This is a genomic window from Faecalibacillus sp. H12 (genome assembly GCF_013361255.1).
In the GTDB taxonomy this organism is placed as follows: domain Bacteria; phylum Bacillota_I; class Bacilli_A; order Erysipelotrichales; family Coprobacillaceae; genus Faecalibacillus; species Faecalibacillus intestinalis.
Genome location: NZ_JABWDK010000007.1, coordinates 1 through 57,671, shown reverse-complemented (window position 1 = coordinate 57,671; position 57,671 = coordinate 1). Strand labels below are relative to the sequence as shown.

The window sequence follows — 57,671 nt, the reverse complement described above, 5'->3', positions numbered from 1 at the left end:
ATAATCCTTATCCAGGATATTCTATTATTACCAGAGGATATGCTTATATTTCAAGAATAGTATCAGAGCAATGGGGAAGCGAATATGATGATAAACTATGATGGGATGAAAAAGGTCTATTCATTATGAATCATGCCAAAGGCACCAAAAAGAAAAGATGGGCATATGAATGTCTATGAAACAAATGAAAGGATTATTTGTGGAACGACAGTAGAAGAAAAAGAAATTTATGACAAGGGAGTAATTCTTGCGATATACTTAAACAAAGAACATGGCTTAAATAAAAAGTATGAAGAACATGATGAATTATTGACACCATTGATGGTCCTTCTAAATAATGTATTAGATTATAAGGGAAAGCAAAGAATTATAGAAGAATATGGATTGAATACAAAGAAAATAGAAAGTGAGGTTAAAGATATGTGTGATTTAGGTGAAAGCATTGTCTTAGAAGCAAGAAATGAAGGCAAACAAATAGAACGTAAAGAAAAGAATATAGCGCATGTAAAAAAACTAATGATAGGATTACAAATGTCATTTAAAGAAGCGATTAACTTATTAGAAATACCTGAAAAGGAAGTAAAAGAAATAGAAAAGTATTTTCAATCATAGAAAGAGAGTAAAATCTCTTTTTTCTTATACTAAAAAAATGTTAATAAAATAAAATTACATAATAATAAAAAATTATAAATTGGTGTTGAAAAATGTTGTCAAATCTACTATACTATTCAAGAACAAAAGGAGATGAGGGCTATGTTACAACAAAGTGTCAAATATGATTGCTTACAATTGAATACGAGTACCTCATTTTTATATTCTCATTGTTTCTAACATATCATTTTTAATTGATATGTTTTTTTATAACAAAAAAAGGAGGAAAATATATGAAAGCCTATTTAATCTTAGAAGATGGAAACGTATTTGAAGGTGAAAGCGTAGGAGCTGACAAAGAAGTTGTCAGTGAATTTGTATTTAATACTTCTATGACAGGATATGTAGAAGTACTGACAGATCCTTCCTATGCAGGACAATCAGTTGTTATGACATATCCATTGATTGGAAACTATGGAGTATGTTTAGAAGATCAAGAATCTACAAAACCTTATGTTGAAGGATTTGTTGTAAATGAACTTGCAAGACTTGGAAGTAACTTTAGAAAAAATGTTGATTTAAAAGATTATTTAATTGAACATGATATTCCTTGTATTCAAGGAATTGATACAAGACATTTAACTAAAATTATTAGAAATAAAGGTTGTATGAATGGAATGATTACAACAACAAAATATGATGATTTAAGTGAAGTGATGGAAAAAATACATAACTTTAAAGTAACTGGTGTCGTTGAAAGAACAACATGTGACAAACCTTATACAGTAGGTAGTGGAGATCGAAAAGTTGCTTTATTAGATTTTGGTGCTAAGAAGAATATTGCTAAATCACTTGCAAAGAGAAATATAGAAGTCACAGTTTATCCAGCATCTACTCCTGCAAGTACAATCATTGAAGGGAACTATGATGGAGTGATGTTATCAAATGGTCCTGGAGATCCAAGCGAAAATGTTGAAATCATTAAAGAAGTTAAAAAACTATCTGAAAGTGGTTTACCAATCTTTGCAATCTGTTTAGGACATCAATTGATGGCTTTAGCTCATGGTTTTAAAACAGAAAAATTAAAATATGGACACCATGGTGCAAATCATCCTGTTAAAGATTTAAATACAGGTCGTGTTTATATTTCTACACAAAATCATAACTATGTAATTTGTGATGATTCTATTGATCGAAATATCGCAAAACCTTGGTTTATTAATGTAAATGACCAAACAATCGAAGGTGTTGAATATATTGGTAAAAATATTAAAACAGTACAATTTCATCCAGAAGCATGTGCTGGTCCATTAGATACAGATGCTTTATTTGATGAATTTGAAAAAATGATGGAGGGTAAATAAGATGGCAAGAGATTTAAGTATAAAAAAAGTATTAGTTATCGGTTCAGGACCTATCATCATTGGTCAAGCAGCAGAATTCGATTATGCTGGAACACAAGCATGTCGTGCTTTAAGAGAAGAAGGGGTAGAAGTTGTTTTAATTAACTCAAACCCAGCAACTATCATGACAGATGCTGATATCGCAGATAAAGTTTATATCGAACCATTAACTGTACCTGTTGTTAAAAAATTAATCATGGAAGAAAAACCAGATAGCATTTTACCAACATTAGGTGGACAAAATGCATTAAACATCGCTATGGCTTTAGCGGATGAAGGATTCTTAGAAGAACACAATGTTCGTACAATTGGGACAAATACAGATACCATCAAACTTGCAGAAGATCGTTTAGAATTTAAAAACTTAATGGAAAGAATTAACGAACCATGTGCTGCATCCATCGTTGTTAACCATGTTAATGACGCTTTAGAATTTGCAGAAAAAATTGGTTATCCAGTTGTTGTAAGACCTGCTTATACTTTAGGTGGTACTGGTGGAGGTATTGCAAATAATGAAAAAGAACTTCATGATATTTGTTCAAATGGTTTACGTCTATCAAGAGTAAGTCAATGTTTAATTGAAAGATGTATTGCTGGATGGAAAGAAATCGAGTATGAAGTAATGAGAGATAGTGCAGGAAACTGCATTACTGTATGTAACATGGAAAACTTAGATCCTGTTGGTGTTCATACAGGAGATAGTATTGTTGTGGCACCAAGCCAAACTTTATCAGATAAAGAATATCAAATGTTACGTTCATCAGCTTTAAATATCATTACAGCATTAAATATTGAAGGTGGATGTAACGTTCAATATGCATTAAATCCAAATAGCTTTGAATATTGTGTTATCGAAGTAAACCCACGTGTTTCTCGTTCATCAGCTTTAGCTTCTAAAGCAACAGGTTATCCAATTGCTAAATTAGCGGCTAAAATTGCTTTAGGATATACCTTAGATGAAATCAAAAATGCCGTTACAGGTAAAACATACGCTTCTTATGAACCAACATTAGACTATGTTGTATGTAAAATTCCTAAATGGCCATTTGATAAATTCGTTGATGCTTCAAGAAAATTAGGAACACAAATGAAAGCAACTGGAGAAGTTATGTCAATCTGTAATAACTTTGAAGGAGCTTTAATGAAAGCTTTACGTTCTCTTGAACAAAATGTTTTCTACTTACATTTAGATGCCTTTACAAAATTAACACATGATGAATTAAAACAAAAATTAAAAGATGTTGATGATCAACGTATCTTTGCAGTAGCTGAATCCTTAAGAAAAGGAATTACTGAACAAGAAATCCATGAAATTACTAAAATTGATGTTTGGTTCATTGATAAAATCAAACATTTAGTAGAAATGGAAGAAAGAATTAAAACAGAAGAATTAACAGTTGATTTATTAAAACAAGCAAAAAGATTACAATTCCCAGATAGAGTCATTGCTGAATTAACTGGAAAAACAGAACAAGAAATTCATCAAATGCGTAAAGAAAATAATATTGTTTCAGCTTATAAAGTTGTTGATACATGTGCGGCAGAATTTGATGCACAAACACCTTATTACTATTCAATTCAAGGTGGAGTGAACGAAGTAGAACCTCAAAGAGAAAAGAAAAAAATCATGGTTTTAGGATCAGGACCAATTCGTATAGGACAAGGTATCGAATTCGATTACTGTTCGGTACATTGTGTATGGGCCTTAAAAGCAGCAGGATACGATACAATTATTGTTAATAACAACCCTGAAACAGTATCAACTGACTTTGATATTGCAGATCGTTTATATTTTGAACCATTAACTGCTGAAGATGTAGAAAGCATTGTTGATATTGAAAAACCAGATGGAGCCATCGTGCAATTTGGGGGACAAACAGCCATTAAACTTACAAAAGCTTTAACAGATATGGGTGTTAAAATCTTAGGAACAGATGCTGATGATGTAGATGCAGCTGAAGATAGAGAAAGATTTGATGAAATTCTTGAAAAATGTCATATTGACCGTCCAAGAGGTTCAACAGTCTTTACAACAGAAGAAGCCATTGAAGTTGCTAATAAATTAGGATATCCAGTTTTAGTAAGACCATCTTATGTATTAGGTGGTGCTGGTATGGAAATTGCCTTAAATGATGGTGATATTAAAAAGTTCATGAAAATCATTAATAGACAATACCAAGAACATCCAATCTTAATTGATAAATACTTATCTGGTAAAGAAGTTGAAGTTGATGCAGTTTGTGATGGACATGGTATCTTAATTCCAGGTATTATGGAACACGTTGAACGTGCGGGAGTTCACTCTGGAGATAGTATTTCTGTTTACCCACCACAAAAAATCAAACAAGAAATCAAAGATGTTATCGTTGATTATACAAAACGTCTTGCTAAAGCATTACATGTTGTGGGATTAATCAATATTCAATTCATTGTTTATGAAGATCAAGTTTATGTTATTGAAGTTAACCCAAGATCTTCAAGAACAATTCCTTATATTTCAAAAGTTACAGATATCCCAATTGTTGCCATTGCTACAAAAGCAATTATGGGACATACAATTGAAGAACAAGGATATTCTTATGGAATTGTTCCGGAAAAAGAAACAATTGCAGTTAAAATGCCAGTGTTCTCATTTGAAAAAATCAAAGGTGCAGAAATTTCTTTAGGACCTGAAATGAAATCAACAGGTGAAGTTTTAGGTATTTCTAAAAACTTAGATGAAGCTATTTATAAAGCATTCATGGGAACAGGTATTCAATTACCTAAGAGAAAGAATATCATTTGTACAATTAAAGATTCTTCTAAAGAAGAATTCTTACCAATCGCTAAACAATATTATATGTTTGGTTATGATTTATATGCAACAGAAGGAACATATAAATTCTTAAAAGAACATGATGTACCTGTACATTTTGTCAATCGTATCTGTGAAAAAACAAATACAATCTTTGACTTAATGTTTACGGATACAGTTGATTTAGTAATCGATATTCCAACAAGAAATGATAACTTAAAAGATGGCTTCTTAATTAGACGTTTTGCCGTAGAAGCAGGTATTCCAATTTATACGTCACTTGATACAGCAAAAGCACTTATTGATTCACTTGAAAAACGTAAACAAGGTGTACCATCATTAATTGATATTACAAAATTAAGATAAAACTAAAAAGAACAATGTAGTAATACTAAAGCATTGTTCTTTTTTATATGAAAAATTAGGTTATATCTTATTGGATATAACCTAATTCTTTACATGCGTAATAAATGCCATCTTCATCAATAGAAGTTGTCACAAAATCACTTAATCTCTTTAAATCACTATTTCCTTGTCCCATACAAATAGAAAACGATGCATGCTTAAACATTTCAACATCATTTAAAGAATCACCAAAAGCGACATAATTATCTATATTCCATAACTTCATAAAATAAGCAATACCTGTTGCTTTAGAAATGCCTTTGATTGTAATATCTGCATAACTACTTTCACCAACCATTACATCTAATTCATCAATAGCTTTAAATTCTTGATAATCATATCCTAAAGGACCATAGGCAATCATGGCACCTACTTCTTGATTTGTATATGTACCTACAGTTGGAATAGGGTTATTGAAATAATTACATGAGCGAATGACATCTTCATTTGGTTCCATATTAATAATTCTTGGTGTACATTTAAGTGCTAAAGGAATGTTATGTTTTTTAGAAGCTTCTAGAGCTTTTAAAACCACTTCTCGAGAAAGATTTTCTTTGTGAATTAAATTTAAATCTTTATCTAATAAAGCTTGTCCACTATTACATACATAGCCATCAAAAGAAAAAGTATCATAAATATGTGTATTTTTTAAAGAATCCACACTTCTTCCTGTTGAAACTAGTAAAAGATGTCCTTTTTCTCTTAATAAGTTTAAAGCTTTGACAGTGCTTTCTGGTACTTGATGATCTGTGGTTGTTCTTAAAGTACCATCAATATCAAAACAAAACAATTTCTTCATTATTTACCTTGAGGGAAAAATCTTGCAAGTGAATTTGCGACTGCTGAAATAGGCATTGTTTGAACCACAATTTTACCAGGGCCAGTAACCACTGTATTAAATAATCCCTCTCCTCCTAAAAATTTATTTTTTAAACCAGGAACTGATTGGATATCCATTTTACAAGTAGCATCCATCATTGCAAGATAACCGGTATCAATAACCATTTGTTGACCTGGTAGTAAATTATATTCTACGGTACTTCCATCAATTTCAATAAAACATGTTCCGTGTCCTGAAATCTTTGTTAAAATAAAACCTTCACCACCAAATATACCAGAAGAAAATTTCTTATTAAAGAAAACCGATGTTTCTACATTTTCTTCACTAGCTAGAAAAGCAGATTTTTGAATGATGACTTCTTTTCCAGGCTCTACATCAATAGCGACAATTTTTCCAGGGAAACTTGAGGCAAAGGCAATCAAACCATCTTTGTTTGCCGTATAACTATTTCTAAATAAAGTTTCACCAGAAAACATTCTACCGATGATTTTACCAGCACCACCACCATTTGTTTCCATTTTCATACATGGATCCATCCAAGCCATAGCACCACTATCACTAATCATTTTTTCACCTTTATTTAAATGACAAATAACAACAGGGAGAGTATCTCCAACAATTTCGTATTCCATAATCTTTCTCCTTTTATAAAGCCACACAAACAGGTTGAATAATATCTAAGGTATTTCCTGTAGGCTTAATTTCTTCTTTTTCTTCATCAAATGTGTAAAGCTCCAAACGATCATCTTCTTGACTAGCAACAACAATATAACGATCATCAATAATATTAAAATCACGAGGTCCTTTTCCAGTATGCACCATATAAAGTAAAGTGATTTTTCCAGTTTCTTGATTCACACGATAAAGGACAATACTATCATGACCTCTATTAGAAACAATAATATGTTTACCACTTGATGTCATATGAATAGCAGCAGCACTTGAAAAGCCATGGAAATGACGAGGTACACAATGAATAACTTGAATCAAAGTAAAGTGTCCATCTTCATATTGATAAACCATAATACTATTTGCAATTTCGTTAACAAGATAACAATATTTACCATCATGAGAAAAAATCATATGACGAGGCCCACTACCAGGAATCACAGATTGACTTAATGATGTTTCTTGTAATTTTTCATTAATAAATTCATACATAATAATTTTATCAGCACCTAGGTCAACACTGTAAAGATATTTATGATCAGGAGTAATTCCTACATAATGAGCATGAGGACTTGTTTGTCTTTTAAGTAAATCAATTCCTGAACCATGATGGTGAACAACTGAAAGTTTATCTCCAATTTTATGATCCTTTAAAGGGAAAGCAGCTGTTGCTCCAACGTGATAATTGGCTGTAAATAAATATTTTTGATCAGGACTTAAACATAAATGAGTATAAGAACGACCATGGGAATTATAAAAAGAAAGTTGTTTTAAATCATCTTCTTCAATATGATAACTTGCGACACCTCCTCCTTCACCAACACGTGCATCTTTTAAAGATACATAAAGAAAATCATCTTTTTTAATAACATAAGAAGGAAAATCTTCGGTAGGAATATGTTTATTTAAATGAAGTTCATTTTTAGTTTCATCTAGAGTACATACATAAAGACCTTTTTCTTTTCCTTTAGCGTAACTTGATACGTAAAAACGATACACAAAATCGCCTCCTTTTGAAATAATTGTACCATAAAATAACTATAAAAAGCTTTCTATATAAGAAAAAAAGAGATGCATGAAGCATCTCAAAACATTATTTTTGCCCAATGCCTTTACAATAAGTTTGAACAACTTCATAATCTCTATCTAAAACAACTAAGTCAGCATCATAACCAACGCCAATTGTTCCTTTACGATCATCAACATGTAAACATCTTGCTGGGTTTGATGTACATGCATTGATCGCGTAATTAACAGGAACTAAAGCATCTTCAATTAAGATTTTTAATCCTTTGTTCACATTTAAAGTAGAACCAGCTAAGTTACCTGCTTCTACTAAATGAGCACTTCCATCTGGATAAATAACAACTTCTTGCCCACCAAAATCAAATTTAGTACCAACAGGGAATCCTTTACACATTAATGAATCAGTAATCATAATACTATAATCAGGTCCTTTAGAAGTAAAGAAATTATTTAAAGCTGCAAGAGTTGAGTGATTTCCATCACAAATAATTTCTCCATACATATTTCTAATACGTAAAGCACCACCAACAAGACCATTTGCACGATGCGTAAATGGTGTCATTGCATTATAAACATGAGTCATACTTCTTGCTCCATGAGCGTATGCTTGAACAGCTTGTTCATAAGTTGCATTTGAATGTCCAATACTTACGACCACATTATTTTGACTACAATATTTTGTAAGAGCGTAATCTTCATCATTTTCAACAGCCATAGTAATATATTTAATTAAACCATGAGCAGCTTTTTGATATCTTTTAAATTGTTCAATATTAGGTTTTACACAATATTCTTCAGGTTGAGCTCCTTTATGTGCTTTATTTAAATAAGGACCTTCAAAATGAATACCTAAGATTTCTGCACCTTCATAACCTTCTTCTACGACTTTTGCGACATTACTTACCGCATTTGTAAGAACTTCTTCACTTTGAGTAAGAGTTGTCGCAAGGAAAGAAGTAACTCCTTCATCAACGATTCCTTTTGCCCATTTTCTTAATCCTTCAGGATTAGCATCATTTGTATCAAAACCATAAGCTCCATGGCAATGAATATCAATAAAGCCAGGAAGAATTCTTAAATCTCCATAATCTTTCGTAACTTCTTTTTCATTGTAAGGATATATTTCTTTAATAATTCCATCTTCTAATTCTAATTGTGCTGGCGTGAATTGATCCGCAATCCAGACTTTTTTACTTTGTATAATCATAATTTCACCTCATATTTATTATAGAACACTTTACTTATCTAGACAAGAAACAACTCCTCTTATTTCTAATAAAAATTCAATTTACCTTACCTCTAAATTAGTATATAATTAGAGTCATAATAAGGAGGAAGAGGATATGGATGAAAATTTACTTTTATCATTAATTGAAAACAACGCGAAAATGGAAGTCGTTGATCTTGCGGCCGCCTTAAACGAAACAGAAGAAAATGTTGATAAGACAATTAAAGATTTAGAAAAAAATAAAACAATCTATGGTTATCATACTTTGATCAATTGGGATAAAACAAATCACGATGTGTGTACAGCAGTAATTCAAGTAAATGCGAAACCTGAAAGAGATTATGGATATGATCGTATTGCAAAAAAAATCTATAATTTTCCAGAAGTAGATACAATGTATTTATTAGCGGGAAATTATGAGTTTTTATTAATTGTTAAAGGAAAAACAATGGTGGAAGTTGCTAAATTCGTTAATAGTCGTTTAGCGGTTATTGAAGGTATTGAAAGAACAGCCACAATGTATGTTTTGAAACAATATAAAAACATGGGTAAACTTGTTGAGGATGATAATAAAGATGCAGCAGAAAGATTATTGGTAACTCCATAATGGATTTTGAAAAAATTGTAAATCCTATTGTAAAGGATATTCCACCAAGTGGAATTCGTAAATTTTTTGATTTAGCTAATCAAATGGAAGGTGTTATTTCTTTAGGGGTAGGTGAACCTGATTTTGCAACCCCTTGGACAATTAGAGAAGCTGCAATCTATTCAATTGAAAAAGGAAAAACATTCTATACTGCTAATCAAGGGTTATTAGAATTAAGAAAAGAAATTTGTAAATATCAAAAAAGAAGATTTAATTTAGATTATAAACCAGAACAATGTATTGTCACTGTTGGGGGATCTGAAGGAATCGATTTAGCCTTTAGAACAATTATTAATCCAGGTGATGAAGTCATTTTATTACAACCAAGTTATGTTGCTTATACACCAGGTGTTGCACTTGCTGGTGGAGTAGTAAGAAACATTATTTTAACTGAAGAAAATGAATTTAAATTAACACCTGAACTTTTAAAAGAAGCTATCAATGAAAAAACAAAGGCCATTCTTTTAAACTATCCAAGTAATCCAACAGGTGGATTTATGACAAAAGAAGACTATGAAAAATTGGTGCCTATCTTTAAAGAATCAGGAATTATGATCATAACTGATGAAATCTATGCAGAACTTTCTTATGAACATAAATTCTGTTCAATTGCATCTTTTGATGAAATCAAAGATCAAGTTATTTTAGTGAGTGGTTTTTCAAAAGCTTATGCGATGACAGGATGGCGATTAGGTTATGTTCTTGCTAATGAATATCTTATTAAAATGATGAAAAAGATTCATCAATATGTCATTATGTCAGCACCAACATGTGCTCAATATGGTGCCATTGAAGCAATGAGACATTGTGACGAAGAAATTGAAAAAATGCGACAAGCTTATCTTGCAAGAAGAAATTTCTTAGTCAAAACATTTAATGAAATGGGACTTAAAACATTTACCCCACAAGGGGCTTTCTATGTTTTCCCATGCATCAAATCAACAGGTTTAACATCAGAACAATTCTGTGAAGAATTATTAAATGATCAGTTAGTAGCCTGCGTGCCAGGAAGTGCTTTTGGTGAAGCTGGAGAAGGTTATATTCGTGTTTCTTATGCCTATAGTTTAGAAGAACTTAAAGCGGCAACAAAGAAAATTAGAAAATTCTTAAAAAACAAGGGAGTTATTTAACTCCTTTTTTTTGGTTTTAAAACAGATACAAATTAATCATAAAAATCATCATTTTCCTATAATATAGATAAAGAAAAGGGGATGATTTTAATGGTAGTTAAAAGTTATGAACAAATGACAGATGTATCAATTATGGAAGTAAAAACGTATTTATTAATTCATAGTGATGGAATTTATCAACAAGATATTTATGATTTAATGAATACGTGTATTGATGTTTTTCAATTAAAAAGAAAATTAAATAAAAGAAAAAATATTCAATTATGGCTTTTTTCAAATATTAAAAGATATATTGATTGTAGTTTATCTTATAATGAAATGGAATATCATTTAGTCATGATGAATTTATTAATCAATCAACATTTTAAACCATTAGTCGAATATAAATATAATTTATTTTATTATATTTTAGATCATAGTGATTTTAATATAGAAATTTATTGTCTAGTAAGGCATTTGCTTACATTTAAAATGAATCAACTCAATCAAGTCATTTTAGGTATGACACATTATAAAATGATGAGTGATGAACAAACACATTATCAAGCAAGTCTTATTCTTTTATTAGAAAAACAATATAAACAAGCTTATTTTCATTTACCATTTGTTACAATAGATGAATCATTTAAACGCTTTGAAAAATCTCTTTATAATTATTCACCATCCCGTTATGAAATGTTGTATCATAAAGATAAGACATATTCCACATTGTATGCTAGATAGGAGATCATTATGGATAGACTTTATTACACATATTTAATTATTAAAGAATCTTTAGATTATATACCTGCTGTTGAAATAAAAAAACTACTTGAAGAAAACTATCAAATTAAAGTAGATATTAAAACAATTTATCAAGCAATTAGAAATATTAATGAATTATCTAAATATATTTATCAAAAAGAAATCATTAAAACTAAACATCGAAAAGGCTATAGTATTGATGAAGAATTTTTTAATGATGGACAATTTCAATATCTATGGGATAGTGTGCTTTTCAATAATGATTTAAATGAAGATGAAGTAAATGCTTTACTCACAAAATTACAAACTTTAAGTTCAAGTAAACAACTTTCACGTATTCAAAATCAACCAAGAAAAAATCAACCAAGAAATTATAATCTGCTTTTAAATATGACAACCGTCATTAAAGCAATTCATGAAAAGAAAAATATTTATTTTAAATATGTAAGTTATGAAATCAAAAGAAATAAGTTTGTAGAAATTGCGCATAATCATGGAAATCATAAAGAAAATAATGAATTCTATATTATTTCTCCTTATAAACTAATTCAAAGAGATTCTAAATACTATGTATTAGGTTATTTTAACCAACGACCTGATAAACTCTCTATTTATCGTCTTGATCGTATGCGTCTTGTAAGAAATCATAAAAGCCCTTTTGAAGAAGGGGAACAATTTGATTTAGAACAAGAAGTTGATCATATAAATATGTATGTTTCAGGACAAAAGGATACACTTGAAATTAGTTTTGATGAAGTGGTTTTAAGAGAAGTCATTGATCAATTTGGACAAGATCATCCTGTTAAAAAAGACTTTGAAAATCGCTATCATCTTACTATAGAAGATGTTCTTATTTCTGATGGATTGATAGGATGGCTCATGATGTTACAAGATCATGTAAAAGTTATTAAACCTTATTCTTTACAAGAGAAAATGAAAAAAAGAATTGAAAAAATGTTTATACAATATAAGTAGAGCTATCATTTCGATAGCTCTTTTGTCTTTTTCCAATCAATATCTTTGATTTGTTTAATGATAGATTTAAATAAATTTCTTTTGTCTTTTGGATAAATCGCATAATAACTGACATGTGCTTCATTATCGGTAATTGGAATTAAAATACGATTATCTTCTGCTTCTTCTATTTGAATTGTAATATCACTTCTAAAATTAGGTAAAGCGGACATCTTGGTAAGTTCATTAAAAACAGAAGGATCGTCTTGAAATAAAAGATGTGATTCAGGAATCATTCGTTGACAAACTTCATTCCAAAAACCAATGCGTGAAAGAAGTAAAACACTTTGACCGTTTAAATCAGAAAAAGATATTTCTTTAAAAGGTGCTAAAGGATGTGCCGGAGGCACAGATAAATAAAGAGATTCATTTAAAAATTCTTGTGAAATATATTTTTTATCTTGTAAAGGATGATGTAAAACGATTAAAGAATAATCTCCTTTTTCTAGTCCTTCAATCAATATATTTTCATCTTGAACTAGAGTACTTTCAATTTGGGCTTCTATGTTATTTGATAAAGCATATTCAACACCCCATAAAGGAGCTGGTGCACAAGAACCAAAAGAAATATGATTTTGACTTAGTTTTGTAAGTTCTTTAATCATTTCTTCTCGTTTAGCAAGCAACTTTTGCGCAAATTCTACCGCAAGTTTTCCGTTTTCATTAAGTTCAATTTTATTTTTCTTACGATCAAATAAAGAAAGTCCTAAATCATCTTCTAATCTTTGCATGGATCTTGTAAGTCCAGGTTGAGAAATCAACAATTCCTCAGCGGCTTTTGAAATGGTTTTATTTTTCGCAATGGCAACAAGATGTTCAAGTTGGTTAAATTCAATCATAGTTTCACTTCCTTTTTCGTTATTATAACACACTATGACTTTGAGTCATAGTAAGATAATTGAATGATAATGTACATTTTGTAAGCGGTATATTAAAATAAGAATAGGAAAAAGGAGAAGTGATAAAATGAAAGTATTAATAATTAATGGAAGTCCTCGTCCAAGAGGAAATACAAAGATTGCTCTTGATGAAATGGTTAAAATCTTTGATCAAGAAGGTATTGAAAGTGAAATTGTACATATTGGAAATAAAGATATTCGAGGATGTATTGCCTGTATGTCATGTAAAACAAAATTGGGTCATTGTGTTTTTGATGATTGTGTCAATGAAATTGCTCAAAAGTTTGAAGAAGCAGATGGACTTGTGGTTGGAACGCCGGTTTATTATGGCTCTGCCAATGCAACCTTAATTGCTTTTCTAACAAGACTGTTCTATAGTACACCGTTTGATAAAACCATGAAGGTTGGAGCAAGTGCTGTTGTCGCAAGACGTGGAGGGATTTCTTCAACTTATGATGAAATCAATAAATTTTTTGCTATTTCAGGAATGCCAATTGCTTCTTCACAATATTGGAATTCTATTCATGGAAGAGAAATGGGAGAAGCAAGTCAAGATGAAGAAGGATTACAAACAATGCGTGTTCTTGCTAGAAACATATCATTTTTAATGAAATGTATTCATGATGGTAAAGAAAAATATGGTTTACCAGAAAAAGAAGAATTCCATCGTACAAATTTTATTAGATAATAAATGAAAGGTGTGAGGATAAAATGGATGAAAAATATATGTCGAGTGTATTTAAAGAATGGATAAAAAATCATGAAACAAAGGATTATCAAATCATTGAAAATAATCAAGATTGTATTGAGTTAAATACGGATTATGGTAAGGCGGAAATTCATTTTACTGATGTGACAGAAGGAACAATTGTTGAATTTAATATTGTTTCTTATAAAGATCAAGAAGTTAAATTTTATCTTCATTTTGAATTGAATGATGAAGATCATGCCCATCAACTTTATGATGAAATGGTTGAAACATTGATTGAATTAAAAAATAAAAAAACATTGAAAGTATTGCTTTCATGTTCATCAGGATTGACAACATCAATGTTTGCTTCTAATTTGAATTCAGTTGTGGAAATGTTAGGAGAAGATTATCATTTTGAAGCTGTTGCTTATACAAATATTTATGAAGAAGTAGAAAACTATGATGTAATCTTGATTGCTCCACAAATTGGCTATCTATTAAAACGTTTAAAAGAAAGCTTACCAGATAAACTTGTTTTACAAATACCTACGGCTATTTTTGCTGGTTATGATGCCATAGGTGCCATTAAATTTATTCAAAATGAAATTGATCAATTTCAAAAAGAGAAAAAAGAAAAACAAGAAATAAAATGTCATTGTTGTAAACATTATAATAGACGTATTTTATCAATTGTTTTATCTGCCAATAGAGCACAAACACGTATTTATTATCGTATTTACGATAATAATGATATTATGGACCAACAAATAATTATAAAACCTACATTAAATACGAATGATCTTTATGATGTGATTGATACTGTTTTATTGAAGGTTAAACATCTTGATGCGATTGCTATTGCGATACCGGGAATTATTAAAGAAAATGTTCATTTGCGTTCTTCTATTGATGGAAAAGATATTGATTTTAAAAATGAATTAGAAAAGAAGTATCATATTGATGTTGTCATTTCTAATAATGCCAATGCGGCGGTTGTAGGTTTTTCACTAGAACATAGTGAATACAAAAATATTATTTTCCATTCACAACCATTTGGCTTTGGTGTTGGTGGACAAGGTATTTTAGTCAATGGTCAAGTTGTTTTAGGTAAAGAAGGAATTGCAGGAGAAATACGTTTCTTTTTAAGAAGAATGCAGTTATCTGATGATTGTGAAAAACTTGCTTGGCACCAAACGGGTGTAAAAGAACTTGTCATAAAATCACTTTTACCAGTTATTTCTATCATAGGTCCTGAAGCTATTGCACTTTTTTCACCCATGACACCAGATAAAGAAGAAATAAAAGAAGGTTTATTATCATTTATTCCTCAAGAATTTCTCCCAGAAATTTATATCATAAAAGAATCTTGGTATTATATGCTTGATGGAATTACAAAGTTATGTTTAGATGATTTAAATGAAAACGAACAAGTTTAATCTTGTTCGTTTTGTTTATCTAAATTAATTAAATTACTTACATAAGGTTTTTTACCACTTAAAACATCATCATAAAAGTTTTGTTTCCAATCAATATAATCAATACTTTCCTCAAGTTGTTGAATCGTATCTTCAAGACTTTTTCTTTTTTTAGAAAGCATTTTTTTGCGTATTTCAATTGTAGAAGGTCCTTGTAAACAAAGTTCTAAGTATTCTTTCATTTCTTGAATACTAAAATCACATTTCTTTAAACAAGAAAGATCTTTGATCCAATTTACATCATGTTCATCAAAAATACGACGATTATTTTTATTTCTTTTTACGTTGGGAACAAGTCCTTCATTACAATAATACTTTAAAGTTTGATAAGTCATATCGAGTTTACGACAAACTTGCATCATTGTGTACATAAGAATCACCTCAAAAAAAATTATATTCTTCTTGACCGATAGTTACAACCGTAAATTATAATCACATTGTAATAGATAAGAGATAAAGGGGGCTTATAAAATGAAAACATTTAATTATTCTTATCCAGTAAATGTTTATTTTGGAGAAGGAAGTGCAAAAACTGCTTTTTCAAATGAATTAAAGAAATATGGAAGTAAAGTTTTATTAGCTTATGGTGGAGGTTCTATTAAGAAAAATGGAATCTATGATGAAATTGTTTCTTTATTAAAAGAAGAAAACAAAGAAGTAATTGAATTTAATGGGATTATGTCCAATCCAACATATAAAAAAGTGCAAGAAGGAGTCGAACTTGTAAAAAAAGAAAAAATTGATTTTATTTTAGCTGTTGGTGGAGGAAGTGTTATTGATTGTTGTAAAGTCATTTCTAGTCAAGCAGTTATTGATGAAGATATTTGGAATTTGGAATATGTTCATGGTAAATTTCCAACAGAAGGGATTCCAATGGGTGCTATCGTGACAGCTTCAGGAACAGGTGCTGAAATGAATGGTGGGGCTGTTATTACTCATGAAGAAAAGAATTGGAAAGGTGGTATCTTTGCTTCAACTGCTGATTTTGCAGTTCTTGATCCAGCTTATACATTGACGGTTCCATCAATGCAAGTATTATCAGGTGCCTTTGATACATTAAGTCATGCTTTAGAAACTTATTTAGGAAATTCAGATCAAGACAATGTATCAGATGATGTGGCCTTAGCCATTATGAAAAATACCGTTGTGAATATGAGACGTTTATTAAAAGATATCAATGATGAGCAAGCAAGAAGTAATTTAATGTGGGATTCAGCCATGGCTGAAAATGGTATTTTAAAATGTGGTCGTCAAACAGACTTCCAAGTGCATCAAATTGAACATCAATTAGGAGCTTTTACGGATTGTAATCATGGACAAGGTTTAGCCGTTATTCAACCTGTTTATTGTTATCATATTTTAAATGATGCCAGAGAAAAATTAACACGTTTTGCCCAAGTTGTGTTTGATCAAAAAACAGCTGAAGAAGGTTTAGAAGCACTTCAAAACTTTATTAAAGAATGTCATTTACCAACAACTTTACCTGAATTAAAATCTAAAGTTGAAATCACAAATGATTTATTAAAGAAAGTGGCAGATACAACAAACCTTATCAAAACAAATCCTCGTACTCTTACTAAAGAAGAAGTCTATGATATCTTATTAGAATGTATGTAAAAAGTTATCTTCGGATAGCTTTTTTTGTATAACTGATAGTTATAGTGATATGATTTATTGATATTGTACTTTTGTTTCTTTGAAATCTACAATAAAGATGTAAGGAGGAACAAGATATGGAATATATAACTTTGGCTAATGGTTATCAACTACCGATGTTAGGATACGGTACTTTACATATACCTCCTAAACAAACAAAAGAGTGTGTTTTAAAAGCCTTTGAAGCTGGTTATCGTTTGATTGATACGGCCGCTTCTTATCAAAATGAAAAAGAAATAGGGGAAGCCATTAAAGAATCAAAACTTAAAAGAGAAGAAATCTATTTGACAACAAAGGTATGGGTTCAAGATGCCGGTTATGAAAATACGTTACAGGCATTTCATCAATCATTAGAAAACTTAGGAGTTGATTATTTAGATCTTTATTTAATTCATCAACCCTATGGTGATTATTATGGCTCATGGAAAGCTATGGAAGAACTTTATCAACAAGGCAAAATCAAAGCAATTGGTGTTTGTAACTTTTCACCAGAAAGATTCATGGATCTTTATATGAATAGTTTGATACACCCTATGATCAATCAACTTGAGTTTCATCCCTTCTATCAACAAAAAAATCAAAAATGTGTTTTAAAACAATGTGATTGTCTGTTAGAAGCATGGGGTCCTTTAAATGAAGGACAACGTGATATCTTTCATCATCCAATGTTATTAGATATTGCGAAAAAACATCAAAAATCAGTTTCACAAATTATTCTAAGATGGCATCTAGAAAATCACATTATTGCCATTCCTAAAACCACACATTTAAAGCGTATGAAAGAAAATATAGATATTTTTGATTTTCAGTTAGATAAAGAAGATAAAAAACAAATAGAACAACTTGATTTGGGTTATAGTGAAATTATTGATCATCAAAATTATATGACCGCAAAATGGCTTAATAAATATAAAATACATGATTAAAAGGAGAAAGGAATATGTTATTTTACTTTACAGGTACAGGGAATAGTTTGTATGTGGCGAGACAAATTGAAGAAAAGCCCATCAGTATCCCTCAAATCTTACATCAAGAAAACTTAAATTTTAAAGATGAAAAAATAGGAATTGTTTATCCTGTTTATGCAGGAGAAGCACCCAAAATTGTTTTAGAGTTTTTAGAAAAGGCAACATTTGAAACAGATTATTTCTATTTGATTTTAACTTATGGAAAAGATGTCACAGATGCTCCTGAATGTATCGCACGCTTATTAGAAGAAAAAGGAAGACATGTAAATTATATTCATTCTATTTTAATGGTAGATAACTACTTACCATCTTTTGATATGAATGAACAAAGAGCAATGAATAAAAATGTTGAACAACAAATCCAACAAGCACTTCAAGATATCCAAAATAAAAAAGAAGAAATTCCTGAAGCAACACAGGCAGGAAGAGATTTCCATGCTTCTGCCAAAGAAATCTTTGCGAAAAATCCAGAACTCATTAATGGTGAACAAATTACGGTAACTGATAAATGTGTTGGCTGTGGTATTTGTACAAAGGTTTGTCCAAGAGGTCTTTTCTATATTGAAGATAAAAAGGCTAAAAGAAAACAAAATACCTGTGAATTTTGCTTAGCATGTGCACAAAACTGTCCATCAAAGGCTATCATCACAAAATTGAAAGACGCCAATCCTAATGCACGTTATAGACATGAAAAAGTAAGTCTAAAAGATATTATTGAAGCAAACCAACAAGTATAACTTCCAGTTATACTAACATGCACTATTTATATTGTACATTTATAGAATTTAAAACTAAAATAAAGATAGATATTGGAGGAGATAATAATGAAAACATTTGAATTAAATAATAAACAAACAATCCCAGCAGTAGGATTTGGAGTCTTCATGATTCCTAATGATGGACCTACTTATGATGCAACTTTAGCTGCTTTAAAAGCAGGATATCGTCATATTGATACAGCTGCTGGTTACTGCAACGAAAGTGATGTAGGAAAAGCAATTAAAGATAGTGGTATTGATCGTTCAGAAATCTTTATTACTTCTAAATTATGGTTACAAGATTATGGTTATGAAAATGCGAAAAAAGGTATTGAAACTTCTATGAAATTATTAGGAGTAGATTATATTGATCTTTATTTATTACATCAACCTTATGGTGATTATTTAGGAGCTTGGAAAGCTTTAGAAGAAGCGTATCAAGCAGGTAAAATCAAATCTATTGGCATTTCTAATATTACTGTGAACTTATGGAATAAATTTAAAGACGCTATGACTGTAATGCCAGCAGTTAACCAAGTAGAATTTAACCCATTTGTTCAACAAAAAGAATTAAGAAAAGTAATGGCTGAAAACAATATTCGTTTAGAAGCATGGTATCCATTAGGACATGGAAATAAAGATTTATTAGAAAATGAAACAATTGTTTCATTAGCTAAAAAATATCATAAAAATGCTGGTCAAATTATCTTAAGATGGATTTATCAAGAAGGAGTTATTTCTTTACCTAAATCTACAAATGAAGAAAGAATGAAAGGAAACATTGATATCTTTGATTTTGAATTAACAGATGAAGAAATGAAAGCAATGCAAGCCTTAGATACAAACAAACCATCTCATAATCCTGAAGATCCTGCCAACGAAACACGTTTAATGGGGTTAAAAATTCATGACTAATTTTATTACTTTAAACAATGGGTACCAAATCCCTCAACTTGGATTTGGTACCATTCAACAATTTGGTAAACAAATTGAAGACAATGTAGCTTTTGCCTTAAACCATGGCTATCAACTCATTGATACAGCCAACCGTTATGGAAATGAAGTTGAAGTAGGAAAAGGTTTAAAACAATCAGGATTAAAAAGAGAAGATTATTATTTAGAAACAAAATTAGGACCTACACTTTATGAAAATGATCACGCTATTGATGATACTTTAAAAAGATTAGGCGTAGACTATATTGATGTTATGATTTTACATCATCCCGTTAATAATTATATCTATGCTTATAAGATGCTAGAAAAAGCCTATAAAGAAGGAAAAATCAAAGCGATTGGACTTTCTAATTTCCAAGTTTCACAAATTCAAGAAATCATGGATCAATGTGAAATACCACCAATGATTATGCAAGTAGAATGTCATCCTTATTATCCAGCAGAACATGTATATGATTTTTGTAAGAAAAATCATATACAGCTTCAATCATGGTATCCTTTAGGTCACGGAAATAGTGAAATGTTAAAAGAGGCAATCTTTGTAGAACTTGCAAAGAAATATCATAAATCAACGGTACAAATTATTTTAAGATGGCATCTTCAAATGGGATTTGGTCTTGTTCCGGGAAGTAAATCATTAGATCATATTGAAGCGAACGCACAAATCTTTGATTTTGAACTAACAGATGAAGAAATGAAAGAAATTGAAAAAGTGAATAAACATACACAATTTTATAAAGTGACTAAAGAATCTTTACAAAGACTTGCCACAACAAAATGTAATTTTGAAGAAGGAGAATAATTATGGAATACAAAACATTAAATAATGGAGTGAAAATGCCAGTTGTTGGTTTTGGTGTTTTCCAAGTTAAAGATGAAGAAGAATGTAAAAGAGTTGTTTTAGATGCAATCGATGCAGGATATCGTTTAATTGATACTGCACAATCTTATGGAAATGAAGAAGCTGTTGGTAAAGCAATTCAAGAAACAAGTGTACCAAGAGAAGAATTATTTATTACTACTAAAGTATGGATTTCTAATTATGGTTATGAAAAGGCAAAAGCTTCTGTAGAAGAATCATTAAAGAAAATGCAATTAGATTATTTTGATTTAGTTTTATTACATCAACCATTTAAAGATTATCATGGAGCTTATCGTGCTTTAATTGATTTATATAAAGAAGGAAAAATTAAAGCTATTGGTGTATCTAACTTCTATCCAGATCGTTTAGTGGATTTAGCTTTAGATACAGAAGTTGTACCAGCTGTTAACCAAGTAGAAGTGAATCCTTTCCATCAACAAGATACAGCTTTAATTTACAATACAAAATACGGTGTACAATTAGAAGCATGGGCACCATTTGCGGAAGGTAAAAATGGTATCTTCACAAATGAAACACTTGTAGAAATTGGAAACAAATACAATAAATCAGTTGGACAAGTTATTTTAAGATGGCTTGTACAAAGAGGAATTGTTCCTTTAGCTAAAACAGTCAGAAAAGAAAGAATGCAAGAAAACTTAAATATCTTTGATTTTGAATTAAGTGAAGAAGATATGCAAACAATTACTTCACTTAATAAAGACACAAGTTCATTCTTCTCTCACTATGATCCAGCAACTGTAGAAATGATTTGTGGTTTAAAACGTTAAAAAAGAAAAACATATGCATTATAGTGTGCCTGATAATTTTAAGTAGCTATCTCTATATAAATAAAAATTCAGACATTCAATCTCAAAAAAACTCTAAAATTCAAATAACTACAGGTACTAAATATTATAAGAATTTTTCGTTGGATAACGTATTCCAAGACGATCAATATGGAGATATACACTATAATGCTTATATTCCTAAAGCGTATGATAAAAGGCAATCATATGCTTTATATATAACCTTACCAGGTTATCAAGGTTTATATTTTCAAGGTGTTGGAAAAAATTTAGAGACAGAAGAATTTGGCTTTGTAAGTCAAAACTATAACGCTCAAATGATTGTTTTAGCACCACAATTAGAAGATTGGGATGAATTATCAGCCAATCAAACGATTGCTTTGACAAAATATTTTTTAAAACATTATAACATTGACAAAAATAAAGTTTATATTAGTGGTTATTCTGGTGGTGGCGAAACGCTTTCTTGGATTTTAACGAATGAGCCTGAACTCTATAGAGCTGCTTTAATGTGTTCTTCAAAATGGGATGGGAATTTTAATAAAGTTGTCAAAAATAAAACACCAATTTATTTTGTGATTGGTGAAGAAGATGAATACTATGGTTCAACTCCTTTTAAAGAAGCTTACCAACAAATTGTAAGTTTATATAAAAAAGAAGGATTAAATCAAGAAGAAATAGATCAGCTTGTTATTTTAGATGTGAAAAATAAAGAATATTTTACAAGTCAAGGCATAACAAATGAACATGGATATGGCGGTCATTTATTTGCGAATGATGAACATATCATGGGATGGCTATTCAATAGATAAAAAAGATTGTAACCGTTTTAATTTTGTGATATCATGTTCGAGTAGTTTATAGGATAGTGATTGTTTAAGTACAAGCTAAACCTATTTATTGCCACCCTTTTTAAGTGCGCAATAAATAGGTTTTTATTTTGGAGGGGTGATTATGGAAATAAGCAAAGTTTTAAACAACAATGTAGCTGTCGTTATTGAAAATAACGAAGAAAAGATTGTGATGGGTCGAGGAATCTGTTTTAAAAAGAAAACAGGGGATACGATAGAACCAAAGATAATTGATAAAGTTTTTTATCTACAAAACCAAGAAGTTTTAAGTCGATTTAAAGAACTTGTTGTGGATATTCCTTTAGAATATTTAGAAATTGGTGAAGAAATCATGGATGAAGCAAGATTGAGTTTAGGAAAAGCTTTAAATGATAATATTTATATTTCTATGGTTGATCACATTTATACAGCTGTTGTTAGAGCAAAAGACAATATTTTAGTGAAGAATGCTTTATTATGGGATATTCAAAGATTTTATAAAGAAGAATATCAAATAGGGAAAAAGGCTCTTGAAATTATTGAAAAGAAAACAGGTGTGCTTTTACCAAATGATGAAGCAGGATTTATTGCTTTACATATTGTCAATGGACAATTAGATGAAGATGTTCATGACATGTATGAAATTACGAAGATCATGCAAGAAATCGAAAATATTGTACGTTATCACTTCAAGATAGAATTTAATGAAGAAAGTGCTTATTACTATCGTTTTATTACCCATTTGAAATTTTTTGCACAACGTTTAGTTGAACACAAAAAACAAAACAAACAAGAAGATGATTTGTTGGAAGTGGTTCAAGTAAAATATGTCAATGCCTATCAATGTGTCGAAAAAATTGCGATGTACATAAAAAATCAATATAACTATGAACTTTATGACGAAGAAAAACTTTATTTAACGATCCATATACATCGTGTAGTTTATCTTGGAAATAGTCATTAATTGGATGGTGACATTAAGTTGGCCAAACCTTCAAATTTCAATACTTAGAAAGATGGAGGAAAATTATGAGTAAGTATGAAAATTTAGCCAAAGAGATTTTGGAAAATGTTGGTGGAAAGGAAAACATCAACAGCTTAACACATTGTGTTACAAGATTACGTTTTCGTTTAAAAGACGAATCAAAAGCCAATGATGAAGCATTAAAAAATAACCCAGGTGTTGTCACTGTGATGAAATCAGCAGGGCAATATCAAGTTGTTATTGGAAATCATGTACCTTTAGTATATGCAGACGTATGTGAACTTGCAGGTATTAGTAATGGGACTCAACAAGTAGAAGAAGAAGCACCACAAGGACTTTTCAATAAGTTAATTGATATTATTTCAGGATGTTTCCAACCTATCTTAGGGCCATTATGTGCAGCAGGGATCATTAAAGGTTTAAATGCTTTATTAGTATTTATTTTAGGATCAAGTTTCAATAATAGTGGAACTTATATGATTTTAAATGCAATTGGTGATTCTATTTTTAACTTTTTACCAATTATTTTAGGATATACAGCAGCTAAAAAATTCAATGTCAATATTATTGTCGGAATGATTATTGGAGCAACACTTTGTTATCCAACAATTCAAACAGATACATTATCAGCTGCAGGAAAAGCAATTGGAACATTACCATTCATTGGATCTTACTATACAAAATTTATAGGTATTCCATTTGTTTCAGGTAACTATACAAGTACTGTTGTACCAGTTATCTGTATTGTTGCTTTAGCAGCTCAAATTCAAAAGATTGCGAAGAAATTCGTACCTGAAATGTTACAAAACTTCTTTGTTCCATTCTTTGTTTTAATTATTTCACTTCCAATTGGTTTATTAGTTATTGGGCCAGTTGTAAGTTTATTAACAACAGTTTTATCAAATATGTTTGCTGGACTTTATGCTTTTTCACCAATCGTAACTGCTTTTGTCATTGGTGCATTATGGCAATGTTTAGTTATCTTTGGTTTACATTGGGCACTTGTACCAATGGCGATGGTTAATATTGGAAATTTAGGATATGATACAATTTTACCAGGTATGTTAGGAACAACATTTGCGGCAACAGGTGTTCTTGCAGCGATGTATTTAAAATTAAAAGATGAAAATAAAAAAGCACTTGCAATTCCAGGTGTGATTTCAGCATTTTGTGGGGTAACAGAACCAGCTATTTATGGTTTCTTATTACCTGAAAAAACACCATTTGTCTTCTCTTGTATTGGTGGAGCTGTTGGTGGTGCTATCATGGGAACAGTTGCAGTAAAACAATATGTTATTGGTGGTCTTGGAATCTTTAGTGTTGTAAACTTCATTTCACCAAAAGGAAATGCGACAGGAATGATTGTTTCATTAATTGCGGGAGCTGTTTCATTAGTTGTTGGTTTTGTTTTAACAATGATTTTCTATAAAACAAACGATCAACAAGTTGAAAATAAAGAAGTGACAAAATTAGAAGAAGAAACAATTTTAGCTCCAATTAAAGGAGAAGTAAAACCAATCGAAGAATCAAGCGATGCTGCTTTTGCCTCAGGTGCCTTAGGAAAAGGTGTTGTGATCTTACCAGAAGAAGGAAAAGTTTATGCTCCTGTAACGGGTACAGTGACTGTTTTATTCCCAAGTTTACATGCAATTGGTATTACAAGTGATGCAGGCGTTGAATTACTTATTCACATTGGTATTAATACCGTGCAACTTAATGGTGAAGGATTTACTGCCCATATTAAACAAGGGGATCAAATTAAACAAGGTCAATTACTTGTTGAATTTGATATGAATAAAATTAAAGAAGCTGGTTATACTTTAGAAACTCCTGTTTTAGTCACAAATTATGCAGATTTAAAAGAAGTTAAAAATACAAATGCTTCATCTGTACAATTACAAGAAACTTTAATGGAAGTTAAATACTAAAAATAAAGGTATTGGAGGGATCATATGAATAGACCATATGTCATATGCCATATGTTACAATCAATAGATGGAAAAATTGCCGGTGGTTTCTTTAGAGAAAAACAAACATTAGAACTTGCAAAGATTTATAGCGATATTTCTAAAGATTATAATGGGGATGCGATTATTTATGGAACAACAACTGCTAAAGAAATGTTTTCAAAACAAAAATTAACTCAAACCTCAATAAATACTCAATTACCAAAAACAGATTATGTATATCAAGATGATAAACATCAGTGGATTGTTGTCATTGATCCTCAAGGAGAAATCATTTGGGATGAAACTGTTTATCAAAATACAAGACTTAAAGATAAAAATTTAATTGTGATTCTTACAGAAAATGTTTCCAACCAATACCTTAATACTTTAAGAACATTAAATATTTCTTATTTATTTGTAGGTAAAGAGGAAATAGATTTAAGACTTGCATTAGAAAAACTTTATAATTTATTCTCTATTAAAAAGCTTTTATTACAAGGCGGAGGAATTACTAATACCTACTTTATTAAAGATGATTTAATAGATGAATTAAGTCTTGTTGTTTCTCCTGTTTTATCAGGAGAAGAAAAACAACCTAATATTTTTGAAGATTGTCATGAATACATAGGTCAAACATTTGATTTAAAACAAAGTGATCTTTTAATGAAATCAGGTTTATATTTAAAATATGTAAGAAAATAGTGGGACTCAGGTCTCACTTTTTTGTATAACTTATAGTTATAGTGGTATGAGATATCGATAATGTACTTTTTTGATATTTCTCGTTAAAATAAAAATAAGTATAAAAAGAACAATTCTGTTCTTTTGGAGAGAAAATATGTATATTATTGATAAATTAGAACTAATTCAACAAACGCATAATAACCAAACAATTGAATATATTTTATCTAAATATCTACTATCCAATTTATCCACGATAGAAAAAAAGAATTTAAAAGAAATAAGTATAGAGACAAAAATATCTCAAGCATCGATTATTCGCTTTTGTCAAAAAATAGGCTATAAAGGAGTTACACAATTTATAAATGATCTTTATTTAGAAGCAAGTGAAGTTAAAAGTAAAATGCAATTCTTTGAAAATCATGATTTACAAATTTTAGATACAATGATATTAGATTTTTTAAAAGAATGTGAACAAGCAGTATCATTGCAAATTGATCGAATTTGTGAAAAAATAAAAAGTAGTCAAAGAATTATGTTTTATGGACAAAAAGATTTTATAAACTGTTTTCAATATTTTGTTTCTTATTGTCATTTTAATCAAAAAGAAGTTATTACAAGTATGTCGTTATCTAAAGAAAATCAAAAAGAATTATTTGATTCTTTAGATGAAAATGATTTGATTATTATTATTGATCCTTATGTTAGCTGGAATACTTTTAAGGAGCTTGTATTTATTCAAAATGATGCTATTAATAGTATTAATAAAACTCCTGCACAAATTATATATATAGGACAAAATAGTCAAAGTGAAACAGATATTTGTTTATCTTTACCTTATACATATTATGATTATTTCTATAAAATATTTTTTAATAAACTTGATATGATATTAACTTTAAAATTAAAGGGGTGATAAAGTGAATACGATTATATCTGTCATGTTGTTATATGTTTTTAATTCATTTCATCAAGATGCTTATTCTTTTATAGCACAGTATATATTAGAACATATTAATGAAATTGAAAAAATTTCAATAGATAAATTAGCTTATGAATGTGGAACAAGTACAACAACAATTAATAAGTTTTGTAAACAACTAGGGTTAGATAATTATAAACATTTAAAAGGGATGTTGATTAATACGAAAGAGGGTAGAATAGAACAAATTAAAAAAAGATATCGACAATTTAATAGCGAACAGTTTTATTCAAGAATAGGATTGAAAGACAATATTGATGATTTTAATGGTTGTATAGAGCGTGTTGTGAATTTGATTTATAACGCGCGTAAGATTCATATGATAGGTGCTGTTTATCCTTTATTGTTAACACTTAATTTTGTGGAAGATATGATTTTGTTTGGAAAAGATTTTTGTTTTGAACAAATTGGATTTAAAGAAACGAAAGCACATTATCAAAAAGATGATTTGATTTTTTTAATTACGATTACAGGTAGAATCGTTACTTTAAATAAACCTTATTTTTTAAAGCTTAATAATACCAAAGTAAAAAAAGTGGCTATTTCACAAAATATGATGTTTGATAATATTTTTAACTTTGATGAGTTTATTCAACTCATTAATACACATCATAATGAAATAGAAAATTCAATTGTAATAGAAATATTGAATTATATTAAGTTTGTGTATTTTAATAAATACACAAATTATTCACTCTAACATTTAGAAAAATCATATATTTTTATCATTTTATAAAATAACTTGTTATAAAAATAATAATTTTACTTATGGGATTTATTGCACTTTTCTCTCATTGAAAGCGCTTTATAAAAAACGCTATCATGTTTATGGGAGGAAGAAATAGAATGAAAGACATCAAGATGAAAAGATTTGCGACAATGTCGCTAAGTGCAATGATGGTATTTTCAACAGCTGTTGGAACAGTAAGTGCATTAGAAGGAGATAACACAACTGATGCAAGTGTTGTAACTGAAGTTGAAGGTGCAGATAATGGAGTTGCACTACAAGAAGCAACAACTTATAAGGAAGGAGTAACTGTCGTAGCTGACGAAAATTCTAAATCAGGATATACAGCTCACTTTGTTTATAACCTAAAAGCTGATTTAGCTAATAAAGATGGAAGTCCAAGAAGCCAATTATTAGAACCAATTCCTGAAGATGCAGAAATCGTAGGAGTTAACTTAGTAGGATCATTTAGATTACACAGTAGCTATGAAGTAGGTGAAGATAGAGGTCATAGTTTATTAGATTATCAACCTGGAGACTTTGCTGCAAACGTACATCCTACTACATGGAGTGGGGAATGGACATTTGAAAACCTAGAACAAGATGCAAGTGGAAACTATACTATTAGTGTTCCTATGATTAGTGGAGCTCATTACTATTATTATCAAATTAATTATAAATTACCTGGTGAAGATCAAGTAAGAACTGTTAGTGTAGATGATCCAAAGAATGTATCACCTTGCCGTGCAAACGAAGCAAACAGTGATTCAGAAACTGGAGATATCACACATAGTATTGTTTATGGTAAATATAGCGAAAAACAAGGAAGCACTCCTAACTTAGATTATATGACACCTTATGAAGGTTCTAATAAAGGAACTGTTCAATATGTAGAATATAAAGGAACTAGAAGTGAACATCAAGATTTAGAAGTATACTTACCAGCTGGATATGATGCTAATAGAGAAACACCATATAGAGTTATTTACTTAAGCCATGGTGATGGTGGTAATGAAACTTATTGGATGAATCAACCACAAGGTGAAAACGTTATGGATCATATGATTGCTGAAAATCCAGATCAAGAAGCAATTGTTGTATCTATGGATAATACTTTATATAGTTGGGATTATTACCAAATTGGTGAAAACGTTACTAAATACATTATCCCATACATGGAAGCAAATTATAATGTTTCAAAAGAAGCTAAGGATAGAGCTTTCGCAGGATTCTCTATGGGATCTATGACAACAACATATATGGCATTCCATCATGCAGATAAATTTGGATATTTTGGTATTTTCTCTGGATGTAATATTGGAAATGCAACATTCAAAGAAGGATTCCAATATGATGCTAGTAAATTAAGAGGAGAAAATGGAGAAGCTTACTTACAAGAAGTTTATGAAAATATTGAACCTTCTCAAGATTTATTAAATTCAGTAATCTATACTCAAGCAGGTAACTACGATACTGCAGTTCACGCTAATGGATTTGGTTTATATGGAGCTTATGAAACAATCCGTGATTGGGGAGCAAAATATATGCCAAGTGAAAACTTCATTGATGGTGGATTTGTATATGGTTCACATGATATCTATACTTGGGCACAATGTTTATATAACTTTGCTAAAGATGTTGTTTGGTCAAAAGAAGACACTCCAGACACTCCTGATCAACCAACAACACCAGATCAACCAGAAAATCCAAGTGATACAGAAAAACCATCAACACCAGCAAATGGAGGACAAACAACAACTGATAAACCAACAGTAAAACCAACAACAGATACAACAACAAAAGTAAATAAACCAACATCATCAAAAGTAAAAACAGGAGATGATACAGAATTATTAGGATTAGTATCAATGATGGTATTAGCAGGTGGAACAGTTTGCTTAGTTAAAAGAAAAAAAGAAGTTGAATAATTAATATCCCTTGGGAGGATAAATAATATGAAAAATAAAAAAGTAAAAAAAGTAGCAGCTTTATCATTAAGTGTAATGACTTTATTTTCAATGATGGCTTTACCTGTTAATGCTACTGAAATGGTAGAAGCTACAGGAACTCAAAAAGCCTATATTGTTCCAGAAGATTGGGGGCCAGCTGTAACTAAAACAGTTATTCATTTAGATAAAGAAATTACACCAGATTCAATCGGTGATGAAGAGGACGAATTTACTGTTGAAGAAACAAAGAATATTTTATTACCTACATGGGAAGTAGGAATGTCTAATGCAGATCGACATGTTTTAAAAGCGTATACTTCAGATGAAAATGGAAATAAGGTATCAAAAGATTCTCATTATATTGCTCTTGAAATGTATGTTAGTCCGACAATGACAGGAGAAGGTGCAGCCTTTGTTTATAATGGATATAATGAATGGTGTAATCCTTATGAATTATCAATTACGCTTAATGGTGAATTAAAAACAACAGATCATCAAGTTGTAACATCTTTAAATGTTGCAGAAAAAATTGATTTAGAAGGAGATGGAAAAATTTGTTCAGAAATCAATCAATTTACAAGTGATACATTTAAGGCAACTAATGGAGATGTTTTACCATATGCATCTTTTACTCCAGAAAAAGATGATAAAAAGAATGCCCTTGTTGTTTGGTTACATGGTGCAGGAGAAGGAGGAACAAATCCTGAAATTGCTTATTTAGGTAATAAGGTTACATCTTTGATTAGCGATGAATTCCAAAGTAATTTCCAAGGAGCTTATGTTCTTGTTCCACAATGTCCTGAAGGATATGGTTGGCCAGTAGATAAAGATGGTAATTATACAAGTGGAGCAACACCTTCTAAATGGAGAGAAAGTTTATTTGAATTAATTGATAATTATGTAACATCACATCCTGATATTGATGCTAATAGAATTATTATTGGTGGATGTTCTAATGGTGGAAATATGGTTTATGATATGGTTTTAAGTCATATGGGATATTTTGCAGCAGCATTCCCAATGTGTCATGAATTTGATATTAATACTGTTACAGATGAACAATTGAATTATTTAAAAACATTCCCAGTTTGGTCTACTTATACTTTAGGAGATAGTTCAAGTTATAAAGGATCAATTCCTATTGTAGAAAAAATGAAAGAAATTGGTGCAACAAATTTCCATTATTCACAATTTGATAATGCAAGTGACGTTACTGGTCGTTTCTTTGGTGATCCATCAGATCCTACAATTTTAGATACAACAGGAACAAGTAAAATTCCATTACAATATGATGGACATTGGGCATGGACTTTATTCTTTGAAAATCAATGTAAAGATGGAGATTTAACAGCTTGGAAATGGTTATCAATGCAAACAAAAGAAGTAAAACAATCAGCAACACCAGAAAATCCAAGTGATACAGAAAAACCATCAACACCAGCAAATGGAGGACAAACAACAACTGATAAACCAACAGTAAAACCAACAACAGATACAACAACAAAAGTAAATAAACCAACATCATCAAAAGTAAAAACAGGAGATGATACAGAATTATTAGGATTAGTATCAATGATGGTATTAGCAGGTGGAACAGTTTGCTTAGTTAAAAGAAAAAAAGAAAATGATTAACATTCTTATATAATGATACTTGAGGACAATCAAAAAGATTGTTCTCTTTTTTATTGACATGGGCGTTACTCACGGGAGTATTCTAATTATTAGAAAGGAACTATAGCCTATGAAAAAAATAAAAAGTATAATCTTAGTAGGAATGTTATTAATGATGGTTGTAGGGTGTGCACATTCTAATACTAATAGTGAAGGAAGATATCATATGAATACTTTTACAAAAAATACAAAAGTTTATGATGTAATAAATAATACATCATTTAAAGGATATGGAAAATTAATATTTCCTGTTGATAGGAAAATAGATAAAGATATGACATTGGATGAATCAAAAAGTTTGTATATTTGGTATAACTATATTAATTCTAATAAAACAGTAGAAATTGTTAATTATATGAAACAACAAGCAGATTCTAAGAAGCAAATATTTTATAATATTTATACAGAAGAAGAAATGAGGGCTGATCCCGAAAAGCGTAATACAGGTTTGTTTTATTTTCGTGGAAAAGAAAATACTAAGTTTGCAATCCTAAATGCAGGTGGGGGATTTATGTATGTTGGCGCCATGCAAGATAGTTTTCCACATGCTTTGGAACTTTCAAAAAAAGGTTATAATGCTTTTGCTTTGATTTATAGACCGGATGCTAATAAAGCGATGGAAGATTTAGCAAGAGCTGTAGCTTTTATTCATGAAAACAAAAATCAATTAAAAATTGATGTGACATCTTATTCAGTGTGGGGAGGATCTGCAGGTGGAAGAATGGCAGCTTGGTTAGGAGATTATGGAACAGAGTCTTTTGGAGAAAAAGCTTATCCTAGACCAAGTACAGTTATTATGCAATATACGGGTTTATCTGAAGTAACAGGAAATGAACCGCCAACTTATGCCTGTGTAGGAACAGCAGATTATATTGCAGATGATCAAGTGATGGAAAATAGAATTAATAAAATAAAGTCAAATGGGACAGATGCACAAATTGAAAAATTTAAAGGACTTCCACATGGCTTTGGACTAGGCGAAGGAACAAAAGCAGAAGGTTGGATCAATCATGCTATTCAATTTTGGGAAAAACATATGAATTAAAGGAGCTAAGTAATGAAAAAAACATGGTTAATTACAGGATGTTCTTCAGGCCTTGGAAGAAGCCTTGCAAAAGAAACTTTAAAACAAGGTTATAATGTTGTTGTAACAGCAAGAAATACAGACACAATTCAAGAAATTGTTGATCAATATCCACAAAGTGCTTTAGGAATAGCTTTAGATGTAACAAATCAAGAAAGTATTAGAAATGCAGTAAAGCAAGCTATTGATTATTTTGGCTCTATTGATATTTTAGTTAATAATGCGGGATATGGTTATCGTTCTGCCATAGAAGAAGGAACAAGACAAGATATAAGTAAGCTTTTTAAGACGAATGTATGGGGACCTGTTGCTTTAATTAAACAAGTGTTACCCTTTATGAGGGCAAAACACCAAGGAGCGATTATTAATGTTGGCTATTCATGCTTCTATGGGTTCAGGTTACTATGCAGCTTCTAAAAGTGCGCTAGAGTCAATATCAGAATCTTTAAAGAAAGAAGTGGAACCTTTAGGAATTAAAGTTATGATTGTTGAGCCAGGTGCTTTCAGAACAAACTTTACAGGAAGCTCCTTAACACAATCGCCAAAAGCAATAGAAGATTATGCCTTAACAGCTGGTACAAGACGTATTGAAAAGAAAAGAATCATGGAAAGCAACCTGGTAATCCTGATCAAGCGGCACCTTTAATTATACAAGCTATTGAAAGTGAAAAGACACCTTTAAGATTATTGCTTGGAAGTGATGCCGTTAACTACGCTCATGATATGCTTGCAGAACATCAAAAAGACTATGATAAGTGGTGTGAATTAAGCAAAAAAACAGATTATAAAAAAGATGATGATTTATTTTGATAAGTCATCATCTTTTTGTATAAGATTACTAAAATATTTTACTTTACCATTTAAAACATCTTCATAGAAATTTTGTTTCCAATGAATAAAATCAATACTTTCATTTATTTTTTGAACTTTATGTTCTAATTTTTTTAATTTCTTTTCTAATATTCTTTGTCTTTCAGGAATTGTTTCTTCACCCTTTAAACATAATTGAAGATATTCTTTCATTTCATTAATAGTCATATCACAATTTTTTAAACAAGATAGACTATTGATCCAAGCAATATCATTTTCATCAAAAACACGATAATTATTTTTATCTCTTTTTACATGAGGAATGAGTCCTTCATTACAATAATATTTTAAAGTATCATAAGATAATCCTGTTTTTTTACACGTTTCTTTCATTGAAAATAGTTGTTTTTCTTGATTCATTTAATCATACCTCATCTTATAAAAAAATATTGACCGTGTGTAACACACGACATTTATAATTGTAATAACATCAAATAAAATGTCAAGAGATGATATGGAACAAGCTCCTCAAAAAGTACAAGAATGGTTAGAAAGTATTGAAGAATAGCAGATGAAAAAAATAAAATATATTTTAATTATCTTAATCATGTGCATAAGCGCTATAGGTTGTTCAAGTAAAGAAAAAAAGATTGATGTTAATGATTATTACTATGGAAATCAGCGTGAAGAAACAAGTCAGGAAAAAAGATATCTTTGGAATGAAGAAAATATACCTAAAGAAACAGATTATACAGAAAATACAGGAGATTATTTTGATGATCCTGATTTCAAACCCTATATGACGATTTATCCTGTACCACAAGGAACACAGATAAAAGGAGCAATGCTTGTAAGTTCAGGAGGTGCTTTTATGTTTCGTTCAGAAAATGCGGAAGGAAAAGATATTGCAGAAGCGTTTTCTAAGCTGGAGTATATTTCATTTGTTATTCATTATCGTTTGCAGCCTTATAGTGAAAGAGAATCAGGAATAGATATTGCAAGAGCAGTAAAAATGGTGCGTTATTATACAAAAGATTATGGGGTTGAAGAGAATAAAATAGGATTGATTGGTTTTTCTGCAGGCGGTATTGCTAATGGAAGAACTGTTTTAGAATTTGGTCAAGATATTAATGGAAATGTAATTGACAATCATTATGTACCAGATCAAATTGATAAAGTTTCTTCAACAGCAAATGCCTTAATTATGGCATATTCATTTTATGGAAGACTTTCACATGCTAATTTAGAAGAAAGTACTTTTAAAGATTTTGATTTACCCCCAACTTATTATGTCTATGGAACAGAAGATCCATTCTATAACCAGTTTAATGAACAGGTAAAATTATTAAAGAGATTAAATAAAAATATTGAATCTAAAGTATTGAATAATTATCCACATGGTTTTGGCATTCAAGGTGATTGGGCAAAGGATGTAGATCAGTGGTTGGATAAAATATATGAATAAAGAGGAAAAAAGATGAAAGATTTTCAATTAAGAAATGATACTAAATTATTATTTAGAAATAATCCAGTTAAAGATTTAAAAGAATATGTAAATAAAAAGAAAGTTTTATTTGTTTATGGAGGAGGCTCTGTAAAAAGAAATGGTTGTTATAACGATGTAAAAAAAGCAATAGATGAAAGTGATGGAAAACTATTTGAACTTTCAGGAGCTTCACGAGAAATAATAGCTATAGAAAAAGGTATTCAACTTGTTGAAGATAATAATATTGAAATGATTATTGGTGCTGGTGGAGCGAGTATTATGGATTGTGCAAAACTTATTGCTTTTGGAAGTTATCAAAAAGAGGACTTGTGGGACTATATAAAAGGAAGAAAAAATCCTTATGGTCTTGAAAAATTACCCCTTATTTTGATACCAACATATCCTTCTAGTGGTTCCGAATATGGATTGGGTGCTGTAGCGTCAGATAAAAGGAGACAAGATTTTGGGACTGCTTATGGAATTGCGGGAGATGTTGCTTTATTGGTTCCTAAGTATTCACTTTCTTTAGATAAAGAAATGACAGCTTATACAGGTTTAGTTACATTTGTTCAATTATCAGCTTCAACAATTGGTGACCATAATCCAATATCTTATGATATGGGAATTTCAGTTATTAAAAATGTATTAAAGGCGACAAAAAGATTGAAAGAAAATCCAAATGATGAAGAGGCAAGAGGAGTTATTCTTTATGGTGCTTCTATTTCAACATCAGGAAGACTAGGTCTTGGTAAAGAAGAAAATTATGCTTATGACATTTATGAATTAGAATTTATTCCAGAGGTATTGTTTGAAGCAACTTATCGAAAGAGTTTAACAACATTATTTCCAAGATTTTTAAAAGTAATGGCAAAATATTACCAAGAGGATATTGTACGTTATTTTAAAGATATTTTTGGTTATGAAGAAATAGAAATAGCAAGTAAAGAAATGATTAAGCTCTTTGAAGATTTAGGTGTTGATATGTATTTTAAAGGACAAATAACAAGGGATAAAATTGAGAATATTGATTTTGAAACAATACTTTCTATTGAAGAAGTAACAAGCATCATTGAGGATTGTTTGGTTAAATAACCTATGAAGAAATACAAAATTTTATTGAAAATAATTATTGTTTGTTTACTTTTTGTAGGCTGTCAAACAAAAAGTAATAAAAATGAAAGGAATGATAAAATAATGACACAAGCAAAATTTCCAAATAAACTTACTCAAATACCACAAGATTACTATAATCAGTCCACACAGCCAGGATCTCTTGTTGAATTAAAATATGATACTTATGAAGCAATGAGCTACAAAAGCCATCAACAAATATTACATAAAAGAGCAATCGTTTATCTCCCTTATGGTTACAATCAAGGAAAAAATTATAATGTTGTGTATTTAATGCATGGTGGATGGAGCAATGAAACAACTTATTTAGGTACTCCTAAAAGCCCAAGTGAATTTAAAAATGTTTTAGACAATGCGATTTTAAATAAACAAATGCAACCAATGATTGTTGTTTGTCCAACCTACAACAATACAAGTCAAGAGGATAGTAGTGACTATTCTTTAGCAATACAATTAACAAATCTTTACCATCAAGAATTAATAAATGACTTAATTCCTGCAGTTGAAAGTACATATAGTACATATGCAAAATCTACAGATGAAGAAGGTATAAAATCATCAAGAAATCATCGTGCCTTTGCTGGCTTTTCAATGGGATCGGTAGCTACATGGAGAACCTTTCAATATTGTTTAGATGATTTTCGTTATTTTTTACCATCAAGTGGAAATCTAACTTCAAATGGAGAAGCAATGGCTAAAATAGTTAAAGATCAGGACTATTCATGGAGTGACTTCTTTATTTTTGCTGCTTCTGGTACAGATGATTTTGCTTATAGTGCTTTTAAACAACAAATTGAAGCAATGTTAAATGTAAAAGATCATACTTTTAGATATGCCAATAATGAACAAGAAGGAAATCTTTATTATTTATGGCAAAAAGGTGGTATCCATAATGGAGAGTATGCAATAGAGTATTTTTATAATGGATTTTGTTGGCTTTGGCAATAAAATTTACTATAACTGTCAGTTATACATGGATGTATTGTTGATATTGTACATTTAAAAAAGTAATAGCTAAAATGAGATTAGAAAGGGGGATTGATGTGAGAAAAGTAATTGATGTAGGGATGATGATTTTATTATTACTTTTAATGGCTTTTCCATTTACAGGACAAGATATTCACATTTTTTTGGGAATAATCATGATTGTTTTCTTTATTATTCATCATTATTTAAATAGAAGATGGTATTTGAGTTTATTTAAAGGTAAGAAAACAAAGATACAAATACTATTTATAACCATTAATAGTTTGTTACTTATAAGTATTTTTGGTGTTGCACTCAGTGGTTTAACACTTGCTGGATATGTGCCTATCATGTCTTATTTTCTAGCAAGAAAGATGCATTTAGTATGTTCTTATTGGAGTTATTTGCTCATGGGATTACATGTAGGTTTACATCTACAAGTTACAAAGAGGATTAAAAATCAAATAATTGTTTATGGAATAATGCTTATAGGAATTATTTTATTTACGAAAAATCAAATACTTATTTATTTGTTGAATATGTCCGATTTTTTATATGTGAGTGATCGAACGAATATGATTATTTATATGTTTGAATATTTGATGATCTTTATTTTGTTTGTATTACTTATGAATGTCATCATAAAGGAGATGAAGAAGAAATGAAAAAGAAAATATTAGTTATACTTGCAGTAATCTGTGTTATTGCTTCTGGTGTGGGTTATTATTTTTATCGCACACAAAGAAATGTAAGTGTTGGTTTAAATAATGATATTCAAGATGAAAATGGTAAAAAAGGAAAAACTTCTTTAGATAGTTCTAAAGTATTAGTGATTTATTTTTCTAATGGGGGAAATACTCAAAAACTTGCAAAAGAAATTTACGATCAAGTTGGTGGGGATTTTGGACAAATTAAACCCCAAAAAGCTTATCCTAAAGGAAATAAACTTTATGATTATACAAAAAATGAACAAGAAAAAAATGGTCGACCAAAACTAAAAGACTTAAATATTGATATAAGTCAATATGATACGATTTTTATTGGCTATCCTATTTGGTGGTATACCTATCCACAAATTATTTTGAGTTTCTTCGATCAATATGATTTAAGTAATAAAACAATTATTCCTTTTGTAACACATGGTGGTAGTGGTATGTCAGGAACAAAAGAAGACATGGAAGAATATTTAAAAGATAAAAATGTAACTGTTAAAGAAGGACTCGCTGTAAGTCGTACAGATATTGAAAAGAGTCAAAAGAAAACAGTTGAAAATTGGTTAAAGGAGCTTGGTTATAAATAGATGAGAAAAAAATTAGAAGAGAGTATGCTGAAAATCGCATTATTATCAGTATCTCTACTGGTTGCTTCTGCACCGGCTATTAATGCTAATATACCAGCTATGGCTAAAGCTTTCCCTAATGTTCCTTTATCAACTGTAGAATTATTGACAACGATTTCATCTATGTTTTTGATGATTTCTGTTTTAACAAGTAGTTTTATAGCAAGAAAAATTGGTTATAAGCAAACTATTTTATTAGGAATTATAATTGTTGCTATTTTTGGAACGTTACCTGCTTTTACGCATTCTTTTTGGTTGATTATGATTTCTAGAGCTTTATTGGGTTATGGTATAGGTCTTTTTAACTCTTTATTAGTAACAATGATTTCTTATTTTTACCATGGTGAAATAAGAACTTCTTTATTTGGTATGCAAAGTGCTTTTGAAGGACTAGGTGGTATTTTTATTACCTTTGTTGCGGGACAATTACTAAAGATTAATTGGCAAGCACCCTTTTATGCCTATTTACTAGCAGTTCCCGTTATTCTTTTATTCTTTATTTTTGTACCAAATGTACAGGTTGAAAAGAAAGATGAACATATAAATGAAGATGGAAATAATAATTATAAAGGGGTTTTAGGATATACGTTTGTTATTTTTATTGTCTCTATGCTTTATATGATTATGGGAATTAAAGTATCTACTTTAATGACGTCTAAAGGATACGGGCAAGCAAGTGATGCGAGTTTGGTTATCATAGCGCTTGGTATTGGATCAATGGTATCAGGAAGTATGTTTGGTTCTATTTTAAGAAAATGTAAGCAATATACTATTACTTTAGGTTTTATTTTACTTTCTATAGCAATGTTTTTGATTGGGGTAGCTCAAAGTACGGGAATTGTTATTTTTAGTGGGTTTGTCATTGGTTTTGCATTTAGAAATGTATTTCCTTATTTGATTCATAAAATAAATGAGCAAAAGGTAAGGAATGCTTCACTAGCAACTTCTTTGTTTTTAGCAGGAAGTAATTTAGGTAGTTTTTTATCTCCTTATGGAGCAATTTTATTACAAAAATTAATTAAAACAAATGATTTAAGTCGATTGTTTTATGCAGATGGGGTTTGCTTTTGTTTATTAGCAATAGGGACTCTATTTATTGTAAAGAAGGTGAAATAAATTGAATGAGTCTACAAAAATAAATGATATTTTAAAGAATTCGTTATTTAAAGGTATAGGACAATTTTTATTTCCAACAGATTTTTATTCAATTACAAATAACATGACCTTAAAAGATGTAGATCATTTACTTCCTTATCATAGTCATATTGAAGTAAGTACAACTATAGAAGTATTAGAATATTTAGAAAATCAAAGAAAACAAGGGAATCAAGTATTCTATGATATCTATACAGAAAAAGAAAAACAAGCAGATCCAACAAAAAGAAAAACAGGACTTTTCTTTTTCAAAGGGAAAAAGAACGCACCTTTTGCGATTATTAATGCAGGTGGTGGTTTTAGTTATGTTGGATCAATTCATGAAAGTATGCCTCATGCTCTTTATTTATCAAAACAAGGCTACAATGGTTTTGCCTTACAATATCGTACAGGAGGAGCTGATGTAGCATGCCTTGATCTTGCAAGAGCAATTGAATTTATCTTTGAACACGCTAAAGAATTAGAAGTAGATACAAATTGTTATTCTTTATGGGGTGGTTCTGCTGGAGCAAGAATGGCGGCTTATTTAGGAAGCTATGGCACTATTTCCTTTGGTGGAAAATATTTACCTAAACCAGGAACTGTGGTGATGCAATATACGGGACATAGTGATTATACAAGAAATGAACCACCAACTTTTGTATGTGTTGGTGAAAATGATAGGATTGCCTCTTGGCGTGTTATGGAAAGAAGAACTCATATTTTAAAGCGAAAAGGAGTCGATGTTGAATTCCACAAATATCCCTCTTTAGGACATGGTTTTGGCTTAGGAATTCATACAAGTGCAAAAGGATGGATCGACGATGCAATCCATTTTTGGCAAAAACAAATAGAAAAAGGAGAAGATGAAAAATGAGAAAAAATTTTGGAGCACAACCTTATTTATATCCACAACCAGTGATGATTATTGGGACATATGATGAAAACGGAAAAGCAAATGCCATGAATGCTGCTTGGGGAGGAATTGTTGGTAGAGATGAAATCATGATTGATTTATCTTCACATAAAACAACAAAGAACTTAGAAGTTATCAAAGCATTTACTGTAAGTGTGGCAGATACAAAACATTTAGTTGCTTGTGATTATGTTGGGGTAGAATCTGCCAACAATTGTGAAAATAAAATGGAAAAGGCAGGATTTACAACAGTTAAAAGCGAATTTGTGAATGCACCTATTATCAATGAACTTCTTCTTACTTTAGAATGTGAATTAGTAAAAGTAATTGATGGAAGTAAGTATTTGGGACGTATTGTTAATGTAAGTATTGATGAAGAAGTTTTAGGAGAAGATGGTAAGTTAAGTTTAGAAAAATTTAAACCTATTACTTTTGATATGATTCATGGGCAATATATTGAATTAGGAAAATGTGTAGGAAAAGCATTTCATGATGGTTTACAACTAAAAAATAATTAGGAGGTTGATTCTATGATGAAAAAAGTAAAAGTATTTTTGATTGCTTTAGTTATTATTATTGCGGGTGTTGGTGGTTACTTGGTTTATAATTCACAAAAAGTTTCTACTACAGAAGAAAAAGTCGTTACAAATGAAACGAAATCAACGACAAAGAAAGTGCAAGGTGATGGTAAAACTTTAGTGGTTTATTATTCAGCACAAAACCATACCAAAGATGTTGCTGAAAAAGTTGCTGAAAATTTAGGGGCAGATCTTTTTGAAATCGAACCGAAAGAAAAATACACAGAAGATGATTTAGACTGGACGAATGATGATTCAAGAGTGACAAGAGAACACGAAGATACATCATTAAGAAATGTTGAATTAAAAACAACAGAAGTAGAAAATTGGGATCAATATGATACTGTACTTATTGGTTATCCTATCTGGTGGGGTATTGCGGCATGGCCTGTTGATACATTTGTTAAGGCTAATGATTTTTCTAACAAAACAGTTATTCCTTTTTGTACTTCTACTTCATCTGGTTTAGGTGAAAGTGGTACAAAACTTCAAAAAGAAGCTAAAGGTGGTAATTGGCAAAAAGGTCAACGTTTTAGTTCAAGTCCTTCAGATTCTACAATTAAAGATTGGACAGATAGTTTAAAATAGGATGTTATTTGAAAAATGCCGAATTGCCGAAAAAAAGTGTCGAAAATAATAAAAAGTGAGTTCGTGTTTATAAACATGGACTTTTTTTGTTTTACATAAACTTAACATAAACCATACGTTCTTTTGATTTTTGAAAGTGTTGAAAAACACTATGATAGGAGTGTCTTAAGAAAAGGAAACAAAAATAAATAATATCTTAAGAGAAAACAAAGGAAGGTAAATAAAAAATGAAAAAGAAAGTATTAAGTGTTTTAATGATTTTCATGATGTGTCTTGGTTTAGCCGGATGTGGCGGAGGATCAAATAGTGCATCAGATGACATTAGTGGAAAGGTAAGTTTAAACGGATCAACTTCAATGGAAAAATTCGTTAATGCCTTATCAGAAGGAATTAAAGAAAAATATCCAAACTTACAATTAGAAGCACAATTTACAGGATCTGGTGCAGGTCTAGAAGCAGTTGCTTCAAAAACAACAGATATCGGAGATTCTTCTCGTGCTTTAACAGATGAAGAAAAAGCAAAAGGATTAGAAGAAAATATTGTTGCTATCGATGGTATCGCAACAATTACAAACAAATCTAATAAAGTAACAAACTTAACTAAAGATCAATTAGCAAAAATCTATACAGGACAAATTACTAACTGGAAAGATTTAGGTGGACAAGATGAAGCAATCGTTGTTATTGGACGTGAAGCTGGTTCAGGAACTCGTGGAGCTTTTGAAGAATTATTAGGAATTGAAGATCAATGTCAATATGCTCAAGAATTAAATGAAACTGGTGCTGTTCTTGCTAAAGTTGCTAAAACTTCTGGATCAATCGGTTATGTTTCATTAGATGTATTAGATGATACAGTTTCTCCTCTTCAATTAGATGGTGTTGAACCTAGTGAAAAAACTGTAAAAGATGGAAGCTATACTTTACAAAGACCATTTGTAATGGCTACAAATGGAAAAATTAGTGAACAATCTAAACAAGTTCAAGCAGTATTTGATTTCATCAATAGTGATGCTGGACAAAAAATCATTGAAAAAGTTGGTTTAGTAACACCAAATAAATAAAAAATAAAGAGGGAAGTATTATGGAAAAAAAGTTATCAATTATTAGCCATAAGAAAGCAAAATCCCTAGTAGAAAAAACAGCCGCGATGATCTTTCGTGGCTGTGCTATTATCTCTGTTTTAGCAGTTGTTACTATTACAGGATATATGATTATTTCAGGGACACCTGCCATCTTTAAAGAAGGAATTACAGGTATTTTGTTTTCTACAACGTGGGCGCCAACAGCAGCCAATCCTCAATATGGGATTGCTTATGTTATATTAACATCCATTGTTGGGGTTTTTCTAGCAATCTGTATAGGAGTACCTATTGGTTTATTTACAGCAATTAACCTTGCTGAAATTGCACCAGTAAAACTTAGAAAAATATTAAAATCAGCAATTGAATTACTTGCAGGGATTCCATCTGTTGTCTATGGATTATTAGGTATTTTGATTGTCAATCCAATGATGTATAAATTAGAATTAATGATTTATCATGGTTCTAAAACACATCAATTTACGGGTGGAGCCAATCTTTTATCAGCTATTATCGTACTAGCAATTATGATTTTACCTACACTTATTAATATTTCAGAAACAGCCTTAAAAGCTGTACCTGATGATTACCGTAAAAGCTCACTGGCTTTAGGGGCAAGTAAAATTCAAACAATCTTTAAGGTTGTTGTACCAAGTGCTAAATCTGGAATTATGTCAGCTATTGTACTTGGTGTAGGTCGTGCTATTGGAGAAGCGATGGCTATTTTGTTAGTAGCCGGAAATGCAGTATCTCTTCCACTTCCATTTAATTCTGTTCGTTTCTTAACAACAGCCATCGTTTCAGAAATGGGATATGCTAGTGGTACACATCGTCAAGTTTTATTCACAATTGGACTTGTTCTATTTATCTTTATCATGATTATTAACTTAATCTTAACATATGTTTTAAAAAGAGGTGACTTAGATGAATAATACAATATTAGAAAAAAAGAAACGTGTTAGTGATCAAATTCTCTATGCACTTATTCAATTAAGTTCATTTCTTTCAATTTTTATCTTATTAGTTATTATTGGTTATATTCTCTATCGAGGAATACCAGCCTTTGATTTTTCTTATTTAGTAAATACAACAAGTATTATTAATGATACTGTAGGTATATTACCTAATATTATTAATACACTTTATATTGTTATTGTGACACTTTTAATTGCTTGTCCAATAGGAATTGGTGGAGCAATTTATTTAAATGAATATACAAAAAATAAAAAATTCGTTAGTATCATTTCATTTACAACGGAAGTTTTAGCAGGTATTCCATCAATTATTTATGGATTATTTGGAATGTTGTTCTTTGGATCTGTTTGTCATTTAGGATTTTCAATTTTGACAGGTTCACTTACACTTGCCATTATGATTTTACCAATCATTTCAAGAAATACCCAAACAGCTTTAGAATGTGTTCCTAAAAGCTATCGTGAAGCTGCTTTAGGAATTGGAGCAACAAAATGGTATATGATTCGTACAGTTCTTTTACCAAGTGCAATTCCTGGTATCTTAACAGGAGTCATTCTTGCGATGGGACGTATTGTTGCTGAATCCGCTGCCTTATTATTTACGGCAGGCTCAGTTGCTATTTTACCTACTAATATTTTTAAACATTTGTTAAGTAGTGGGGGAACTCTTACTATTCAATTATATTTAGAAATGGCTAAAGGTAATTATGAAGTTTCATTTGTGATTGCTCTTGTTTTAGTAGTTATTGTTTTAGGTTTAAATATGTTAGCTAAATGGATCAGTCGCAGATTTGATGTAAATAAAGGGGATAATTAAGATGGAAAATAAAATAGAAGCAAGACATCTGAATTTATATTATGGACAAAAACATGCTTTAAAAGATGTCAGTTTAGATATTAAAGAAAATAAAATTACAGCGTTTATTGGCCCTTCAGGGTGTGGTAAATCAACATTTTTAAAAACATTGAATCGTATGAATGATTATGTTGATAACGTTAAAATTGAAGGGGATGTTATCTTAGATGGTGAAGATATTTATGATAGCCGTGTTGACACAACTTTACTTAGAAAAAAAGTTGGGATGGTTTTCCAACAACCAAATCCATTCCCTATGTCAATTTATGATAATGTCGCTTATGGACCACGTATTCATGGTATTAAAAATAAAAAACAACTTGATAAAATCGTTGAAGATAGTTTAAAAGCAGCAGCACTTTATGATGAAGTTTCAGATCGTTTACATTCAAGTGCCTTAGGTTTATCTGGTGGACAACAACAAAGATTATGTATTGCCCGTGCTTTAGCTGTACAACCAGAAGTTATCTTATTAGATGAACCAACAAGTGCCTTAGATCCAATTTCAACACTTAAAATCGAAGAACTTTTATTACAATTAAAAGATCAATATACGATTGCTATCGTTACTCATAATATGCAACAAGCAAGTCGTATTGCTGATTATACAGCCTTCTTCTTAGTAGGAGAAATGGTTGAATATGGACCAACAAAAGATGTCTTTGGTATGCCAAAAGATAAAAGAACTGAAGATTATATTACTGGTAGATTTGGATAGGGGGAAATTAGAATGCCAAGAAGTCAATTTGATCAAGAACTTAATAAGATGCATGTTGATTTAGATAGAATGTGTCATCTTGTTGTTTTAGCTATTGAAAACTGTGTTACAGCTTTTAAGGAACAAGATTATGAACTTGCCCAAGATATTATTCATGGTGATAAACAAATTAATGATGTGGAAAGATCCATTGAAGCAAAATGTTTATCATTGATTTTAAAACAACAACCCGTTGCTTCTGATTTAAGAGATGTTTCAACTGCTTTAAAAGTAGTTACTGATTTAGAAAGAATTGGAGATCAAAGTGCAGATATTGCGGAATTGATTTTAGAAATGAAAGAAATGGATAGTTTCTTAATGATTGGTCATATTCAAGATATGGCAAAAATTGCAACTAAAATGGTTAAAGAAGCTTTAGATGCTTTCCATCAACATGACTTAAACCATGCTTTAGAAGTAAAGAAGATGGATATTAAAATGGATGAATTATTTGATCAAGTTAAAAAAGATATTATTCAAATGATTAAAGAATCAAATGATAAAGGTGATTTAACAATCAATTTCTTAATGATTGCAAAGTATTTTGAAAGAATTGGTGATCATGTTGTTAATATCTGTGAATGGATTGAGTTCAACCAAACAGGAAAACTTAACAATACTCGATTAATTTAAACCTCTTTATAGAGGTTTTTTTAGTTGTTCAAATATGTAAATACATTTAATTTATTTAAATATATTAAGTTTATCATGTGTTATTATTAGTATGCTTTTATTTTAAACAACTATCGAAAATAGTAGTTAAAAAAGAGCGACTATGATATAATTTTTCCGAATAGTTATACACGGCAGGTAGTTATCCTTGGTCGTTTAGATCGAAGGGCGTATTCTTCGTTTACATAGATATCCCTAGGAAAATATGAAAAGCGGAGGTGATGGAAATGACAGCTTATGAAGCTATCATGATTATGTTAGGTGCACTAACATTAATGATGTCGATAATAAGTATTGTTATTAAATTACTTCTATATATAATAGAAAATAATGCAAAAAAATAACTACCTCGAAAAGTTTTGGCGAACATTGAGGTAGTTATTTTTCTCAAGAAAATCCAAGGCTAGTCGTTTATGACTATTCCTTTTTTTCATTTATATTATAATTTATGATAATTTCTAAGTCAATATCACAAAATGACAGTTTAAAAAAAGCTTTTTATGCAAATAAATAGCATCTTGTGCAATAAATATATCATTAATGCTAATCAGCATATATAATTGTATTAATTAGGGAGGATTACCATATGAACAAGAAAAGAAATATTATAATTGGGTTAATAGTTTGTGTACTGCTTATGACAGTGGTATTTTTTGTTTTTAATCATGGAAAAAGTAATGAACAAGTTGTTACAGAATATTTTGAACTTTTAAAAAAGAAAGATTATAAACAAATGTATCAAATGTTAGACCAAAAGACAGTCTATACTCCTACACAAAAATATTTTATTGAAAAGCATAAAGAAATCTATGATGTAATAAATCCAAGTAAGATACAGGTAAAAGTAATAGATGAAAAAGATAATATGGTTCAATATCAAATATCGATGGATACTGTAGCTGGAAAAGTTAAATATAAAAATAAGATTGAAATTAAAAATGAACAAATTAAATTTAATAAGCAACTTATTTTTGATGAGTTTTCTGATAAGAACAAAGTAAAAGTGATTACGACACAACCTTATAGAGGGTATATTTTAGATAGAAATGGAAAATATTTAGCTAAACAAGGAAATGCTTATTCATTTGGTCTTGTAAGAGGAAAACTTAATGGTGAAAATGATTATGCACAAATAGCTAAGTATTTAGAAACGGATGTTGAAACCATTCAAAAGAAAATGAGTGCATCTTGGATCAAAGATGATTCTTTTGTACCTATTAAAAATGTATCAGAACAAGTAAAGAATCAATTGATTCAACAAGAAATTTTAAATATTAAAGGTGTTAAAATCAATACGATTTCTATGCGTGTTTATCCTTATGATAAAATAACATCTCATATCATTGGGTATGTCCAAAATGTTAATTCAGAAGACTTAAAAAAACATAAAAATGAAGGTTATACAAGTAATTCAATAATTGGTAGAAGTGGTATTGAAGCAACATATGAAAAAGAGTTACGTGGAGAAGTAGGTGGAAAAATTGTCATTGTTGATGAAAATAATAATGTCATTAAAACAGTTGCCCAAAAAGAAGCAAAAGATGGTAAAGATATTCGTTTAACAATTGATATTGATTTACAACAAAGTTTTTATAATGAATATCAAAATGATAAAAGTGCTTCTGTTGCTTTAAATCCACAGACAGGAGAAGTTTTAGCACTTGTTTCAACGCCATCCTATTCAAATAATGATTTTGTCTTAGGACTTTCAACAGATAAATGGAATGCTTTAAATAATGATAGTAATCAACCAATGATGAGTCGTTATAAACAAACCTATACACCTGGATCAACAATGAAGCCTATTACAGCAGCTATTGGTTTAGAAACAAAGACAATTGATCCAGATAAAGATTTAGGTGCTAAAGATAAATGGCAAAAAGATTCAAGCTGGGGAAGCTATTATGTAACAACATTACATGCTCCTTCACCTAATAATTTAAAGAATGCAATTACGTATTCAGATAATGTTTATTTTGCTAGAAGTGCGTTAAATATTGGAAAAGAGAATTTATTCAAATACTATAAAAATTTAAAGATTGCTGAAAAGATTCCTTTTGAACTGGCTTTAAATAGAAGTCAGTATATCAATAAAAATCAAAAAGTAAATGATCAATTCATTGCTGATAGTGGTTATGGACAAGGACAAATTTTGATGAATCCTTTACAACTTGCAAGTATTTATAGTTCATTTGTCAATGAAGGATCAATTTATCAACCCCATATCGTTCAAGGAAAAACAAAAACATGGATTAAAAATGTCTTTTCTAAAGAAACATCACAAACAATAAAAGAAGATTTAATTAATGTTATTGCAGACGAAAAAGGAACAGGCCATAGTATTTATCATGATAATGTGACTCTTGCTGGAAAAACAGGAACAGCAGAAATCAAACAAAGCCAAAGTGATACCACAGGAACAGAACTTGGTTGGTTTACAGTAATGACGACAGATAGTAAACAACCTCTTTTAATAACAACATTGGTCGAAGATGTTAAAGATAGAGGTGGCAGTGGTTATGTTGTTGAACATACAAAAACACCTTTAGATTTATATCTTTCTAAGTAGGTAAAAACGATGAAGAATAAGATAGTTTTAAGTTATCGATTCATTATACTAGTTTATTATTTATTGGCTTTTTTGATTGTTATTATGAATATTAATCATTTAGAAAGGGTATTAATCTATTCTTTGATTTTAATCGTTTTGTTTGGTATTGTAGTGCATATTTATATATTGAATATTCCAAAATTATTGTTGTCAAATAAGTATATTGAAAAGAATTTATCTACAGTAAAAGAAGCGATAGATAAAATTCATAATAAGTCTATTAATGACAGTTTAATAACAATATATATTTTTCTTTTAGAAATTTCTAATTATAAAGAAGAATATCAAAACTTTGTAGAACAAAATAGTAAAAGAATTTTTGATGAAAAGCAAAATAGACATTGGTATACTATAAAATTACAATATTATTATAATTTGAATAAAAAAGATGAATATTTAAAATTATATGATCCTCAATTGGATAATAAAGTTAAAAACCCACTTTTTAAAATCATGTATCTCATTTTAAATGAAGAATATGAAGAAGCTCTTGAATTATCAAAGAAGGTTACAAGTCAACAAAAAGACATAGGATATATTATGAAGTTATATTATAGAATTATTTGTTTAGAGCATTTAGAAAAAGAAAATGAATTGAATGATTGTATTAATGAGATGGTAGAATTCAATGATCAAATACATTATGTTAAAGAAATTAAAGATAAGTATAAAAAATAATAATATGGTATACTTCTTTTCGTAACTTTATTTAGAAAGAAGTGAAATATGAATGTTAATAAAGATAGTAGATGATGATCAAGTTTTTGCTAAAAAGATAGAGAGTATGGTGTATGATGGATTTAAAGATATTTTTCTTGATTATTCAATAGATTGTATAACAAGTCATTTTGAAGATCGTTATTTTGAAAAAGGAGATATTTTCTTTTTGGATATTGATTTAAAAGAAAAAAATGGCATCAAAATTGCTGAAAAAATTAGAGAGAACAATTCTAATGCAATTATTATATTTGTTTCAGCAATGAATGATATGATTTTTGATTCATTAATTGTACAACCTTTTTACTTTATTAGAAAAGATAATTTTGATAGAGATATGAAAATCGCATGTACTCTAATTCAAAAATATATTAATAAAAATCATAAAATTATTACTTTTGATTTTAATGGTAGAAAAACCTCTATGCAATTATCAGATATCATTTATTTAGAATCCTTTTTACATGAAATTACGATTCATGCACCATTTAATGATTATAAATATTCGAGTACTTTTAATAAAATGATGTCACTTATTAATTCTACGAATATCATTAGAATTCAAAAATCCTATGCAGTTAATTTATTTTGGGTTAAAGAAATTTATAAAGAAGAGTTATTATTGAGAAATGGAGTTACTTTAAAGATTGGAAAGAAGTATCAACAAGATGTAATTGCATCGTATAAGGAGTATTTATTAAAATGATGTATTTCTTTTTAGATTATTTAGAAGTGTTATTAGGCTCCTTATTGATATGTGTCTTTTGTGATATAGAGGATAAGAAAAGATTTTGTTTAATAACATCTATTATTAATTTTTTCATTATGCAGTTCTTACAAAAATATAATTTATTTGGGAATGTGCTAGTGTATGCCATAGGTATTATAAGTTTTATTTTTGTCTCTTTAATGAAAAAGAAATTTGTTCTTTTTAATTTTATTCTTTGTATATTGCCTTCGTGGATTTCTGTTTTTACTTCAACATGTGTTATTCTTTTAATTAAAATAGTTTCACATCTCTCTGTTGTTGAAATCATGGAATCCTATAAAATAATAGTTATGTTTACAGCAAGGATTTTGTTTTTTGTAATCATTATAATAATTGAAATTTTTAAATCTAAAATAAATAATGCAATCATTGAAAAAAATAAATTTTTATTATCAGTAATCATGATGCTGATTTTTGGAATATATGTCATTTTGTTAAATAATGTAGGCCACATGCAAAAAACAATAGATGATATCTATTTAGTTTTACTTTTGTTAACAGTTTTATTTTTTGTGGTATGTATTTTATTTATACATATGACACGACTCTATAATGAAAAAACAGAATATGTGTTAAAAAATAAAGAATTGGAATACATAGAAAAAAATAAGTCTTTAGTTCATTATCTTCATGATAATGTTATGAAAATACAGCATTCGTTAAGATATGGATTAATTTTGATAGAAAATAATATAGATGATCAAAAATATGAAGATGCTAAACATCAAATAGAACAATTTTATGATTTATTAGATAATAAAATAAATATTATGACGAATAATTATATATTTGATACTTTGTTAAATGATTATATTTTTCTCATAAATTCTAAATATAATGCCAAAGTAAAATCATTGATCAATATAGGAAATGATTCCTTTTTTAAAGATGTAAATAATTGTACAGAAATAATAACTATTATCTCCAATTTCTTTGAGCAATCAGATAAAACATATTTAGAAATAAAATTAATTGAATATGGAACATATATTGAATTAGATTTATTCGTAGAAAGTAATTTTGATAAAATAAATGATGATACCAATATTGATTACTTTGATGATTATGCACATCTAAGAAGAATTTTTGATAAATAATAAAAAGTACTTATACAAGCAGCATGGTATAAGTTCTTTTATTTCTAATCAACTTTTAACCTAAACTTAACATAACCACCCCTTTGCTATGTTAAGATAATGTAAAGGATGTGGAAATAATGAAAGAATGTATATATGTAGTAGAAGATGATGAAAATATTAGAGAAATTATAGATTTAGCTTTAACAAGTGCAGGTTATACTGTTAAACAATATTCAAATGCTTTAGATGCTTTAGAAAATATGAAAACAGATCAAGTGGATCTAGCTGTTTTTGATTTAATGTTACCTGGCATTTCAGGAATTGATGCTATAAAAAAGATACGTGAAACTGATCAAGAATTACCTATTTTGATTTTAAGTGCAAAAGATCGAGAAATTGATAAAGTCAATGGTTTAGATAGTGGTAGTGATGATTATATGACCAAACCATTTGGTGTTTTAGAGTTACAAGCTAGAGTACGTTCTTTGCTTAGAAGACATGCTCCTAAAGCAGCGCCGATTATTGAAAGTCAAACCTTAAAAATTGATAAACAAACAAGAACAGTGATGCATAATGGACAAGTCATGGAACTTACAAATAAAGAATATCAGTTACTTCTTTATTTAGTAGAAAATCATACACGTGTAGTCGAAAGAGATGAAATTTTAAATCATATTTGGGGTTATGATTTTATAGGTGAATCAAGAGTTTTAGATGTGCATATTCGTGCTTTAAGAGCTAAATTGGATGATGATGGAAGTAAGTATATTAAAACTATTAGAGGTGTAGGATACCGCTATGTTGAGGAAGTGAAATAAGATGAATAAAGCTCTATTTAAATATTTTGCAACAGTTTTAATTATTACGTTATTATTTTCTTCAAGTGTTTCAATGGTGATTCTTTCTGATCAAATGATGCAAACAACAAGAAAAGATATGTACTATACGGTAAAGCTTGTAGAAAATCAAATTGATTACCAAAAACCATTAGAAAAACAAATAGATAAATTAAATGATTTAGCTTATACAAAAGATACACGTTTAACAATTATTGATAAAGAAGGAAATGTTTTAGCGGATAGTGATAAAGAGGGAATTCAAGAAAATCATAGTGGACGTAGTGAATTTAAAGAAGCTTTAAGTGATCAGTTTGGTTATGCGACACGTTATTCTTCAACTGTTAAAAAGAATATGATGTATGTGGCTTATTATCATCGTGGTTATGTTGTTCGTATTGCGATTCCTTATAATGGTATCTTTGATAATATAGGACCACTTTTAGAACCATTATTTATTAGTGCTGCTTTATCATTATGTGTTGCTTTAGCTCTTTCTTATCGTTTTTCTAGAACACTTACGAAACCATTAGAGGAAATTAGTGAAGAGGTTTCTAAAATCAATGATAATCGTTATTTAAGTTTTGATCATTATCAATATGATGAATTTAATGTTATTGCGACAAAGCTTAAAGAACAAGCAGATACAATAAGAAAAACACTAAAAACTTTGAAAAATGAAAGATTAAAAATAAATAGTATTCTTGATAAAATGAATGAAGGGTTCATTTTATTAGATACAAATTATGAAATACTTATGGTCAATAAAAAAGCTAAACAACTTTTTAGTGATAAAATGAAAGTGAATCAACCTATCCAAGATTTTATCTTCGATCACCAAATTATAGATCAATTAGAAAATATCGGTGTAGAACCTAAAATCGTTACTCTAAAAAAAGATGAAGAAGTCTATGATTGCCATCTTGCTAAAGTAGAATATGGAGTGACTTTGCTCTTTGTAAATGTTACTGAATCTGTTAATGCTACAAAAATGAGACAAGAATTTTTTTCAAATGTTTCTCATGAACTTAAAACACCTATGACATCCATTAGAGGTTATAGTGAATTATTACAAGCAGGAATGATTGATGATCCTAAAGTAAGAAAACAAGCATTGGATAAAATACAAAAAGAAGTTGATCATATGTCACAATTGATAGGTGATATTTTAATGATTTCAAGACTTGAAAACAAAGATATTGAAGTCATTAAACATCCTGTTCATCTCCAACCAATTGTTGATGATATTTTAGAATCATTAAAAGTAGAAATAGAAAAAAGAGAAATTACAGTAGAATGTGATTTAACATCACAAACTTATCTGGCAAATCATCAACACATCCAACAATTGATGAACAACCTTATTAATAATGCTGTTAAATATAATAAACAAAAAGGAAGTTTAAATATTCATTCTTATCTTGTTGATCAAGACTACATTATTGAAGTAAGTGATACAGGTCGTGGAATTTCACTTATTGATCAAGGGCGTGTCTTTGAACGTTTCTTTAGATGTGATGCAGGGCGTGATAAGGAAACAGGTGGTACAGGTCTTGGACTTGCAATTGTAAAACACATTGTTCAATATTATAAAGGAACAATTCATTTAGAAAGTGAATTAGGTAAAGGAACAACATTTAAGGTTGTCTTACCAATCATTAAGGACTCATTGTAGTCCTTTTTTTTATGAAAAAGTATCTAACTTGATAAAATGTGTAATTTTACATATTTTATCAAGTTGAAGGGTGTTGTTACTCATTTTCAAGATATTTTGAATATGTTAAAATGTCATAAAAGAGAGGTAGAAAAAATGCTTCAACAAGAAAGACATGAACAAATACTGGCAAGATTAAATACAGAAGGAAAAGTAAAAGTTAAAGAACTCGCAAATGATTTCGAAGTCACAGAAGATTGCATTCGTAAAGATTTAACGGCTCTAGAAAAAGAAGGACTTTTAAAACGTATTCATGGAGGAGCTATGCAAGTAAGAAAGAATCTCCATGCTTACCATGTAGATGAACGTATGAGTGTACGTTTATCACAAAAGAAAATCATCGCGAAAAAAGCAGTTGAATTGATTGAAGAAAATACGGTGATTTTTTTAGGAATCTCTACAGTGAATTTAGAACTTGCCAAGTGTATTTATCAAAAAAATATATCACTTACAATTATTACAAATATGATTGATATTATGCAATTATTTAGACATGGGGAACATAAAGTAAATCTTATTTTCATTGGAGGACATTTTAATCGCGCTAAAGATGGTTTTATAGGTACTCTTGCAATTGAACAAATTCACAATTATCGTTTTGATCTTTCTTTTATCGGTACAGTAGGAATGAATATCCATGATGGAAAAGTAACCACATATGATGTCGAAGATGGTCTTACAAAAAAAGAAGTCATGGATGCAAGTAAAAAATGTTATCTTGTGGCCGAAAATGAAAAACTCAATTTAGATGGGAATTATGTTTTTGGGCATTTAAGTGAATTTACTGGATATATTGGTGAACAAGAGTTAGGAAGTCCTTTTAAGGAAAAAATAATGGAGTATGGATTAGAAATCATTTAATGATTTCTTTTTTTATAAAAAATCAATAAAACAATTATTGAAATTTATTGTTTTATTGATTTATAATAGTCTTGTAATAAGAAAAAACAATAAAAGGAGGCGTGTTATGAATTGTTTATATCAAACAAAAAGAATTTCTGATTTAAAAGAAAAGATGTTGAGCAGTAAACGTTATGCTTCTATTGAACAGGCACGAATCATTACACGTGTTTATCAAGAAAATGAGAAATTATCTCTTCCTAAAAAAAGAGCTCTTTCTTTAAAAGCAGCATTAGAGGAATTAGAGATTTCTGTTGAAGATGAAGAGTTGATTGTTGGAAATCGTACAAAGGGTATACGTTATGGTGTTGTTTTTCCTGAAAGTGGTTGTTCGTGGATCAATCAAGAATTTGAAACGTTACCAACAAGACCACAAGATCAGTTTTTAGTAAAAGAAGAAGATATTAAAGAATTTAGAGAAAAGATTTATCCTTATTGGAAAGGAAAATCTTTAGAAGATGCAATTAAAGGAACTTATGGAATAGAAATTAATGAAATAAGTAAAGTGGTAAAAATTAATCAAAAAGATCATGCTCAAGGTCATATTTGTCCTGATAGTGCTTTATGGTTAAAACTTGGTCCTCAAGGTTTAATGGAAAAAGCAAAAAAAAAATTAAAGAATTGTAAAGATGAACAAAAAGAATTTTATGAATGTACGATTCTTGTATTAGAAGGGGCAGTTCATTTTATGCAAAGATATCATGATTTGATTGAAAGTGAAAAAATCGAATCATTAAAAGAAGTGGGAAAGATTTGTATGAAGCTTTCTAAAAGACCTCCAGAAACTTTTCATGAAGCGGTGCAATCTTTGTGGTTTTTATTTGTGATATTACATATGGAATCCAATGCTTCTTCTTTTTCACCAGGGAGAATGGATCAATATCTTTATCCTTATTATCAAAGAGATATAGAAAAAGAAATTCTTACTAAACAAGAAGCTTTAGAAATATTAGAATGTTTGTGGTTGAAATTTAATCAAGTTGTTTATTTAAGAAATCAAAATAGTGCTAAATATTTTGCTGGATTTCCAATTGGTTTTAACATTGCTATTGGAGGTGTAGATGAAAAGGGAAATGATACATATAATGATCTTTCTTTACTTTGTTTAAAAGCACAAGAGCATTTAGGATTACCACAACCTAATTTATCTGTAAGACTTAATAAAAATTCTAGCCATGAATTAATGCAAGCTGCTATTAAAGTTGTTTCACTTGGAAGTGGTATGCCACAATTTTTCAATGATGAAGCTATTATTCAACCAATGATTGAAGATTTAGGAATTGAAGAAAAAGATGCACGTAATTATGCTATTGTTGGATGTGTTGAACTGACAACACATGGCAACAATTTAGGATGGTCTGATGCAGCCATGTTTAATTTAAATAAAGCATTAGAACTTACTTTGAATCATGGAAAATGTTTACTAACAAAGCAACAAATAGGATTAGATTTAGGAAGTTTAGAAACATATCAAACTTATCAAGATTTAGAAAATGCTTTTCAAAAACAAATTGATTATTTTATTGATAAAATGATGGCTGCAGAAAAGATTGTAGAAAAAGCACATCAAGATTATTTACCAACAGCTTTTCTATCTACTGTTATTGATGATTGTTTAGAAAAAGGATTAGATGTTACTAAAGGTGGAGCTAAATATAATCTATCTGGTATTCAAATGATTCAAGTAGCCAATCTTGTAGATTCTCTAGCAGCTATTAAACAACTTGTTTATGATGATAAAATGATAAGTCAACATGATTTATTAAATGCTTTACAAGAAGATTTTAAAGGCTATGAAATCATGCAAACAATGCTTTTAAATAAAGTGCCTAAATATGGAAACGATGTAAAGTGGGTCGATGAGCTTGGAAATCAATGGGCATGTTACTTTAGAGAAAAGATGAAACGTTATACAAATTATCGAGGAGGTCCTTATCATACAGGAATGTATACTGTTTCTGCACATGTTCCAATGGGTGAAAATGTAGGAGCATCACCAGATGGCAGAAATGCTTTAAAACCACTTGCTGATGGAGGTATGTCACCTGTCTATGGTAGAGATCTACAAGGCCCAACAGCTGTTTTAAAATCTGTTTCAAAACTTAATAATTCATGTACGACGAATGGTGGTCTTTTAAATATGAAATTCTTACCAGAATTTTTTAAAACAGAAACAGGCTGTTTGAAATTTGAAAATTTCTTACGTGCTTTTGTAGATTTAAAAGTACCTCATATACAATTTAATGTTGTTAGAAAAGAAGATTTGCTTGATGCTAAAGTTCATCCTGAAAATCATCAATCATTGACAATTCGTGTTGCTGGTTATACAGCATACTTTGTTGAACTTGCTGGCAAGCTACAAGATGAAATTATTGAAAGAACAACTTATGAAAATATCTAAAGCATTGGTTTTTGATATTAAAAGATTTGCAATACATGATGGGAGTGGTTTAAGAACAACAGTTTTTTTTAAGGGATGTCCACTTCGTTGTCTATGGTGTCAAAATCCAGAAGGATTAAACACTCAAAGACAAGTCATCTATTTTAAAAATAAATGTATTCATTGTAGATGTTGTCAACAATTCAAAGAACAAATTAATTATCAAAATGATCGTCCGTATTTTCAAAATCATCAAGACTTTGATCAAGTTATTAAAACATGTCCTAGTGGTGCTATTCAATACGATAGTCAAGAGTATACTTTAGATAAATTAATGAATAAAATTAAAGAGGATGAAGTTTTCTTTCAACATGGAGGAGGTGTTACATTTTCTGGTGGAGAACCCTTTATGCAAGGTGAATTTCTTATTAAAATTTTAAAAAGATGTCAGAAAGAAAAGATTCATACAGCTATTGAAACATCATTTTATACATCATTAGAACTTATAAAAAAGGCATTGCCTTATTTAGATTTAGTTTATATAGATTTAAAAATATTTGATGAGCAAAAACATCAAGCCTGTACAAATGTATCATCACAACTTATTAAAGAAAATATTCGTTATGTTTTACAAAGTGAATATAAAGATAAAGTGATCATTAGAACACCACTGATTCCAACAATGAGTGCAACGGATGAAAATATTCATCAAATCGTAAAATTTTTAATTCAAATAAATCCAGAAGTAAAATATGAGATGCTGAATTATAATCCTTTAGCTTCAGCTAAATATGAACTTGTGAATTTAAAATACGGATTAGAATCATATCAAATGTTTACCAAGCAACAAATGCAACATTTTTATGATGTTGCTTTACAAGCAGGAATAAAAAACTTAATAAAAGAATAGGAGAAAAGAAAATGGAATTTATAATTGATACAGTAAACTTAGAAGATATAA

General features: G+C 29.6%; 58 protein-coding genes (1 of these 58 running past the window's edge). 51 read left to right on the top strand and 7 right to left on the bottom strand.

What is annotated here, in order from left to right; translation table 11 throughout:
• The 4 genes from HUU89_RS07040 to carB form a co-directional block, all read left to right on the top strand.
• Window positions 1–101: the 3' end of a hypothetical protein gene (locus HUU89_RS07040; protein ID WP_175301384.1), read on the top strand. The gene continues 175 nt to the left of window position 1, outside the view; the window shows 101 of its 276 coding nt (coding positions 176–276); its start codon lies beyond the left edge, outside the window; the stop codon is at window positions 99–101.
• A gap of 31 nt (window positions 102–132) precedes the next feature.
• A complete protein-coding gene (locus HUU89_RS07035) occupies window positions 133–612 on the top strand; it encodes a hypothetical protein (RefSeq protein ID WP_175301383.1) in 480 nt (159 codons plus the stop codon).
• Between the two features lie 272 nt (window positions 613–884).
• Window positions 885–1,955 carry a carbamoyl phosphate synthase small subunit gene (locus HUU89_RS07030; RefSeq protein ID WP_175301382.1) on the top strand — a complete coding sequence of 357 codons (1,071 nt, stop codon included), beginning with the start codon at window positions 885–887 and terminating at the stop codon, window positions 1,953–1,955.
• 1 nt (window position 1,956) lies between these two features.
• On the top strand, window positions 1,957–5,154 hold the full coding sequence (carB, locus tag HUU89_RS07025) for a carbamoyl-phosphate synthase large subunit (protein ID WP_175301381.1): 3,198 nt from the start codon (window positions 1,957–1,959) through the stop codon (window positions 5,152–5,154).
• Window positions 5,155–5,221: 67 nt separating this feature from the next.
• Here the strand turns inward: carB and HUU89_RS07020 are convergent, their stop codons facing one another.
• The 4 genes from HUU89_RS07020 to nagA all read right to left on the bottom strand — a co-directional run bounded on the left by HUU89_RS07020 (window position 5,222) and on the right by nagA (window position 8,936).
• Window positions 5,222–5,992 (bottom strand): HAD family hydrolase, encoded by a 771-nt coding sequence (locus tag HUU89_RS07020; protein ID WP_032090861.1) that lies wholly within the window; start codon window positions 5,990–5,992, stop codon window positions 5,222–5,224.
• Window positions 5,992–6,666: a TIGR00266 family protein gene (locus HUU89_RS07015; RefSeq protein ID WP_175301380.1), complete on the bottom strand. Its 675-nt coding sequence runs from the start codon at window positions 6,664–6,666 to the stop codon at window positions 5,992–5,994. Before HUU89_RS07015 ends, HUU89_RS07020 begins: the two co-directional genes overlap by 1 nt.
• A 13-nt stretch (window positions 6,667–6,679) precedes the next feature.
• Complete coding sequence (locus HUU89_RS07010; RefSeq protein ID WP_175301379.1) at window positions 6,680–7,702, bottom strand: lactonase family protein; 1,023 nt, start codon at window positions 7,700–7,702, stop codon at window positions 6,680–6,682.
• A gap of 94 nt (window positions 7,703–7,796) precedes the next feature.
• On the bottom strand, window positions 7,797–8,936 hold the full coding sequence (nagA, locus tag HUU89_RS07005) for an N-acetylglucosamine-6-phosphate deacetylase (protein ID WP_147580474.1): 1,140 nt from the start codon (window positions 8,934–8,936) through the stop codon (window positions 7,797–7,799).
• A 136-nt stretch (window positions 8,937–9,072) separates the two neighbouring features.
• Here nagA and HUU89_RS07000 point away from each other — a divergent pair, with 136 nt between their 5' ends.
• The 4 genes from HUU89_RS07000 to HUU89_RS06985 all read left to right on the top strand — a co-directional run bounded on the left by HUU89_RS07000 (window position 9,073) and on the right by HUU89_RS06985 (window position 12,452).
• On the top strand, window positions 9,073–9,564 hold the full coding sequence (locus tag HUU89_RS07000; protein ID WP_032090857.1) for an Lrp/AsnC family transcriptional regulator: 492 nt from the start codon (window positions 9,073–9,075) through the stop codon (window positions 9,562–9,564).
• On the top strand, window positions 9,564–10,733 hold the full coding sequence (locus HUU89_RS06995) for an aminotransferase class I/II-fold pyridoxal phosphate-dependent enzyme (protein ID WP_175301378.1): 1,170 nt from the start codon (window positions 9,564–9,566) through the stop codon (window positions 10,731–10,733). Before HUU89_RS07000 ends, HUU89_RS06995 begins: the two co-directional genes overlap by 1 nt.
• Window positions 10,734–10,823: 90 nt before the next feature.
• Window positions 10,824–11,456: a hypothetical protein gene (locus HUU89_RS06990; RefSeq protein WP_175301377.1), complete on the top strand. Its 633-nt coding sequence runs from the start codon at window positions 10,824–10,826 to the stop codon at window positions 11,454–11,456.
• Window positions 11,457–11,465: 9 nt separating this feature from the next.
• Window positions 11,466–12,452, top strand: a complete 987-nt coding sequence (locus HUU89_RS06985; protein ID WP_217498449.1) for a helix-turn-helix transcriptional regulator — start codon at window positions 11,466–11,468, stop codon at window positions 12,450–12,452.
• 5 nt (window positions 12,453–12,457) lie between these two features.
• Here HUU89_RS06985 and HUU89_RS06980 read toward each other — a convergent pair whose 3' ends face one another.
• Window positions 12,458–13,330 (bottom strand): LysR family transcriptional regulator, encoded by an 873-nt coding sequence (locus HUU89_RS06980; RefSeq protein ID WP_175301376.1) that lies wholly within the window; start codon window positions 13,328–13,330, stop codon window positions 12,458–12,460.
• A gap of 127 nt (window positions 13,331–13,457) precedes the next feature.
• Between HUU89_RS06980 and HUU89_RS06975 the strand changes: the two genes are divergently transcribed.
• Window positions 13,458–14,078, top strand: a complete 621-nt coding sequence (locus HUU89_RS06975; protein ID WP_175301375.1) for a flavodoxin family protein — start codon at window positions 13,458–13,460, stop codon at window positions 14,076–14,078.
• 23 nt (window positions 14,079–14,101) lie between these two features.
• On the top strand, window positions 14,102–15,517 hold the full coding sequence (locus HUU89_RS06970; RefSeq protein ID WP_254697715.1) for an ROK family protein: 1,416 nt from the start codon (window positions 14,102–14,104) through the stop codon (window positions 15,515–15,517).
• Here the strand turns inward: HUU89_RS06970 and HUU89_RS06965 are convergent.
• A complete protein-coding gene (locus HUU89_RS06965) occupies window positions 15,514–15,927 on the bottom strand; it encodes a MerR family transcriptional regulator (RefSeq protein ID WP_175301374.1) in 414 nt (137 codons plus the stop codon). The genes HUU89_RS06970 and HUU89_RS06965 overlap by 4 nt on opposite strands.
• A gap of 100 nt (window positions 15,928–16,027) precedes the next feature.
• On the opposite strand from HUU89_RS06965, the gene HUU89_RS06960 reads away from it, so the two are divergent.
• The 18 genes from HUU89_RS06960 (at window position 16,028) to HUU89_RS15295 (ending at window position 33,228) form a co-directional block, all read left to right on the top strand.
• Window positions 16,028–17,173 carry an iron-containing alcohol dehydrogenase gene (locus tag HUU89_RS06960; RefSeq protein WP_175301373.1) on the top strand — a complete coding sequence of 382 codons (1,146 nt, stop codon included), beginning with the start codon at window positions 16,028–16,030 and terminating at the stop codon, window positions 17,171–17,173.
• 116 nt (window positions 17,174–17,289) lie between these two features.
• Window positions 17,290–18,138 carry an aldo/keto reductase gene (locus HUU89_RS06955; RefSeq protein WP_119364070.1) on the top strand — a complete coding sequence of 283 codons (849 nt, stop codon included), beginning with the start codon at window positions 17,290–17,292 and terminating at the stop codon, window positions 18,136–18,138.
• Window positions 18,139–18,152: 14 nt separating this feature from the next.
• On the top strand, window positions 18,153–18,917 hold the full coding sequence (locus tag HUU89_RS06950) for an EFR1 family ferrodoxin (RefSeq protein ID WP_175301372.1): 765 nt from the start codon (window positions 18,153–18,155) through the stop codon (window positions 18,915–18,917).
• Between the two features lie 87 nt (window positions 18,918–19,004).
• A complete protein-coding gene (locus HUU89_RS06945) occupies window positions 19,005–19,853 on the top strand; it encodes an aldo/keto reductase (protein ID WP_175301371.1) in 849 nt (282 codons plus the stop codon).
• Window positions 19,846–20,694, top strand: a complete 849-nt coding sequence (locus tag HUU89_RS06940) for an aldo/keto reductase (RefSeq protein ID WP_175301370.1) — start codon at window positions 19,846–19,848, stop codon at window positions 20,692–20,694. The genes HUU89_RS06945 and HUU89_RS06940 overlap by 8 nt, the downstream gene beginning before the upstream one ends.
• A gap of 2 nt (window positions 20,695–20,696) precedes the next feature.
• Window positions 20,697–21,542: an aldo/keto reductase gene (locus HUU89_RS06935; RefSeq protein ID WP_175301369.1), complete on the top strand. Its 846-nt coding sequence runs from the start codon at window positions 20,697–20,699 to the stop codon at window positions 21,540–21,542.
• Window positions 21,543–21,682: 140 nt separating this feature from the next.
• Complete coding sequence (locus HUU89_RS06930; protein WP_217498448.1) at window positions 21,683–22,372, top strand: prolyl oligopeptidase family serine peptidase; 690 nt, start codon at window positions 21,683–21,685, stop codon at window positions 22,370–22,372.
• 142 nt (window positions 22,373–22,514) lie between these two features.
• Window positions 22,515–23,354, top strand: coding sequence for a BglG family transcription antiterminator LicT (gene licT / locus HUU89_RS06925; protein ID WP_175301367.1), 840 nt, complete (start codon window positions 22,515–22,517; stop codon window positions 23,352–23,354).
• Between the two features lie 65 nt (window positions 23,355–23,419).
• Complete coding sequence (locus HUU89_RS06920) at window positions 23,420–25,303, top strand: beta-glucoside-specific PTS transporter subunit IIABC (protein ID WP_175301366.1); 1,884 nt, start codon at window positions 23,420–23,422, stop codon at window positions 25,301–25,303.
• Between the two features lie 24 nt (window positions 25,304–25,327).
• A complete protein-coding gene (locus HUU89_RS06915; protein WP_175301365.1) occupies window positions 25,328–26,026 on the top strand; it encodes a dihydrofolate reductase family protein in 699 nt (232 codons plus the stop codon).
• Between the two features lie 136 nt (window positions 26,027–26,162).
• Complete coding sequence (locus HUU89_RS06910; RefSeq protein ID WP_175301364.1) at window positions 26,163–26,921, top strand: MurR/RpiR family transcriptional regulator; 759 nt, start codon at window positions 26,163–26,165, stop codon at window positions 26,919–26,921.
• A gap of 4 nt (window positions 26,922–26,925) precedes the next feature.
• On the top strand, window positions 26,926–27,687 hold the full coding sequence (locus HUU89_RS06905) for a MurR/RpiR family transcriptional regulator (protein WP_175301363.1): 762 nt from the start codon (window positions 26,926–26,928) through the stop codon (window positions 27,685–27,687).
• Between the two features lie 146 nt (window positions 27,688–27,833).
• A complete protein-coding gene (locus HUU89_RS06900; protein WP_175301362.1) occupies window positions 27,834–29,642 on the top strand; it encodes an alpha/beta hydrolase in 1,809 nt (602 codons plus the stop codon).
• A gap of 27 nt (window positions 29,643–29,669) precedes the next feature.
• Window positions 29,670–31,295: a hypothetical protein gene (locus tag HUU89_RS06895; protein ID WP_175301361.1), complete on the top strand. Its 1,626-nt coding sequence runs from the start codon at window positions 29,670–29,672 to the stop codon at window positions 31,293–31,295.
• 109 nt (window positions 31,296–31,404) lie between these two features.
• Window positions 31,405–32,379, top strand: a complete 975-nt coding sequence (locus HUU89_RS06890; RefSeq protein ID WP_254697714.1) for an alpha/beta hydrolase — start codon at window positions 31,405–31,407, stop codon at window positions 32,377–32,379.
• A 12-nt stretch (window positions 32,380–32,391) separates the two neighbouring features.
• Entirely contained in the window at window positions 32,392–32,835 is a 444-nt protein-coding gene (locus HUU89_RS14730) for an SDR family NAD(P)-dependent oxidoreductase (protein ID WP_217498447.1), read from the top strand.
• Window positions 32,786–33,064 (top strand): SDR family NAD(P)-dependent oxidoreductase, encoded by a 279-nt coding sequence (locus HUU89_RS14725; RefSeq protein WP_217498446.1) that lies wholly within the window; start codon window positions 32,786–32,788, stop codon window positions 33,062–33,064. The genes HUU89_RS14730 and HUU89_RS14725 overlap by 50 nt, the downstream gene beginning before the upstream one ends.
• 41 nt (window positions 33,065–33,105) lie before the next feature.
• A complete protein-coding gene (locus HUU89_RS15295) occupies window positions 33,106–33,228 on the top strand; it encodes a hypothetical protein (protein WP_317992326.1) in 123 nt (40 codons plus the stop codon).
• On the opposite strand, the gene HUU89_RS06880 is transcribed toward HUU89_RS15295, so the two are convergent.
• On the bottom strand, window positions 33,220–33,648 hold the full coding sequence (locus HUU89_RS06880; RefSeq protein WP_175301360.1) for a MerR family transcriptional regulator: 429 nt from the start codon (window positions 33,646–33,648) through the stop codon (window positions 33,220–33,222). The two genes, HUU89_RS15295 and HUU89_RS06880, sit on opposite strands and share 9 nt — an antisense overlap.
• Window positions 33,649–33,799: 151 nt before the next feature.
• Between HUU89_RS06880 and HUU89_RS06875 the strand changes: the two genes are divergently transcribed.
• The 23 genes from HUU89_RS06875 to HUU89_RS06765 all read left to right on the top strand — a co-directional run bounded on the left by HUU89_RS06875 (window position 33,800) and on the right by HUU89_RS06765 (window position 57,620).
• Complete coding sequence (locus tag HUU89_RS06875; protein ID WP_175301359.1) at window positions 33,800–34,693, top strand: alpha/beta hydrolase; 894 nt, start codon at window positions 33,800–33,802, stop codon at window positions 34,691–34,693.
• Between the two features lie 12 nt (window positions 34,694–34,705).
• Window positions 34,706–35,806, top strand: a complete 1,101-nt coding sequence (locus HUU89_RS06870) for an iron-containing alcohol dehydrogenase (protein WP_175301358.1) — start codon at window positions 34,706–34,708, stop codon at window positions 35,804–35,806.
• Between the two features lie 3 nt (window positions 35,807–35,809).
• Window positions 35,810–36,793 (top strand): alpha/beta hydrolase, encoded by a 984-nt coding sequence (locus HUU89_RS06865; protein ID WP_175301357.1) that lies wholly within the window; start codon window positions 35,810–35,812, stop codon window positions 36,791–36,793.
• A 95-nt stretch (window positions 36,794–36,888) separates the two neighbouring features.
• Window positions 36,889–37,476: a DUF4405 domain-containing protein gene (locus HUU89_RS06860; RefSeq protein ID WP_175301356.1), complete on the top strand. Its 588-nt coding sequence runs from the start codon at window positions 36,889–36,891 to the stop codon at window positions 37,474–37,476.
• Window positions 37,473–38,111 (top strand): flavodoxin, encoded by a 639-nt coding sequence (locus tag HUU89_RS06855; protein ID WP_175301355.1) that lies wholly within the window; start codon window positions 37,473–37,475, stop codon window positions 38,109–38,111. Before HUU89_RS06860 ends, HUU89_RS06855 begins: the two co-directional genes overlap by 4 nt.
• Entirely contained in the window at window positions 38,112–39,266 is a 1,155-nt protein-coding gene (locus HUU89_RS06850) for an MFS transporter (RefSeq protein WP_175301354.1), read from the top strand. It begins immediately after the preceding gene.
• A 1-nt stretch (window position 39,267) separates the two neighbouring features.
• Window positions 39,268–40,161, top strand: a complete 894-nt coding sequence (locus tag HUU89_RS06845) for an alpha/beta hydrolase (RefSeq protein ID WP_175301353.1) — start codon at window positions 39,268–39,270, stop codon at window positions 40,159–40,161.
• Window positions 40,158–40,718, top strand: coding sequence for a flavin reductase family protein (locus tag HUU89_RS06840; protein ID WP_175301352.1), 561 nt, complete (start codon window positions 40,158–40,160; stop codon window positions 40,716–40,718). Before HUU89_RS06845 ends, HUU89_RS06840 begins: the two co-directional genes overlap by 4 nt.
• A 12-nt stretch (window positions 40,719–40,730) precedes the next feature.
• Window positions 40,731–41,366 carry a flavodoxin gene (locus HUU89_RS06835; protein WP_175301351.1) on the top strand — a complete coding sequence of 212 codons (636 nt, stop codon included), beginning with the start codon at window positions 40,731–40,733 and terminating at the stop codon, window positions 41,364–41,366.
• Between the two features lie 227 nt (window positions 41,367–41,593).
• Window positions 41,594–42,427 carry a phosphate ABC transporter substrate-binding protein gene (locus HUU89_RS06830; RefSeq protein WP_175301350.1) on the top strand — a complete coding sequence of 278 codons (834 nt, stop codon included), beginning with the start codon at window positions 41,594–41,596 and terminating at the stop codon, window positions 42,425–42,427.
• 20 nt (window positions 42,428–42,447) lie between these two features.
• The gene (gene pstC / locus HUU89_RS06825; protein WP_147580485.1) at window positions 42,448–43,377 is read left to right on the top strand and encodes a phosphate ABC transporter permease subunit PstC; all 930 of its coding nucleotides are present in this window, start codon (window positions 42,448–42,450) and stop codon (window positions 43,375–43,377) included.
• On the top strand, window positions 43,370–44,236 hold the full coding sequence (gene pstA / locus HUU89_RS06820) for a phosphate ABC transporter permease PstA (protein ID WP_147580486.1): 867 nt from the start codon (window positions 43,370–43,372) through the stop codon (window positions 44,234–44,236). The genes pstC and pstA overlap by 8 nt, the downstream gene beginning before the upstream one ends.
• 1 nt (window position 44,237) lies before the next feature.
• Entirely contained in the window at window positions 44,238–44,993 is a 756-nt protein-coding gene (pstB, locus tag HUU89_RS06815) for a phosphate ABC transporter ATP-binding protein PstB (RefSeq protein ID WP_106988360.1), read from the top strand.
• A 12-nt stretch (window positions 44,994–45,005) separates the two neighbouring features.
• Window positions 45,006–45,665 (top strand): phosphate signaling complex protein PhoU, encoded by a 660-nt coding sequence (phoU, locus tag HUU89_RS06810; protein ID WP_175301349.1) that lies wholly within the window; start codon window positions 45,006–45,008, stop codon window positions 45,663–45,665.
• Between the two features lie 625 nt (window positions 45,666–46,290).
• Complete coding sequence (locus tag HUU89_RS06805; protein WP_175301348.1) at window positions 46,291–48,273, top strand: penicillin-binding transpeptidase domain-containing protein; 1,983 nt, start codon at window positions 46,291–46,293, stop codon at window positions 48,271–48,273.
• 9 nt (window positions 48,274–48,282) lie between these two features.
• Window positions 48,283–48,993: a hypothetical protein gene (locus HUU89_RS06800; RefSeq protein ID WP_175301347.1), complete on the top strand. Its 711-nt coding sequence runs from the start codon at window positions 48,283–48,285 to the stop codon at window positions 48,991–48,993.
• Between the two features lie 52 nt (window positions 48,994–49,045).
• Window positions 49,046–49,738 (top strand): LytR/AlgR family response regulator transcription factor, encoded by a 693-nt coding sequence (locus HUU89_RS06795; protein WP_175301346.1) that lies wholly within the window; start codon window positions 49,046–49,048, stop codon window positions 49,736–49,738.
• A gap of 515 nt (window positions 49,739–50,253) precedes the next feature.
• A complete protein-coding gene (locus tag HUU89_RS06790; RefSeq protein ID WP_175301345.1) occupies window positions 50,254–50,898 on the top strand; it encodes a hypothetical protein in 645 nt (214 codons plus the stop codon).
• 119 nt (window positions 50,899–51,017) lie between these two features.
• Window positions 51,018–51,698, top strand: a complete 681-nt coding sequence (locus HUU89_RS06785) for a response regulator transcription factor (RefSeq protein WP_032090836.1) — start codon at window positions 51,018–51,020, stop codon at window positions 51,696–51,698.
• Between the two features lies 1 nt (window position 51,699).
• Window positions 51,700–53,391, top strand: coding sequence for an ATP-binding protein (locus HUU89_RS06780; protein WP_175301344.1), 1,692 nt, complete (start codon window positions 51,700–51,702; stop codon window positions 53,389–53,391).
• A gap of 135 nt (window positions 53,392–53,526) precedes the next feature.
• Window positions 53,527–54,291 carry a DeoR/GlpR family DNA-binding transcription regulator gene (locus HUU89_RS06775; protein WP_118246028.1) on the top strand — a complete coding sequence of 255 codons (765 nt, stop codon included), beginning with the start codon at window positions 53,527–53,529 and terminating at the stop codon, window positions 54,289–54,291.
• Between the two features lie 106 nt (window positions 54,292–54,397).
• The gene (locus tag HUU89_RS06770) at window positions 54,398–56,731 is read left to right on the top strand and encodes a glycyl radical protein (protein WP_175301343.1); all 2,334 of its coding nucleotides are present in this window, start codon (window positions 54,398–54,400) and stop codon (window positions 56,729–56,731) included.
• Window positions 56,718–57,620 (top strand): glycyl-radical enzyme activating protein, encoded by a 903-nt coding sequence (locus HUU89_RS06765; RefSeq protein WP_119364371.1) that lies wholly within the window; start codon window positions 56,718–56,720, stop codon window positions 57,618–57,620. Before HUU89_RS06770 ends, HUU89_RS06765 begins: the two co-directional genes overlap by 14 nt.
• Window positions 57,621–57,671: the final 51 nt, after the last annotated feature.

Coding starts and splice junctions, on each gene's coding strand:
- HUU89_RS06970 (WP_254697715.1), top strand. CDS start 14,102: ATGGATGAAAAATATATGTCGAGTGTATTTAAAGAATGGATAAAAAAT.
- HUU89_RS06785 (WP_032090836.1), top strand. CDS start 51,018: ATGAAAGAATGTATATATGTAGTAGAAGATGATGAAAATATTAGAGAA.
- licT (WP_175301367.1), top strand. CDS start 22,515: ATGGAAATAAGCAAAGTTTTAAACAACAATGTAGCTGTCGTTATTGAA.
- HUU89_RS06875 (WP_175301359.1), top strand. CDS start 33,800: ATGAAAAAAATAAAATATATTTTAATTATCTTAATCATGTGCATAAGC.
- HUU89_RS06985 (WP_217498449.1), top strand. CDS start 11,466: ATGGATAGACTTTATTACACATATTTAATTATTAAAGAATCTTTAGAT.
- HUU89_RS06910 (WP_175301364.1), top strand. CDS start 26,163: ATGTATATTATTGATAAATTAGAACTAATTCAACAAACGCATAATAAC.
- HUU89_RS06915 (WP_175301365.1), top strand. CDS start 25,328: ATGAATAGACCATATGTCATATGCCATATGTTACAATCAATAGATGGA.
- phoU (WP_175301349.1), top strand. CDS start 45,006: ATGCCAAGAAGTCAATTTGATCAAGAACTTAATAAGATGCATGTTGAT.
- HUU89_RS06765 (WP_119364371.1), top strand. CDS start 56,718: ATGAAAATATCTAAAGCATTGGTTTTTGATATTAAAAGATTTGCAATA.
- HUU89_RS06770 (WP_175301343.1), top strand. CDS start 54,398: ATGAATTGTTTATATCAAACAAAAAGAATTTCTGATTTAAAAGAAAAG.
- HUU89_RS06865 (WP_175301357.1), top strand. CDS start 35,810: ATGAAGAAATACAAAATTTTATTGAAAATAATTATTGTTTGTTTACTT.
- HUU89_RS06960 (WP_175301373.1), top strand. CDS start 16,028: ATGAAAACATTTAATTATTCTTATCCAGTAAATGTTTATTTTGGAGAA.
- HUU89_RS06835 (WP_175301351.1), top strand. CDS start 40,731: ATGATGAAAAAAGTAAAAGTATTTTTGATTGCTTTAGTTATTATTATT.
- HUU89_RS06940 (WP_175301370.1), top strand. CDS start 19,846: ATGACTAATTTTATTACTTTAAACAATGGGTACCAAATCCCTCAACTT.
- HUU89_RS06890 (WP_254697714.1), top strand. CDS start 31,405: ATGAAAAAAATAAAAAGTATAATCTTAGTAGGAATGTTATTAATGATG.
- HUU89_RS06800 (WP_175301347.1), top strand. CDS start 48,283: ATGAAGAATAAGATAGTTTTAAGTTATCGATTCATTATACTAGTTTAT.
- HUU89_RS06920 (WP_175301366.1), top strand. CDS start 23,420: ATGAGTAAGTATGAAAATTTAGCCAAAGAGATTTTGGAAAATGTTGGT.
- HUU89_RS06790 (WP_175301345.1), top strand. CDS start 50,254: ATGCAAAAAACAATAGATGATATCTATTTAGTTTTACTTTTGTTAACA.
- pstB (WP_106988360.1), top strand. CDS start 44,238: ATGGAAAATAAAATAGAAGCAAGACATCTGAATTTATATTATGGACAA.
- HUU89_RS07015 (WP_175301380.1), bottom strand. CDS start 6,666: ATGGAATACGAAATTGTTGGAGATACTCTCCCTGTTGTTATTTGTCAT.
- HUU89_RS06880 (WP_175301360.1), bottom strand. CDS start 33,648: ATGAATCAAGAAAAACAACTATTTTCAATGAAAGAAACGTGTAAAAAA.
- HUU89_RS06805 (WP_175301348.1), top strand. CDS start 46,291: ATGAACAAGAAAAGAAATATTATAATTGGGTTAATAGTTTGTGTACTG.
- HUU89_RS06895 (WP_175301361.1), top strand. CDS start 29,670: ATGAAAAATAAAAAAGTAAAAAAAGTAGCAGCTTTATCATTAAGTGTA.
- HUU89_RS06900 (WP_175301362.1), top strand. CDS start 27,834: ATGAAAGACATCAAGATGAAAAGATTTGCGACAATGTCGCTAAGTGCA.
- HUU89_RS06995 (WP_175301378.1), top strand. CDS start 9,564: ATGGATTTTGAAAAAATTGTAAATCCTATTGTAAAGGATATTCCACCA.
- HUU89_RS06980 (WP_175301376.1), bottom strand. CDS start 13,330: ATGATTGAATTTAACCAACTTGAACATCTTGTTGCCATTGCGAAAAAT.
- pstC (WP_147580485.1), top strand. CDS start 42,448: ATGGAAAAAAAGTTATCAATTATTAGCCATAAGAAAGCAAAATCCCTA.
- carB (WP_175301381.1), top strand. CDS start 1,957: ATGGCAAGAGATTTAAGTATAAAAAAAGTATTAGTTATCGGTTCAGGA.
- HUU89_RS14730 (WP_217498447.1), top strand. CDS start 32,392: ATGAAAAAAACATGGTTAATTACAGGATGTTCTTCAGGCCTTGGAAGA.
- HUU89_RS07030 (WP_175301382.1), top strand. CDS start 885: ATGAAAGCCTATTTAATCTTAGAAGATGGAAACGTATTTGAAGGTGAA.
- HUU89_RS06945 (WP_175301371.1), top strand. CDS start 19,005: ATGAAAACATTTGAATTAAATAATAAACAAACAATCCCAGCAGTAGGA.
- HUU89_RS06965 (WP_175301374.1), bottom strand. CDS start 15,927: ATGTACACAATGATGCAAGTTTGTCGTAAACTCGATATGACTTATCAA.
- HUU89_RS14725 (WP_217498446.1), top strand. CDS start 32,786: ATGTTGGCTATTCATGCTTCTATGGGTTCAGGTTACTATGCAGCTTCT.
- nagA (WP_147580474.1), bottom strand. CDS start 8,936: ATGATTATACAAAGTAAAAAAGTCTGGATTGCGGATCAATTCACGCCA.
- HUU89_RS06935 (WP_175301369.1), top strand. CDS start 20,697: ATGGAATACAAAACATTAAATAATGGAGTGAAAATGCCAGTTGTTGGT.
- pstA (WP_147580486.1), top strand. CDS start 43,370: ATGAATAATACAATATTAGAAAAAAAGAAACGTGTTAGTGATCAAATT.
- HUU89_RS06850 (WP_175301354.1), top strand. CDS start 38,112: ATGAGAAAAAAATTAGAAGAGAGTATGCTGAAAATCGCATTATTATCA.
- HUU89_RS06870 (WP_175301358.1), top strand. CDS start 34,706: ATGAAAGATTTTCAATTAAGAAATGATACTAAATTATTATTTAGAAAT.
- HUU89_RS07020 (WP_032090861.1), bottom strand. CDS start 5,992: ATGAAGAAATTGTTTTGTTTTGATATTGATGGTACTTTAAGAACAACC.
- HUU89_RS06830 (WP_175301350.1), top strand. CDS start 41,594: ATGAAAAAGAAAGTATTAAGTGTTTTAATGATTTTCATGATGTGTCTT.
- HUU89_RS06775 (WP_118246028.1), top strand. CDS start 53,527: ATGCTTCAACAAGAAAGACATGAACAAATACTGGCAAGATTAAATACA.
- HUU89_RS07035 (WP_175301383.1), top strand. CDS start 133: ATGCCAAAGGCACCAAAAAGAAAAGATGGGCATATGAATGTCTATGAA.
- HUU89_RS06840 (WP_175301352.1), top strand. CDS start 40,158: ATGAGAAAAAATTTTGGAGCACAACCTTATTTATATCCACAACCAGTG.
- HUU89_RS06780 (WP_175301344.1), top strand. CDS start 51,700: ATGAATAAAGCTCTATTTAAATATTTTGCAACAGTTTTAATTATTACG.
- HUU89_RS06990 (WP_175301377.1), top strand. CDS start 10,824: ATGGTAGTTAAAAGTTATGAACAAATGACAGATGTATCAATTATGGAA.
- HUU89_RS06975 (WP_175301375.1), top strand. CDS start 13,458: ATGAAAGTATTAATAATTAATGGAAGTCCTCGTCCAAGAGGAAATACA.
- HUU89_RS06795 (WP_175301346.1), top strand. CDS start 49,046: ATGTTAATAAAGATAGTAGATGATGATCAAGTTTTTGCTAAAAAGATA.
- HUU89_RS06950 (WP_175301372.1), top strand. CDS start 18,153: ATGTTATTTTACTTTACAGGTACAGGGAATAGTTTGTATGTGGCGAGA.
- HUU89_RS06855 (WP_175301355.1), top strand. CDS start 37,473: ATGAAAAAGAAAATATTAGTTATACTTGCAGTAATCTGTGTTATTGCT.
- HUU89_RS06955 (WP_119364070.1), top strand. CDS start 17,290: ATGGAATATATAACTTTGGCTAATGGTTATCAACTACCGATGTTAGGA.
- HUU89_RS07000 (WP_032090857.1), top strand. CDS start 9,073: ATGGATGAAAATTTACTTTTATCATTAATTGAAAACAACGCGAAAATG.